Raw genomic sequence first — 56703 nt, forward strand, 5'->3', positions numbered from 1 at the left:
TGCGTCAACACGCGGACCCCGAAAAGGAATCAGTTACAGATCCCTTCCTGACACCTCCGGAGGCATTTGAGAAGGACCAACTCGATCTATATCAGCGGGCCCAGCCGGCGTCGGTCAGCGCGTCGAGGACGGCGACCGGGTCGGTGCCCAGGTCCCAGCGGGTGAAGACATAGAGCCGGTCGTCGGCGCAATCGATCTCGAGCAGTCGCTGCTTGCGCGCGAGCCGGCGGAACTCGGTGATCCGGATCAGCGTGATGTCATCGCGGGTGAGTACCCGTGAACTGATCCACCCACGGATCTGCAGGCCCGCGTCGGTGATTGCCAGTTTTGGACGTGCGCGCCAAGAACCGATTGCAAACAGCAGCAAACCGAGTCCGGCAACGACGCTGAGGACACGCCCCGGCGGGTCTGTGACCACGCTCACAGCTACTCCGAGCATCACCAGACCGGCCATACCGATCCAGATGACGGCGGCAGGCTTCGGTGCCCAAAAAGTTTGCTGCATGGGCTCAGTACCCCGTTTTACCGGGGAGTTTGAAGTTATCCACAGCAGCTATCCCCAATGGGGATGAATCACAACGGTGTGATTGGGTAACGGACAGATTGCGGGCAGGCGAACGCATCGAGGTGAAAATGAATTCATTCACCGACGCAGCCGCGTCAGCGCCACCGCATGGTGAGCAAAAGCCCGGTGATCATGAAAGCAAACGCGATCGCGTAGTTCCACGGACCCAGATCGGCCATCCAGCCCAGCCACGTCGGCGCGTTCAGGCCGGTCGCCCCGAGCTGGAACACCAACAGCCAGAACAGCCCGAACAGCATCAGGCCGACGAACAGCACCACGAACCACACACTCGACGGTCCGGCCTTCACCTTGACCGGGGTCCGGCTCACCGGGTTGATGGTGAAGTCGTTCTTCTTACGGACTTTGGACTTGGGCATGGTTAACCTTTGAAGACGATGGTCGAGGCGGTGAACACTGAGCCTAACGCAGCGCCGAACCGCAAACGGTCGCTGTGGCGGTTCGGGGTGCCCATCGTGTGTGTCTTCGCCGGTCTGCTGCTGTCCACCACGCACGGAGTGTCCGGCGGATCCGAGATCCGCCGCAGTGATGCGCCCCGGCTGGTGGATCTGGTCCGGGAGACCAGCGCGGGCGTCGACCGCCTGACGGCCAAGCGTGACGCCTTCGTGGCGGCCATCGACAGCCACCACGGCGGCTCCCCCGGCACCGACGCGGCCCTGGCCGCGATCATCCGGCGCGCCGACACCCTGGCCGAGCAGGCGGGTCTGGACCCACTGCAGGGTCCCGGGCTGGTGGTGACCCTCGACGATGCGCAGCGCGACGCCGACGGTCGCTATCCCATCGACGCCTCCCCCGACGATCTGGTGGTCCACCAGCAGGACATCCAGGCGGTCCTGAACGCGCTGTGGAGCGCCGGTGCCGAGGGCATCCAGATGCAGGACCAACGGATCATCGGAACGTCGGCACCGCTGTGTGTTGGCAACACCCTGCTGCTCAACGGGCGCACCTACAGCCCGCCCTATGTGGTCACTGCAGTCGGTGACCCGGCGGCCATGCAGGCCGCGCTGGCGGCCGCTCCCCTGGTCACTCTGTACAAGCAGTACGTACTGCGGTTTCAGCTCGGCTACTCCGAGCAGGTGCGCGATCGGGTGGAGCTGCCCGGATATCCGGCCCCGGTACGTATGCGGTACGCCAAAGCAGCAGGTCCGCTCGGATATTAGGGTGCGCGGGCCAGTAGCCTGATCGCATGCAGGTTCTGGTCGTCGACAATTACGACAGCTTCGTGTTCAACCTGGTCCAGTACCTAGGCCAGCTGGGCGTGCACGCCCAGGTCTGGCGCAACGACGACGAGCGGCTGGCCGACCCGACCGAGGTCGCCCGCCACTTCGACGGCATCCTGCTCTCCCCCGGCCCCGGTACCCCCGAGCGCGCCGGCGCCTCGATCCCGCTGGTGCATGCAGCTGCGCAGACCCGCACACCGCTGCTCGGGGTGTGCCTGGGACATCAGGCGATCGGCGTGGCGTTCGGCGGCACGGTGGACCGCGCACCGGAGCTGCTGCACGGCAAGACCAGCGTTGTGCATCATGTAAATGCCGGTGTACTGCAAGGTCTTCCGGATCCCTTCACGGCCACCCGGTATCACTCGCTGACCATCCTGCCCGAGACCCTGCCGGACACCCTGGAGGCCACCGGGCACACCGACAGCGGTGTCATCATGGCGGTCCGGCACTTCGAACTGCCGATCCACGGCGTGCAGTTCCACCCCGAGTCGATCCTCACCGAGGGTGGTCACCGGATGCTGGCCAACTGGCTCGGCTACTGCGGTACCGCCCCCGACGAGGGGCTGGTCCGCAAGCTGGAGACCGAGGTGGCCGACGCGGTGCGGGCGGCAACGGAGCGGGTCTAGGACGCGAACACCGCTAGGACTAGGACGCGAAGCTCAGCGTGATCGAGGCCCCGTAACCCACCCCGGAGCCCGGGGACGGGTTCTGGGTGACCACCGCGTTGGTGCGCTGGCCGCTGTTGTCCACGTTGGCGCCCTTGATCAGCACTCCGGTCCAGCCGAGCGCCCGCAGGTTCGGTTCCGCATCCACCCAGAACTGACCGGTCAGATTCGGCATCACGAACTGGTTGCCCCGCGACACCTGCATCTGGATGACGGCGTCCTTGGGCGTCGGTTGCCCGGCGGCCGGGTTGGTGCCGATGACCTGACCGGCGGGCGCGGTGTCGTCGGTGTCGACAGGCACGATGTTGATGAACCCGGAGGCGGTGAGGATCTGTCGGCAGGTGTCGACGTTGAGGCCGACGCAGTCGGGGATCGCCACGCTGCCCGGTCCGGAGCCGACGATGACCGTGATCACGTTGGTGATCGCCGAACTGGCGTTGGCCGGCGGGTTGGTGCCCAGCACCTTGCCCTTGAGGTCGGGGGTCGACTCGGATTCCGAGGGCTGCACCCGACCGAAACCGGCGTCGAGCAGTTCACTGGTGGCCTGGGCCAGCGTCATCCCCTTGACCTCCGGCACCACCCGTTGCTCGGCGCCGGTGGACACGTTGATGGTGATGTCCTCGCCGGCGCCCACCTCGGTCCCGGCGGCGGGGTCGGTGCTGATCACCCGATCCGGCCCGATGGTCGAGTCCGGCTTGAGCGAGGTCCGCGTCTTGAAGCCACGGTTCTGGAGCGCAGCGATGGCGTCGGCGGACACCTGACCGGTCACATCGGGGACCTGCACATCACGCGGACTGTTGCCGAGGGTGTTGATGCCGATGGTCACCACGACGGTCAGGATGGCCAGCACGGCGACGACCACCAGCCAGCGTCCCACCGACTTGTTGTTCGACCGGTTGGGGTAACCGCCGGCGGTGGGGATGTGCTCGGTCGGCAGCGCCCGGGCGTGCGGGCCGGTGGTGTGGGTGAGCATGTTGGTGCGCTCGGCATCGGTGAAGATCTTCGGCGCCTCGGGCGACTCACCGCTGTGCACCCGGATCAGATCGGTGCGCATCTCGGCCGCACTCTGGTACCGGTTCTCGGGGTTCTTGGACAGCGCCTTGAGCACCACGGCGTCGAGTTCGGGGGAGATACCGGCATGGCGGGTGGATGGCGGCACCGCATCTTCACGGACGTGCTGGTAGGCCACTGCGACCGGTGAGTCACCGATGAAAGGTGGTTCGCCGGTGAGGATTTCGTACAGCACGCAGCCCAGTGAGTAGACATCGGAGCGGGCGTCGACCTTCTCGCCGCGGGCCTGCTCCGGGGACAGGTACTGGGCGGTGCCGATCACCGCGGCTGTCTGGGTGACGCTGTTGCCGGCGTCGGCCAGCGCGCGGGCGATACCGAAGTCCATCACCTTCACCGCGCCGGACTTGCTGATCATGATGTTGGCCGGCTTGACGTCGCGGTGGATGATGCCGTGCTGGTGGCTGAAGTTCAGCGCCTGGCAGGCGTCGGCGATGATCTCGATGGCGCGCTTGGGCTCCATCGGTCCCTCGGTGTGCACGATGTCGCGCAGCGTCACACCGTCGACGTACTCCATGACGATGTAGGGCAGCGGGCCGTTGGGGGTGTCGGCCTCGCCGGTGTCGTAGACCGCCACGATGGCGGGATGGTTCAGCGCGGCGGCGTTCTGCGCCTCGCGGCGGAACCGCAGGTAGAAGCTGGGGTCGCGGGCCAGGTCGGCACGTAGCACCTTGACCGCGACGTCCCGATGCAAGCGGACGTCGCGGGCCAGATGGACCTCGGACATGCCGCCGAAACCGATGATCTCACCGAGTTCGTAGCGGTCCGAGAGGTGCTGTGGGGTGGTCACGGGGTCTCACTAGGTGGTTCCGCGGGGGGTGCTGATTCGGCCGGGACGCCGATGACCGTGGTGCTGGTCGAGGTTTCCTGCTGCACCGGATTGTCCTTCTTGTCCTGTGCGTTGACCACGATCAGCACGGCGATGATGATCGCCAGTGCGCCGAGCACGCCGGCGGCCCACAGCAGCGCCCGCTGGCCGGGGGAGAAGGTGCGTCGCGGGGGCGGCGGCCGGTGGCTGCCGGTGGTGGCCCGTGGCCGCGAGGTGGTGGCCGGTGGTCGGTACTCGGCCGCGGCGGCCGCCCGGGCCTGGGTGCCCGATGGGATCGCCGCGGGGGCGGCCCGGCCGATCGTCGGGGCGGAGTTCGGGCGCGGTGGCCGGCGTCCGGCCCGCACCGCGGCGACGGCGTCGGCGAACGGACCGCCGGAGCGGTACCGGTGGTTGGGTTCCTTGGCCAGCGTGATCTCGATGAGCTCGCGCACGTTCGGCGGCAGGTCGGCCGGCAGTGGCGGCGGCGCCTCCTTGATGTGCTTCATCGCCACCGTGAGGGCTCCGTCGCCGGTGAACGGGCGCTTGCCAGACACCGACTCGTAGCCGACGACACCGAGCGAGTACACATCGGAGGCGGCGCTGGCATCACGGCCCAACGCCTGTTCGGGGGCGATGTACTGGGCGGTGCCCATCACCATGCCGGTCTGGGTGACCGGGGCCGCGTCGACGGCCTTGGCGATACCGAAGTCGGTGAGCTTCACCTGCCCGGTCGGGGTGATCAGGATGTTGCCGGGTTTCACGTCGCGGTGCACCAGGCCCGCGGTGTGCGCGACCTGTAGGGCGCGGCCGGTCTGTTCCAGCATGTCCAGGGCGTGCCGCAGCGACAGCCGTCCGGTGCGCTTGATGACGGAGTTCAGCGGCTCGCCGTTGACCAGTTCCATCACCAGATAGGCGGTGCGGCCCTCGCCGGCGTCCATCTCGGTCTCGCCGTAGTCGTAGACGCTGGCGATGCCGGGATGGTTGAGCATCGCGACGGTGCGCGCCTCGGAACGGAACCGCTCGACGAACTCGGAGTCCTCGGAGAACTCGGCCTTGAGAACCTTGATCGCGACCTGGCGGCCGAGGCGGGTGTCGAGACCTTCCCACACCTGCCCCATACCGCCGGTGGCGATGAGCCGCTGCAGCCGGTAGCGGCCGGACAGCGTCACTCCCACCCGGGCCGTCATGATGCCTCCCGGAGTGCGGCGGCGATGGTGGCCCGCCCGATCGGGGCGGCCACTGCGCCGCCGGTGGCGTTCAATCGGTCACCGCCATTCTCCACGAGGACCGCGACGGCGACCTTCGGGGCTTGTGCCGGCGCGAAGGCGATGTACCAGGCGTGGGGCGGGGTGTTGCGGGGATCCGTGCCGTGCTCGGCGGTGCCCGTCTTGGATGCGATCTGCACGCCGGCGATGGCTCCCTTCTGCTGTGTCACCTGCTCGGCGCCGACCATCAAATCGGTAAGTGTAGCCGCGACCTGCGGTGACACCGCTCGTCGTTGTTCGCTCGGGGCGGTGGTGGCGATATTGGACAGGTCGGGTCCCTTGAGGGTATCGACCAGATACGGGGTCATGCTGATGCCGCCGTTGGCGATGGTCGCGGCCACCAGGGCGTTCTGCAGCGGGGTGACCGCGACATCGCGCTGCCCGATGCTCGACATGCCCAGCGCGGCGGCGTCGCCGATGGGTCCGACGGTCGATTCGGCGACCTGCAGCGGGATGGGTGTCGGCGTGCTGTCCAGACCGAACGCCCGGGCCGTCGCCTTCAGCTTGTCGGCACCGTTGTCGATGCCGAGTTCGACGAACGCGGTGTTGCAGGACCGGGCGAAGGCCTCACGCAGCGAGGCTGTCGGTCCGGCACCACACGGGTTACCGCCGTAGTTCTCCAGGGTGGCGGTGCTGTCGGGCAGCGGGATGCGGGGTGCTGCGGTCAGCTGCGTATCGGGGGTGCTGCCGTTCTGCAGCGCCGCGGCGGTGGTGATCACCTTGAACGTGGAACCCGGTGGGTAGGTCTCGGCGATCGCACGGTTCACCAACGGGGCGTCGGCATTGTCACGCAGCTGCTCCCAGGCCTGTGTCTGCACCGAACCGTCGTGGCTGGCAAGCTGATTCGGGTCATACGACGGTGCGGACACCATCGCCAGGATCTTGCCGGTCGACGGTTCCAGCGCCACCACCGCACCCTTGCACGGGCCGTCGCAGCCGGACTCCATGGCGTCCCAGGCGGCTTCCTGGACATCGGGTTTCACGGTGGTGTCGACATTGCCGCCGCGCGGGTCGCGGCCGGTGAAGAAATCGGCCAACCGGCGGCCGAACAACCGCTCGTCGGAGCCGTTGAGGATCGGGTCTTCGGCGCGTTCGAGTCCGCTGCTGGAATAGCCCAACGAGTAGAAGCCGGTGACCGGGGCGTAGGTCTCGGGCTTGGGGTAGACGCGCAGGAACCGGAACCGGCCGTCGGTGGACACCGAGTACGCCAGCAGTTCGCCGCCGGCGGTGATCTGGCCGCGCTGGCGGGAGTATTCGTCGAGCAGCACCCGCTGGTTGCGCGGGTCGGAGCGGTAGCGGTCGGCGGTGAACACCTGGGTGAGGGTGGCGTTGGCCAACAGCAGCACCACCAGTGCCATGAAGACGACCGAGAGTCGGCGCAGTGAGGTGTTCATACCTTGCCGATCACCTCGGTGGACGCGGCGGCGATCGGCTGCTGGTTCGGGTTGGTGGTGGGCCCGATGGGGCGGCGTGCCGCGTGCGAGATACGTACCAGGATGGCCAGCAGGACGTAGTTGGCCAACAGCGACGAACCGCCGTAGGACATCCACGGGGTGGTCAACCCGGTCAACGGGATCAGTTTGGTGACGCCGCCGACGACGATGAACAGCTGGATCGCCAGGGTGGAGGCCAGGCCGGCGGCCAGCAGCTTGCCGAAGCTGTCGCGCACCGCGATCGAGGTGCGCAGCCCGCGGGTGATCAGAATCGTGTAGAGCATGAGAACGCCTGCCAGACCGACCAATCCGAGTTCCTCGCCGATGGCTGCGATGATGAAATCGGTGGAGGCGGCGGGCACGGTGCCGGGCTGCCCGTTACCCAGGCCGGTGCCGAAGATACCGCCGGTGGCGAAGCTGAACAGCGACTGCACCATCTGGTAGCCGGCACCGTCCGGGTCGGCGAACGGGTCCAGCCAGTTCTGCACCCGGACCCGCACATGGGCGAACAACTGATAAGCCACCAGGCTGCCCGCGGCGAACAATCCGAGGCCGATGACCACCCAGGCCAGCCGATCGGTCGCGACGTACAGCAACACCAGAAACGATGCATACAGCAGAAGCGAAGTGCCCAGGTCTTTTTCGAACACCATCACGCCCACCGAGGCGATCCAGGCCACCAGCAGCGGTGCCAGGTCGCGCGGCCGGGGCAGGTCGACGCCGAGCACATGCTTGCCGGCGTTGGTGAACAATTCGCGCTTGGACACCAGCACGGCGGAGAAGAAGATCAGCAGCAGGATCTTGGAGAACTCGGCGGGCTGGATCGAGAAGCCCTCGAACCGGATCCAGATCTTGGCGCCGTACTGCTCTGAGTAACGGGCCGGCAGCAGCGCCGGAATCAGCAGCAGCACAAAGCCGATCAACCCGCAGGTGTAGCCGTAGCGGGCCAGCATGCGGTGATCGCGCAGCGCCGCCAACACCGCGCCGAAGGCCACCACGCCGACCAACGTCCACAGCATCTGTTGGGCGGCGTTACCGCCGATGGTGTCCTGATCGAGCTCGCGCTGGGCCAGGTCCAAGCGGTGAATCATCACCAGCCCCAAGCCATTCAGCAGCGCGACCACCGGGAGCAGCAGCGGATCGGCGTAGGGCGCGAACCGGCGGATCGCCAGATGCGCGCCGCCGAACAGAGCCAGGTAGGCCAGGGTGTACTGGGCTAGGTCCCAGGACAGTCCCTGTTCCTGGTTGGCCTCCACGATCAGCAACGCCACGGTCGTGATCACCGCGGCGAAAACCAGCAGGCCCAGTTCGGCGTTGCGCCGATTCGGCAGGGGAGGGGTGACGGAGACCGGTGACTGGGGGTCAGTGGTCATGACGCCGTCCGGCAATTGGTGCCCGGCTCCGGCGGTGGGGGCGGCAGTGCCGTGACAGTGGGGGAGGGCTTCGGGTCGGGACTGGGTGGGAGAGATCCGGTGGCGCGCGGCGGCGGGGCCGGGGTTTCGGGGGCCTCGGGTGCGGGCTCACCGGGGCGGGTCGTGGTCGCCGGGGGCGGCGGAGTCGCGGGGCGCGGTGCGGCCGACGGGGTGGGCGTGGGCGATGTGGCCGGCGCCGGCGGGCGGGAGGTGGGTGCGGGGCTGGGCCGCGGGGTGGAGACCGGAGCGGGGGCGCTGGTCGTCCTGGAAGTCTGGGTCGGCACCGTGCAGATGGGCAGCAACGAGGTGCGCGACAGTTCGTTGATCTGGCGGATCGCGTCGTCCAGCGTGCCTGAGGGCAGGCCGGCGGCGACCTGGGCACGCTCGGATTCGCGGATATCGTCGACGCCCAGCAGTTCACAGTCCAGGGCATCCTTGGACTGGCCGAAACTGATCAGGGACAACTCATTTCGGGAATTGAGGCACCCGACCAGAAACGGCTCCTGCAGGGACAGGCCCAGAAACGAGCCCTGCACACCGCGCATGATCGCGACGGTGCCGTCCTGCTCACTGACGTAATAGTTGTTGCGAACGATCTCGCGGGCGATGGTCAGCCCCGCCACCACTACCAGAAGGACCACCACGGCGGCGATCAGCATCCGGCGTTTGGAGCGGGGCGGGCGTTGCTCCTCGGGTTGTGTGACAACCCGTTTGGGCTGGTTGCGCTTCGGGTTGAACGCCGACGCCCGGCCTGCTGCGGTATTCGGCGCCGGGGCGTCGTCCTCGATGCCCGAGACGGCCCCGGCCAGGATCGGCTGGGTCTGGCCGTAGTCGTAATCGACGACATCGGCCACCACCACGGTGACGTTGTCGGGGCCACCGCCGCGGAGCGCGAGTTCGATCAGCCGGTCGGCGGCGTCGACGACATCGGGCATCTGCAGTGCCTCGGCGATGGTGTCGTGGCTGACCGGGTCGGACAGGCCGTCCGAACAGAGCAGGTAGCGGTCGCCGACGCGGGCCTCGCGCATGATCAGCGTGGGCTCGACCTCGTGGCCGGTGAGCGCCTTCATGATGAGCGAGCGCTGCGGGTGGCTGTGCGCCTCTTCGGCGGTGATCCGCCCCTCGTCGACCAGCGTCTGGACGAAGGTGTCGTCCTTCGTGATCTGGGAGAGCTCACCGTCGCGCATCAGGTAGCCGCGCGAGTCGCCGATGTGCACCAGGCCCAGTCGGGCCCCGGCGAACAGGATGGCGGTCAGCGTGGTGCCCATACCCTCTAGTTCGGGGTCGGCTTCCACGTGGGCCGCGATCGCCGAGTTACCCTCGTGGACGGCCACATTGAGCTTGTTGAGCAGATCGCCGCCGGGTTCGTCATCATCGAGGTGGGCCAACGCGGCGATGACCAGTTGGGAAGCCACCTCACCGGCGGCATGCCCGCCCATACCGTCTGCCAGGGCCAGTAACCGGGCCCCGGCATACACCGAGTCCTCGTTGTTGGCGCGGACCAGCCCGCGATCACTGCGCGCCGCATAGCGCAATACGAGTGTCACGGGCGCAACTCGATCACCGTTTTGCCGATTCGTACCGGCGTTCCCATCGGAACCCTTACCGCCGTAGTCACCTTCGCCCTGTCGAGGTATGTGCCGTTGGTCGATCCTAGGTCTTCGACGTACCATTCCGAGCCCCGAGGTGACAGCCTGGCGTGCCGTGTCGAGGCGTAATCGTCGGTGAGCACCAGCGTGGAGTCGTCGGCCCGGCCGATCAGTACGGGCTGGCTGCCGAGGGTGATCCGGGTGCCGGCCAACGCCCCCTCCGTCACCACCATGTGCCGCGCGATATGTCGTCGTTCACCGCGGGGCAGCAGCGAGCCGCGCAGCGCGAGTCCACGGCGCACCATCACCGCGCCGGTGGGGGCATAGATATCGGTGCGCAGGATGCGCAGCACCGACCAGATGAACAGCCACAGCAGCAGCAGAAATCCGACGCGGGTCAGCTGCAGTACTAGCCCCTGCATCTGACGTCCTCTCCATCGCGCTCAGCTACCGCCGACACGATACTGGGACCTGTTGGGGTGTGCGGGTGAAGCACACACCCCGTCCCCGGACCGTTACCTCCCGGCGCCCGACGCACAACCCCCGTCGCTTCGCTCGCCCCAGGTAGGCGCGCGATCAGTGGACCCGGACGATGATCTCGGAGTGGCCCAGTCGGATGACGTCGCCGTCGGCCAGCTGCCACTCCTGCACCGGGGCGTTGTTGACGGTGGTCCCGTTGGTGGAGTTCAGGTCCGACAGCAGCGCGACCTGTCCGTCCCAGCGGATCTCGAGGTGACGGCGCGAGACGCCGGTATCGGGCAGCCGGAACTGGGCGTCCTGGCCGCGGCCGATCACGTTGGCACCCTCACGCAGCTGATAGGTGCGGCCGCTGCCGTCGTCAAGCTGCAGGGTGACCGTGGCGGCGGCTCCGTAGCCACCCGCGTATCCGGCCGGGGCGGCCGCGGCGGGCTGGCCGTAATCCTGCTGGCCGTAGTCCGGCTGCCCGTAGTCCTGCTGGCCGTAGTCGTAGCCGGCCGGCTCGCCGTAACCCTGGTCGGGGTAACCGCCCTGGGCGGGCGGCTCGCCGTAGCGGCCGTAATCCGGGGCCGCGGGCGGTGCCGGCGGGGCCGGGGGCGCGCTGTAGTCGCGGCCGTACTGCTGGCCACCGTAGCCACCCTGGTCGGGGTAACCACCCTGGTCCGGGTAGGCCGGGGGAGCAGGCGGACGGCCCTGCGGGTTGTAGCCCTCGTCCTGGCGAGGACGGCCGTAGTCGTAGTCGCCGTATCCCGGCGGCGGGGAGGCCGGCGGTGCCGGGTATCCGGCGGGCGGCTGCTGCGGGCGGTAACCCTGTTCGGGGTAACCGGCGGGCGGCTGGCCGTATCCGGCCGGCGGGCGCTGCTCGTAGGACGGCGGCGGGTAACCCTGATCCGGGTAGCCACCCTGCTCCTGCGGGTACCCGCCGCGCTGCGGATAACCCTGGTCCGGGTAACCGCCCTGTTCCTGCGGGTAACCGCCGCGCGGATCCTCCTGCTGGCGGTACCGGTCGTCGTACTGATCGTCGCCGGGACGACCCTGTCCCTGGCCGCGGTAGCTCGGGTTGTCGGTCATCGCTGGTACTCCTGGTTCTGCGCCTGCCGCGCGGTTGCGTTCTGCTGAGGCGGGTTCGCCGGTGGTCGAGTCGGGGTTGACCGCTCCACGTGTGCGGAACTGGCCGGTGTGCAGGCTCGGCGATGGCGCAAACCTGACGACCACATCACCATACGTTTGCCACCCCTGGTCCTTGATGAAACCCTCCAGGTGCCGGGCAAAAGTCGCTGACGTGCGGTCCGGGTCTGCGCTCACCTTCTGGTAGTCGGCCTCACTGAGGGTAATGACGTAGTCGTTGGGGGCCAAGATGCGGCCACCGCCGACATTGCGGGCGTGTGTTTCCGCCTCACGACGGAGCAGTGCTTCGACCTCCTGCGGGACGATGGACCCGCCGAAGACCCGGGCGAAGGCATCACCGACGGTCGACTCGAGGCGTCGCTCGATACGGTCTGCCAGACCCATATCACCGCCCCTTTGTCCTCGTCGGATGCTGTCGATCCCCGCGCTGCGTGTCGCTCTGGCCACACTGCTCACAGGCATGTTATCGGCCCATCCCGCCGATGCGTGACCAACAGATCTCTGAGAATCGAATCGCGGCAGGTCAGGGCGGGTCAGCTGGCTGAAGTTCCGGTGATCGGCGCTTTCGCGCGGGTCCCCCGAGGGCGACGTTTTGGTGGCCTCCGCGTCGAAAAGAGCGCAGGAACGTCCCTCTCACGACCGGTTTTGGGTCCGGTGGGCCCGTGGTGATAATGTTGCGCGGTCGCTCGGGCGAGTGGCGGAATGGCAGACGCGCTGGCTTCAGGTGCCAGTGTCCTTCGGGACGTGGGGGTTCAAGTCCCCCTTCGCCCACCAGATGCTCATGGGGCCTCGGTTATCCGGGGCCCCATGAGCCTTTTGTGGCCACCTGTGAGACGGCGGCGGGTCAGCGAAACTCCTTGTACATGGCCGGCCCGAGTGGGCCGCGGCCCTGCCCGAGCACCCGAAACCCTTTGCGTTCGTAGAGTCGTTGCGAGGGGTTACGGACGTACACATTGCTGCACATCGCGTCGGCGGTCTTGGCGAGTGCATCCAGCAGCAGACCGCCGACACCCAGCCGCGATGGCCCGGGGCCACCGCGATGCACAGTTCGGGCAGCGGCGCCCCGATGCCGTCCACGAGCAGAGGCGGGTCGTTGTGGAAGGTCCGCACGGCGCCGAGGGGTGTGCCGGTCCGGTCCACGGCGACGATCGGCACGACGCCGGGTGCGGGTAGCAGGCCGAGCACTTCGTCGTCGTCCGGGTCGGGCAGCGGCCAGTCCTCGATGATGTAGGCGTGCCGCGCCATCTCGATGGCGAAGGCGCCGTCGCTCGGCAGCGCATCACGCAGGCGGACATCGGTGGGCATACCCGATTCTGACAGCCGGGCCCCGGCCCTCGCAGCCGGAAATTCGGTTGCATGCCGTCACCGTGACGGCGTTGAGTAGATGTCATGACTCAGGGGGTGCAGGTGACAAGCGTGCAGTGGGAACTCCTGCGCGCCAATGCCATCGGGTCGTTGTGGGGGCGGCCGACGGTCAACTCCGGGCAGGACCCGGCGCAGCGGCACGCGTGACCGTCGGGCCCACTCCGTATGGTCGGTACGGTGACGGGTCTGCTGCTGGCGCTGCTCGGGCTGGCCTTCCTGGACTCGCTCAGCGTCCTCAATGTCGGCGTCGTCTCCGCGGTGGTCTACGGCAGCCGGCTCAACCGGCAGTCCCCGTTGCCCGGCGGTTTGAGCTTCATCGCCGGGGTCTTCCTGGTCACCTCCGTCTTCGGTATCTGTGTCGTCCTGGGTCTGGACTTCCTGACCGAACTCACCAGCTTCGAGATCACCCCGACCGTCCGCTACTGGGGTGAGCTGTTGATCGGTGCGGCACTGATCGCGCTGGCGTTCTTCCCGTTGGTCGCGCAGTCCGCCGCCCCGGGCTGGGCGATGGCGGTGATGAAACAACGCCCCTGGCTGCTCGGATTCGTCGGCATCGCGATCGGTCTGGGGCAGGCACCGACCGCCGTGCCCTACCTGGCGGGGCTGGCGATGATCGCCTCCCGCGATCCGCTGCCCACCGCCTGGCCGCTGATCGTCCTCATCTACTGCGCGTTGGCGCTGCTGCCCTGTATGGCGGTGCTCGGACTGTCCACGCTGCGCAATCGGCAGGCCGATCAGATGCAGCGGCTGTTGGTGCGGGCGCTGACCCGCTACGGGCCGATCGGCGTGCGCATCCTGTTCCTCGTCGCGGGCGTCGCCCTGGTCACCGATGCGCTGATCCACCGCAGCATCTGGTGGTGACTACTGGGTCTCGGCGATCGCCTCGTTGGCCTCGTCGATGATCGCCCGCATCGCGCGCTCGGCGGCCTCGGGCTCGCCCATCCGGATCGCGCGGGCCACCTCGTCGTGCAGTTCGATGGCCGCGGTGACGGGTACCGCGGGCATCATCCCGTGATGGGTGCGCCCGGTCAGCAACTCGGAGACCACGCCATTGAGCGCGCGGAACATCTCGTTACCGCTGGCTTCCAGCATGGTCTGATGAAAGATCTTGTCGGCCAGCAGGTATGACTCCAGGTCGCCGGAGCGCCCGTGCATCACCATGTCCGACACCGCGGCAGCCATGATCCGGCACTGATGGGAGTTGGCCCGCTTGGCGGCCAGTGCCGCCGCGGCCGGTTCGAATCCGCTACGCAGCTCGGACAGCGAGGCCAGCTGCGCGGCGCGGTCGCCGGCCTCCAATCGCCAGCGGATCAGCCGCGGGTCGAAGACGTTCCACAACTCGGCCGGCTGCACCGTGACCCCGACCCGGCGTCGCGACTCGACCATGCCCATCGACTCCAGCACCCGTACCGCCTCGCGGGCGACGCTGCGCGACATCCCATGCTCGCCGCTGAGTCCGTCCAATGTCAGCACCTGTCCGGGCCCGTACATACCCGACACGATCGCGGTCCCGAGGGCGTCGAGCAGTGCGCCGTGCAGCGCGCTGGATGCGGAATGGGCCACGGATACATGGTGTCATATCCCGACCTCAGCGACGATAAATGCGCTTAATCAATATAGGCACTTGAAATAAGCATATCTTTGGGCCATGCTGTGTGACACCAAGCACAACAGGGTAGGTGGAGCGGATGAGGTCGCCAATCGTCGTCATGGGAGTTTCGGGCTCCGGTAAGTCGACCGTGGGTGCCGCGCTGGCACAGCGGTTACGGGTGCCGTTCGCGGACGCCGACGACTTCCACCCGCCCGCCAACATCGAGAAGATGTCCGCCGGGCATCCGCTCGACGATGACGACCGCTACCCGTGGCTGGAGGCGATCGGCGATTGGCTCGCCGAGCACAGAGAAGGCGGTGTCATGAGTTGCTCGGCGCTCAAGCGGCGCTACCGAGACCAGCTGCGTCGCCATTGCGGGGGAGTCGAGTTCCTGCATCTGAGCGGTACCGCCGAGGTCATCGGCAAGCGACAGGCGAGCAGGCCGGGCCACTTCATGCCGGCCTCACTGCTCAAATCCCAGTTCGAGACGCTGGAACCGCTCGGGGCCGAAGAAAACGGCCTGGTCATCGACGTCGATCGAGATATCGACTCGATCATCGAAAGCTATGTCGCCGCACGCGATACCGCAGAACACTGATCAAGACACCCACTAGACGGAGGACCCGTGGAAGCGATCGAACCGGCATATGGTGCCGGCACGCTGTTGCTCATCGCCGCGGCAGCGGTAGCGCTGCTGCTGTTCCTGATCATCAAGGTCAAGATGCACGCCTTCGTGGCACTGGTGGTGGTGAGCCTGCTGACCGCGCTGGCGGCCGGTATCCCGATCGCCGATGTGCCCAGCGCGCTGAGTTTCGGGTTCTCCAACACCCTGGGCTCGGTCGCCCTGCTGGTCGGCTTCGGTGTGATGATCGGCAGACTGCTCGAGGTCACCGGCGGGGCACAGGTCCTCGCTGACACCCTCATCGGGCGGTTCGGTGAGAAGCGGGCACCGTTCGCTCTCGGTGTCGCCGCACTGATCTTCGGTCTGCCGATCTTCTTCGACGCCGGCCTGGTCGTCTTCCTGCCCATCATCATGACTGTCGCCCGGCGCTTCGGCGGCTCGCTGCTGCTTTACGGCCTGCCGACCGCGGGGGCCTTCGCCGCCATGCACGCGCTGGTGCCGCCGCACCCGGGGCCGGTCGCCGCTGCCGAGGCGTTGGGCGCCAACATCGGGCTGACCCTGCTGATCGGTGTGCCGGTCGCCATCGCCTCCTGGTACATCGGCGCCTACCTCGTCTCACAGGCGATGGGACGCCGCTTCTACGTCGACATCCCCGAGCTGCTGTTCGGTGAAATGAACGGCGGCGCTGCCGAAGCCGAGCCGGGTTCGACGAAGACCCGTACCGCACCGGCGTTTGCCACCGTGCTCGGCGTGTTGATGCTGCCGTTCGTGCTGATCTCGTTCAACACCGTCATCAGCACCCTGATGAGCGCGGGCACGATCTCCGAGGATGCCGGCTGGGCACAGCTGCTCAAGATGCTCGGCAGCACCTCGGTCGCGCTGCTCATCACCGTCGTCGTGGCGACCTTCGCACTGGGGAGCGGCCGCTCGATGGCCGATATCAGCGAGATCTTGGACAAGGCGCTCGGCCCGATCTGCGCGATCATCCTGATCACCGGCGCCGGCGGCATGTTCGGTGGTGTGCTGCGGCTCAGCGGTATCGGCGACGCACTGAGCTCGTCACTGTCGGAGCTGGGGCTGTCCTTGATCCTGCAGGCCTTCATCATCGCGACGCTGCTGCGGGTGGCGCAGGGATCGGCAACGGTGGCGCTGACGACCACCGCCGGTCTGCTCGGAAGCGCCGCGGCCGCGGCCGACCTGAGCAGTATTCAGCTGACGGCCATGGTGTTCGCCATCGCCGCCGGTGCGACGGTGCTCTCCCACGTGAACGACTCGGGCTTCTGGTTGGTCAGCCGATTCTTCAACATGGACGTCAAGACGACCCTGAAGACCTGGACGGTGCTGGAGACCACCTTGGGCCTCACCGCATTCGGGTTCAGCGTGTTGTTGTGGGTGGCGGGCTGACGTCAGTCGCAGCTGGCACAGACGCCGGTCAGCGACAGCTCCAACCCGCAGCTGCACAACGTGGCGGCGCGTCGGACATCGCGCGACCGTGTCCCGGTGGCGTAGATGCGGTTGGACGGATGCTCGACGTACCAGGTGCCCTTCGGTGCGCTGCTCGGTTTACGCCCGACCGAGCTGCCGAGAATCCGGACGATCTCCTCTTCGGAGGCGAAACCGACCGTGTAGCCGAAGTAGATGTGCAGATCGCGCAGCCCATCGCGCCGGGTGGCAATGACATAGGGCTTGTCGGTGCGTTCCACCGCGCGATAGCCGACGATGCCGACCGCGTCGGTCAACTGCCGGATGAATGCGTGATTGTCGCCGGTGATCCGGGCCTTCGACAACGCTTCGATCAGCGAGTCGAAGGTCTCGCTTGCTGTCGTCACATCTCGACGGTAGCCGCCGAGCATGGCTGCGGGCCGCAACGCAGATTGAAATCCATGCCAACAGAACGTGTTCAGTGGCTGACGTTGAGACGGCTGGACCGGGACTTACAGAGCTCTCCACCAAGACACCGGCGAGGTCGGCTCATCCCAGGCTGCCCGTGCGGAGGCGCTACGGCGTGGGCGCCGCCTGAAGTTCGGTAAGTGGAATCCCGACCACCGATGTGGCGTGTGCGCAGTAGTTCTGGACAAGGAAGCCTCCTTGAGACTCCTCAGACCGACACACGTGTCGACCGTAAGGTGCCCGAGGATACCCAGCTGCGGCCAGCCCAAACATAAGGCGTGCAGACTGTTCGGGCGGTCGTGCGCCCAGTGGAGTGCTGGCTTCGCCAGATGGATGGCCGCGTGTTTCGTGCTGCGTACGCTCGAGCTGTCACCGATTCGACGAGGGAAGCTGCCGTGGACACTGCTCTGACCCCGCTTGCCGAGACCGCTGTGGGCGAGATCGCCGCACGGCACAGCTTGTCTCGGGAAGCCGTGATGGCCATGTTGCTGGCGGTCCGCGCCGGCGGTGGCACCATGGCCCAGTTCTCGATCCCCGAACTCGGCGGTTCCGGGCAGTGGATGCGGGGCGGGATGACGATGGTCGGCGACATGTTCGACCACTCGCTGAAGGCCCGGGTGGACGCGCTGTGCGAGGAACTGGCCGAGCTGATGGCAACGACGACGGTGTTTCCCGCGGCGACATCGCAGCCGATCTCCGGTTTTGCGACGGCGAGCTGGTGGCCCGCCGAGCTCGGCACCCCGAGCTCAACCGGGGCGCAGAACGACACCCGCTACGCGATCTTCCCGGGCAGCCGCCGACTGGTGATCCAGATCGGGGGAACAACAAGGATTTTCGATACCGGCGAGCACAATATCGGCGGGGTGCAGCAACAGCAGGGGGGCGCGGCCGGCACGGTCGGTTTCACCAGCCAGTTCGGGACGTTCTCCATCACCACGCTGCGCGAGCTCGGTGTCAAGCACGTTGCCGATGCACCCGCGGCCGCACCCGCCGCGCCGGCACAGTCGGCAGGCACAGCGCAAGGGCCCGATGCGGTGGTCGCGGCGATCGAGGCGCTGGCGAACCTGCATTCCCGCGGAATCCTGTCCGATGACGAGTTCGCCGCCAAGAAGACCGAGCTGCTCGGCCGGCTCTGACCGCTTATCCCAAAAAGCGGCTAGCCCAACACATCCTGCAATGCGCGAGCACCGGTCACCGTGGGCGCCAATTGCCCTCTGGCCGATGAACCCATCCACTCGGCAGCGCCGAGCTCGTAGACCTGTTCGGTGAGCACGCGCCCATTTTCGGTGAAGGTTTCGCTGCCGATCCGCCGATACCCGAGTTTGGTCGACACCGAGGCACTGGCGACGTTCTCGGTGAGCGCCCAGGACTTGGCGGCCTCGACGCCCAGAAACGCGAAAGCCAGCTCGAGCACACCGGCCCGCGCGGCCGTTCCCAGCCCACGCCGCTGGAACGGCGCGACCAACCACGATGTGGTGCCGACGATCCGGCGTTGCGGCCACTGCTCGAATCCGGACAGGCTCTGCAGCCCCACCGGCCGGCCGTCGACCAGCACTGCCAGGTCCAGTGTCCAACCCGGCCCGGCCAGCAGATCCCGGTTCGACCGCACCCGGGCGATGCGCTGTGCCTCGATCTGCTCGGGTGTGCGACCGTCGATCCACTTCACGTAGTGCGTCTGCGCAGCGGGCAGCACCGCCGCGGGCGTGGCGGCGTGGCGGGCCAGCACGGCGAGCTGCTCGTCGGTCGGTGCCGACAACCGAACACTGGCGACGGTGATCGTCAACGCGCTTGCCGGATGGATCATTACAGCGACAGTAGACCCCAGCCGACCGCGAACACCGTCACCAACGACACCAGCGTCAGCGGTATGCCGAAGCGGAAGAAGGTCGCCGTCGAGTAACCGCCCGGGCCCATCACCATCAGATTGGACTGGTGGCTGAACGGGTTGAGGAAGGTGAACGAGATGCAGGTGCCGATGACGGTCAACAGCAGCACCGGGTTCATTCCGGTCGCAGCGGCCACCGTGATCGCCACCGGGGTGAGGATGGCGGCCGCCGCCGAATTGGTCACCAGGTTGGTCAGCAGCGTCGTCCCGACGGCGATGACCAGCACCACCAGGGCGGTGCTGCCGTCCGACAGGCTCAGGATCGCATTCGAAATCCGCTCGCCGAGGCCGGAGTTCACCACGATTGTCCCCAGCCCGACCGATCCGGCGATGATCGCCAGGATGTTCCAGTTCAGCGCCCGCACCGCCGAGCGCGGTGTCAACACCCGGGTGACCACCATCAGTGCGGCACCGGTGACAGCGATCAGCGAGATATCGGCCAGGCCCAACGACCCGCTGACGATGACCGCGATCAGGATGGTCAGCGCCGGCCGCGTCTTGGCGGTCTGCGGGGCCTTGCCCGCGACCTTCTGCCACAGACCCACCGACGGGTGGGCATCCAACACGTCCGCGGATGCCGCGGTCACCAGGCACATCTCGCCCGGGATGGCCGGCGTATCGCGCAGCAGCCCGGTGCTTTCGGCGGCCACCACGACGATATCGTCGTGCTCTTCGAGGACGCGTACCGAATCCTGTTCGTTGTTGGCGATCGAGACCTTGTACAGGTCCTGGGCCGACTGACCGAATCGCGGACTCGCCCAGAGCATCCGCACCCCGGCCTCGGTCGCTCGGTAGACCAGCACGTCACCGTCTTGCAGCGCCGTGTCCGTGCCGACCGGCCGGCCCCACCGTGCCACCTCCAGCAGCTCGAAGGACGGTGTGGTGTGGATGCCCAACTCCGCGGCGGTGCGGCCCACGGCGTTCGCCTTGGCAGTGATCGGAATCTCGGCGCGCCAGGGCAGTTCGTCGTCGGGGCCTTCGGTTCGGCCGCGCAGCAGCATCGGGCCCAGGATCAGCAACACCAGCCAGCCGACGATCGCAACCGGGACCGCCACCGGGGCGAACGAGAACATGCTGACCTCGACGCCGAAGGGTTCGGCGATCCCGGCGATCAGCAGATTGGAGCTGGTACCGATCAGGGTGGCCGAGCCGGCCAGCGTGGTGGCATGCGCGATCGGCAGCAGCACGCAGCGTGCCGGCACCCCGGACTGCTGCTCGAGCTCCTTGGCGGCCGGGATGAGCATGGCAACCAGCGGGGTGGTGTTGATCAGTGCAGACACGATTCCGGTCGGCGGGATCAGCCGGGCGAGTGCCTGCCGCGGCGTGGTGGCCCCGGAGAGCAGCCGGTACATCACCCGGGAGATCACCCCGGTGTGCAGGACACCCTTGGCGATCACCAGCATCGCGGCGATGGTGATCACGCCGCCGTTGCTCAGCCCGGCGAAAAGTTCCGTCGGTGTGGCGATGCCGACGAGCCCCGCGGTGACAAGCGCGCAGATCAGGGCCAGCACGGCGGGCACCGTGCCGGTTGTCATGACGATCAGGGTGGCGACGACGATGATCGCCGCGACTATCTCCATGGCGTGGATTATCGGGCAGTCGGTGTTTCGTCGGCGGGTGGCCTGTTCTTGCGGATGTCCTTGGACAGGTAGAGGTCCCGGTCGGCGGTGGCCAGCAGCCGGGCGACCGGACCGTGCGCGCCACCCACCGCCACACCGGTGCTGACGTGGACCGGTCCGTCACCGCGCAGGGTCACGGCCAGTGCCCTGGCCTGTGCTTCGTCGTAACCGGCGATGATGGCGACGAATTCGTCACCGCCGAGCCGGCCGATCAGCGCAGATGGCGGAAGCTCGGCGGTCCACCGGCGGGTCATGTCGATCAGCACAGTGTCGCCGGCGGCATGGCCGTCGCGGTCGTTGACCGATTTGAAATCGTCGATGTCGAGCAGGATGACCGCCAGCTGCTCCCCGCGCCGCTGTGCGCGGGGGAGCAGCTCATCGAGCGCGCGATTCAGGCCAGAGCGGTTCCACACCGCGGTAAGCGGGTCGCGCAGGGCGGCATCGATCAGTGAGGCGTGCAGCAGACCGATCATCTCGGCGGCTCCGATGATGCACACCGGGAACATCAGCAGCCACAGTGGCGGGACCGGTGCGGGTGCAATGAGCAGGCCCGCCGTCGCGACCGCGCCCAGTGCCACCGCACCGGCACGGGCCTCGCGCGGAGGATGCCAGCTGCGCAGGAACACCGCGATGACGATCAGCGGGATCAAGGCCCACACCTGGGCGACGGGTTCCCGGTGGCCGGCGAGTGCGGCCAATGGCGCCGTGCACGCGCAGAACGCGGCCAGGTTGTACCGCCAGCCGCACAGCGGCCGCGGCGCTGCCGCCAGCAGTCCGACGATGCACAGTGCGGCCGACGCCCACTCACCCCAGGCATCGGGTCGGCCGAACGCGGTGCCGATCGCCGCGAGGTACAGCACCAGTGCCGCGGCCAGGTAGATCATCAACATTCGGCGGCGCAACGCGGTGTTCAGCACCGGTACATCCACCTCGCCCCCGTCGCCCAGCAAACCGACTTTCTACATCGCTACCGAATTGTGCACCGATGCCGGGAAACGGCACCGGGTGACCGGCCCGCGAGCAACCGGGTATCGCGGCCGGCACGATTTTGCTGCGCGTTGCCCTGTGGCTGGCCGAAATCGGCAGGAGATGACCCCGATGGCAAACCCTAGCGCACCTTTTTTGCTGAAACAGTGACGACGCGCACGGCTGGCGGACAAGCGTCACCGGGCGATTGTATTCAGCAAACACCGAATGCAATAAATGCGATCGCAAGCACTGTGGAGATGGCGAGGGTGGTGGCGGTCTGTTTTGTCGTCGATGTGCAGATGGAGCAACGGTGCTCTAAACCTGAACAGCAGGTTTATGTGCGTTGACGGGCAGCTATCCAGTTTCGGCAAAACTGACACAAATCTGTGCATTTCCTGACGGAGGCGTTAATATCCCGTTGGCTGTGGTTCGCGTCTCAGCGAAGTATGACAGCCGCAACCTAGAGCGAAGTGGGGACTTCAATGTCAGGTGGGCATCGGTTGCCAAAAGGCGCCAAGGTCAATCGTTCCGGAAAGCGTGGGGGACGCGGAACGCACCGCACCAAGCCCACCCGCCCAGAACCGTATGCCTGGCTGGGGGTGGGAGCGGTCACCCTCGGTCTCGGTGCGGCGCTGACGACCGGCACGGGGGTGGCCTACGCCGATGACGGTGCGGCCTCGTCGAGCAGCCAGTCCTCGTCGTCGTCGACCAGTGGCGGCGCGCAGGACTCCGGCGACAAGCCGACATCGGGGCCGGCCTCGCCGAGCAGCACCGATGACGACGATGACGACACCTCGATCGGCACTCCGAATGGGTCCGACGATGACGACGATGCTGATGACGAGGACACCAGCATCGGCGATGATGACGACGCCGGTGAGGACGCCGAGCTCGACGACGAGGACGACAGGGACGGCGGCGGCACCGCGCTCGGACAGTCCGACGAGACCGAGACCCGCGGCACCAAGTCCACCACGACGAAGAAGCAGGCCGTCACTGCGGTGACCACCCAGAGCCTCTCCGTGGCAACGGTTGTCGACGAGACCGCCGAGTCATCGGGTATCGAGACCCCGGCTCCCGCGGAACCCGATGTGACACCGACCCAGACGGCGATGTCGGCCAAGACGGCCGCCATGACGACGGCGTCGAATCTGACCACGGCCGATGAGCCCACCCCGGCGCCCATCCCGAAGGCCATCTCGATTCCGGTGCTCAAGTTCGTCGGCGGGTTCCTGAACCTGTTCGGTGTCAACACCAATTCGCCGCTGCCGCCGCTGGATCTGGGCCTGGCCGCCGCGTGGACCTGGTTCCGCCAACTGCAGACCGAGTGGGGTGTCGCGCCGCCGACCGGCGCCGGCATCACGACCGGCGAGCCCGATCCGGAGACTGGGGCGGTCACCGGTGTCCTGAATGCCAACAACCCCTCGGGTCAGGCGCTCACCTACAAGATCACCATCGACCCGCTGCTGGGTGATGTGACGGTCAACAGCAACGGCACCTTCACCTACACCCCGTCGGAGGCCGCCCGGTTGGCGGCGATCGTGGCGCCGATCAGTGATGTGTTCACCGTGACGGTGTCCAACGGCATCGCTTCCAACTACGCGCTGTACACCGTGCCGATCAGCGCGGCGACCATCGCGATTCCCGGTGCGCCGACGTCGATCTCGCAGAGCACCAACACCACAACGGGGTTGGTCACCGGCCAGGTGGGATCGACCGGGTCGCCCGGCCAGACGATCACCTACACGGTGATCACCTCGACTCTCGGTGGCGATCTGACGTTCAACAGCGCGACGGGTGAGTACACGTATCAGCCATCGGCGTTGTCGATGGCGTTGGCGAGCTTGGGGTTGGCGCCGCCGGACTTCTTCACCGTCGTCGCGAACAGCAGTTCGGGCACCAGCCTGCCGGCGATCATCACGGTGCCGATCACCGCCGGTAACGCGACGCCCGGTGCGCCGACGTCGATCTCGCAGAGCACCAACACCACAACGGGTTTGGTGACCGGGCAGGTCGGGTCCACCGATCCGGCAGGGCAGGGTCTGACGTATACGGTGATCACGTCGACATTGGGCGGGCAGCTGACCTTCAACAGCAGCACGGGCACGTACACGTATCAACCCTCGGCGTTGTCGATGGCGCTGGCGAGTATCGGTGGAAATGTCTCCGATGTGTTCACCGTGGTCGCCACTAATGGCACGTTCACCAGTGCGCCGGCCATCATCACCGTGCCGATCACCGCGGCCAATGCCAAGCCGGGTACTCCGGTGGGTGGGGCACAGACCACCAACCCGGTGAGCGGTGTGGTCACCGGTAGCGTGTCGGCCAGCGATCCGCTGGGAGAGGGTGTCACCTATGACGTGATCACGTCGACACTGGGCGGCACGTTGAACTTCAACGAACAGACCGGTGTGTACACCTACACGCCGTCGGCTGCCGCACGGACGCTGGCCAGCACGGGTGTCACCACTCCGGATGTGTTCACGGTGGTCGCGGTCAACGCGGCAGGGACCAGCAGCATTGCGACGATCACGGTGCCGATCGCGCCGAATCCGGCACCGCCGAGCGCGCCCTCGAAGGGAGCGCAATCTGTCAACAACAGCAGTGGTCTTGTGACCAGTTCGGTTTCTTCGACGGATCCGGGTGGGCTCCCCCTGACGTACTCCGTCACCACGGGTGCGCTCAGTGGCACCGTCGTGATGAACTCGAACGGAACCTTCACCTACCAGCCGACGTCTGCAGCGCGCAGAGCATCGTATCTGGCCGATCTGGCCGGCGATCCGCTCTCGGATGTCTTCACGGTGACCGTCTCCAACGGCTACAGCAGCAACTTCGCCATTATCACCGTGCCGATAAGCCCGAAGTTCTGACCGCTCCGGCGGGCCGGTTCGACCACTACGGTCGAACCGGCCCGTTCTCGTGTCACCGCATCAGAAGTCGCCCCAGCCGCCCTGGACCATGGTCTGGAACTTCCACGCGCCATCGACCTTCATCAGCAGATCGCCGTAACGGACCTGTTGGCTGAAATCGCCCATGGTGATGGTGGCGTCGGTGATGACGAACACCAGGTTCTCGTTGACGAAATGCGGCGTGCGCACCGATTCCATGTCGACCGCGTCGTCGCCGGCCAACTGCTCGGTCATCTGCGCGATATAGCTTGCGCGGTCGAATGATTCGGCCTTGGTATCGCTGACCTCGTTGATCGGGAAAACCGCCTGATCGGCCATCGCCTCGGCGTCCTTGGCCACGGCCAGCGCGTCGAAATGTGCGAACCACGAGAGCACCGCCGCGGTATCGGCATCGGTGGGGGTGAAGCTCGCGGCTTGGGGAACGGTCTGCGCTGCCATGGCATCCTCCTGTGAGAAACAATGTACATCGTACACTGTACATAGTACGGGTATCTTTGCCAGGCGCTGTTTAGGATCCTGGAATGGAGGTGATGACATGTCCGGCGACAAGCAGCGCACCAGTGCGGGGGATCCCGTGCGCACGCTGGAACTGCTGTGGCGTGAGCCCGGCCAGGCCTCGACACGGGGACCTCGGCAGCGGATCACCGTCGAGCAGGTCATCACCGCGGCGATCGCGATCGCCGATGCGCAGGGACTCGGTGCGCTGACCATCCGCGCGGTGGCCGGCGCGCTGAACGTCGCGCCCATGGGCATCTACACCTATGTGCCCGGCAAGGCCGAAATGCTCGACCTGATGCTCGATACCGTCTACCGGCAGATGCCACGCCAGAGCTACGGGGATATGGATTGGCGGGCAAGGATTTCCAACGTCGCTGTCGAGAACCGCGCGTTGCTGGAGCGGCATCCCTGGGTGGCCGACCTGCCGACCACGAGGCCGCCGCTCGGACCGGGCCTCATCGCGAAGTATGACCATGAATTGCATGCTTTCGACGGACTCGGCCTCAGTGACCTGGACATGGACGCGGCGCTGACGCACGTTCTCGGATTCGTCACCGCGGTCGCCCGGATCGCCATCGAGGCTCGGGCCGCGGCCGACGACAGCGGCGAAACCGACGAGCAATGGTGGCAGCGGGCGGGGCCGCTGCTGGACCGAGCACTCGACGCCGACCGTTACCCCCTCGCGGTGCGCGTCGGCACCGTCGCCGGCCAGACGCACAACAGCGCCTACGACGCCGACCACGCCTTCGACTTCGGCCTGGCCCGGGTGCTGGACGGTCTGGCCGCTCTCATCGAGACCTAGGCTGGGGACATGCCGACCGAGATCACGGTGCGCGGGTCCTTCTCAGCCTTCCTACCGCCCGAGCGGGGCACGGTGCACGCGACCATCGCCTACGAGGGACCCGAGATGGGGCCGGTGTATGACCGGGTGGCTCGGGACCTCGCCGCGGTACACGAATCGATCACCCGGTTGCAGGACCTCGACCCCGCACCGGTGACGTGGTGGTCGGCCGAGCAGTTGCGCACGTGGTCGAACCGTCCGTGGAATTCGGACGGAAAGCGGCTGCCGTTGGTGCACCACGCCAGCGTCGGAGTGCAGGTGAAATTCCGCGATTTCGGCGCGCTGTCGCAATGGGTCGGACGGCATATCGCCGGCATCGGGGGCTTTCGTGTGGCACAGGTCAATTGGGCTCTGACCGAGGCCCGTCGGGAGGTGTTGGCGGCCGATGCCCGCACCCGTGCGGTGCGCGATGCCGCCGCCCGCGCGCAGCAGTACGCCGATGCGCTGGATCTCGGCGCGGTGCGCCCGGTGGCCATTGCCGACGCCGGCATGCTCGGCGCGCAACTGCATCCGGAGGGTGGGCACGGCGGCACTTTCCTGCGCGCGGCGGCCGCCCCGGCAGGCGGCGCACCCGATGTGGAGCTGGTGCCCGAGGACATCGAGGTCGCCGCGACGGTAGACGCGCGGTTCGTCACCAGCGGCGGGGCCTAGCCTCCGAAAGCGTTGCGCAGAAAGGGCGTCGAGTCGACCAACGAGGCCAGCACGGTCCCGCTGTGGTCCTCCTCCGGATAGATCCGCAGTTCGACATCCTGATTGTTGGCGTCGAGCTGCTCGTAGAAGGCCAGTGTCGACGCCGGCGGGACGTCACGGTCCAGCAGGCCAACTCCGAGGAAGATGGGTCGGTCGTAACCGGTGACCGGGGTTCCCATGAACTCGTTGAGGGCCGCCTCGATACCCGGGATCGACAGCAGCGGCCGGCTGAACATCGCCGCCGGGCTCAGGTGTGCCAGCTCATCGGTCAGGGGATGCACGCAGACGGTCTCGGCCCGCGCGGCGGCATCCAGGCCGGCCGGGGACAGCACGCTGTTGATGTCGAGATCCGGACGGGCCTCGCGCAGCGCGGCGATGATGTAGGCCGTGTAGGCATTGGCGACCGGACCCAGCTCGGGCAGTTGCAGATCGGGCCCGGCCTGGGCGACGAATTTCTGGATATTGGCCGGGGTTCCGGTCGCGACCACCCCGCGGTAGTCCAGACCGCTGTCCGCGCTGAACTCGGTGGCCCACCGGGCGCTGGCGACGGCGGCACCGCCACCTTGGGACTGCCCGACGATCGCCCACTGCGGTGACAATGCCAGCGGCATCTGGTGGGCCGCGATCACCGAATCGATCACGCCGTGTGCGGTGGCGACACTGTTGAGGTAGCTCATCAACCCGGGTGTGCCCAGTCCGGCGTAGTCGCTGGCGACCACGGCGTATCCCTGGTCGAGCCAGTGGGTGAGGTACTCGTTGTCGCGCGGGGTACGGGGCAGTGCCGAGGGTGTGCAGTCATCGCCGAGGCCGACGGTGCCGTGCGCCCATGCGATCACCGGATAGCCCCCCGGCGGGGCCGGTGCGTGCGGAACGAACACCGCCGCGGTGCTGACGGCCGGGGCATCGTGCTGATTCGTGGTGGCGTACAGAATCCGGTAGGCCGCGCCCGCACCGGTGAGTGAGAGTTCGGGCGCGAGCGGCACAGTCTGGATCAGGGTGCCGGCGGCCGGGATAGGGCCGGCGAAGAAGCGGGCGTCCAGGCCCGACCAGTTCGGCGCGTTGGCATGCGCGAGCCCGGGCACGGTGAGGATGACGGCGAGGACGAACAGTAGACAGGCGCGCGACGCGCGTCGCAGAGCGGGCATGGGTCAACCCTATGTTGATGCCGCCGTGGGGCACCGGGGCCGTCGGACTGTCCATCAAAACCACCCCGATCTTTATCTTGACTAATTCCAGAAAACGGGACAGACTCGGTTTGTGGCGACTGCAGAGGAATTTCAGCAGATGCTGCGGGGCGCATCACTACGTGTGACGCGTCCACGGGTGGCGGTGCTCGGCGCCGTCCACCGGCATCCGCACACCGATACCGATTCGGTGATCCGCGCCGTGCGTGCCGAACTGCCGGATGTATCGCATCAGACCGTCTACGACTCGCTCAACGCGTTGACGGCAGCCGGCCTGGTGCGTCGTATCCAGCCATCCGGCTCGGTGGCTCGCTACGAGTCGAGGATCGGGGACAACCACCACCACGTCGTATGCCGATCGTGTGGGGTCATCGCCGACGTCGACTGTGCGGTCGGGGAGGCTCCCTGCCTGACCGCTTCCGACGATCTCGGGTTCGCCATCGACGAAGCCGAGGTCATCTATTGGGGCCTGTGCCCCGATTGCATTGCCCAGCAGAGTATTTCGCAGTAACCAGTCCGACAGCCCCGGAAAGGATCTACCCAGTGCCTGAGACAAGCCCCCCGATCGGCGAGGCGCAGACCGAGCCCACAGAGGCTCAGTGCCCGATGCTGATCAAGCCGCCCGTGGAGGGCGGCAGCAACCGTGACTGGTGGCCCAACGCGGTCAACCTGAAGATTCTGCAGAAGGATCCCGAGGTCATCAACCCGCATCCGGGCTTCGACTACCGGGAAGCAGTCAAGAGCCTCGACGTCGATGCGCTGGCCGCCGATGTCGATGCCGTGATGACCGACTCGCAGGACTGGTGGCCGGCCGACTTCGGTCACTACGGCCCGTTCTTCATCCGCATGACGTGGCATGCCGCCGGCACCTACCGGGTGGTCGACGGCCGCGGCGGCGGCGGCAAGGGCATGCAGCGTTTCGCGCCGCTGAACAGCTGGCCCGACAACGTCAGCCTCGACAAGGCCCGTCGCCTGCTCTGGCCGGTCAAGAAGAAGTACGGCAAGCAACTTTCGTGGTCGGATCTGCTGGTCTACGCAGGTAACCGCGCGCTGGAGCACATGGGCTTCAAGACTGCCGGTTTCGCTTTCGGTCGGCCCGACTACTGGGAGCCCGAGGAGGACGTCTACTGGGGCGCCGAGCACGAGTGGCTGGGCAGCCAGGAGCGTTACGCGAGCGCCAACGGCGACCGCACCAAGCTGGAGAACCCGCTGGGCGCCAGCCACATGGGTCTCATCTACGTGAACCCCGAAGGCCCGGAAGGCAATCCGGATCCGCTGGCGGCAGCCACCGATATCCGCGAGACCTTCGGCCGGATGGCGATGAACGATGTCGAGACCGCGGCGCTGATCATCGGCGGCCACACCTTCGGCAAGACCCATGGCGCCACGACGGTGGAGAACGGCGTCGAGCCCGAGGCCGCCGGACTGGAGCAGCAGGGCTTCGGCTGGGCCAATTCGGGTGTCGGCAATGACACCGTCAGCTCGGGACTCGAGGTCACCTGGACCCACACCCCGACCAAGTGGGACAACAGCTTCCTGGAGATCCTCTACGGCAACGAGTGGGAGCTCACCAAGAGCCCCGCGGGTGCCAACCAGTGGACGCCCAAGGACGGCGGCTGGGCCAACTCGGTTCCGGAGGCCCAGGGCACCGGCAAACGCGCTCCCGGCATGCTGACCACCGACCTCACCATGCGGGTCGACCCGGGCTTCGAGAAGATCACCCGGCGCTGGCTGGACCACCCGGAGGAGCTGGCTCAGGAGTTCGCCAAGGCCTGGTTCAAGCTGCTGCACCGTGACCTCGGTCCGGTGGCGCGTTACCTCGGTCCCCTGGTTCCCCAGGAGACCTGGCTGTGGCAGGACATCATCCCGGCCGGTACCCCGGTCAGCGATGCCGATGTCGCCACACTCAAGGCCGCCATCGCGGATTCGGGTCTATCGGTCTCGCAGCTGGTCTCGACCGCGTGGAAGGCGGCCTCGTCCTACCGCGGCAGCGACCTGCGTGGTGGTGCCAACGGCGGCCGGATCCGTCTGCAGCCGCAGATCGGCTGGGAGGCCAACGAAACCGACGAGCTGACCCAGGTGATCAGCAAGCTCGAGGAGATCCAGGCCTCGGCCGGCGTCGCGGTGTCCTTTGCCGACCTGGTCGTGCTCGGCGGCGTCGTGGGCCTCGAAAAGGCCATCAAGGCTGCCGGATTCGATGTCGAGGTGCCGTTCACCTCGGGCCGTGGTGATGCCACCCAGGATCAGACCGATGTCGAGTCGTTCGGTTACCTGGAGCCCAAGGCCGACGGTTTCCGCAACTATGTCGGCAAGGGTCTGTCGTTGCCGGCCGAGTACCAGGTCATCGATCGGGCGAACCTGCTCGGTCTGTCCGGCCCCGAGCTGACCGTGTTGATCGGTGGGCTGCGGGTCCTGGACACCAACTACGGCGGCACCAAGCTCGGTGTGTTCACCGACAACCCGGGTGCGTTGACGAACGACTTCTTCGTCAACCTGCTCGACATGGGCACCAAGTGGGGACCGTCATCGGCTGACGACGGCACCTATGTCGGCACCGACCGCGCCACCGGTGCCGAGAAGTACACCGCCAGCCGGGTCGACCTGCTGTTCGGGTCGAACTCCCAGCTGCGCGCGCTTGCCGAGGTGTACGCCGAGGACGACGCGAAGGAGAAGTTCGTCAAGGACTTCGTCGCCGCGTGGACCAAGGTCGCCAACTCGGACCTGTTCTAATCTGCAGCCCGCAATCCAGGCCGGTCCCCTCGGGGGCCGGCCTGGTTGTGGTTTCGGGATGCGTTTGACGCTGCGTCCACGGCGACAAAGTGCGAGAAGGGTGCGCCCTCGGCACAGAGTCGACGAGATTCAGTGCGCGGCGGCTTTCTTCTTGCCCAACGGCAGGAAGTGCACGATGGTCGCGACGACGGCGCCGATCACCAGACCCACGATCGCCGAGATGCCGGTGTTGACCAACCAGGCGACGCCGCCCTCGGCGAAGCCCACTGCGTGCGACACCCAGTGCTCGGCGTCGTGCACCAGGTCATACGGCGGACGCAGCCCCGCCTCGTAACTCTGCGCCAGCAGGATGTGGCCGCCGACCCAGAGCATCGCCACCGTGCCGATGATCGACAACGACGACAGCACCTTGGGCATGGCGGCAACCAGGCCGCGGCCCACCTTCTGCGCGAAGGCCGAACTCCGTTGCGCCAGCGCCAGTCCGGCGTCGTCCATCTTCACGATCAGCGCGACCACGCCGTACACCGCCGCGGTGATCACGATGGCCACCACGATCAGGCTGGCCAGCCGCATCCAGAACGTCTGCTCGGCCACCTCGTTGAGGGCGATGACCATGATCTCGGCGGACAGGATGAAATCGGTGCGGATGGCGCCTGCCGTCATCGTCTTCTCCGCGTCCTCACCCTCGACGGCGGCGGGTGCGGCGTGGGCATCCTTCCCGGAGATCCAGCCCCATACCTTCTCGGCGCCCTCGAAACACAGGAAGGTCGCACCCGCCATCAGCAGGTACGGCAGCGCCCACGGCGCGAAGATGCTGAGCAGCAGCGCGGCGGGCAGGATGAAGACCAGCTTGTTGCGCAGCGAGCCGATCGCGATGCGTTTGATCATCGGCAACTCGCGGGACGCGCTGATGCCCTGGACGTACTGCGGGGTCACCGCGGTGTCGTCGATGACGACACCGGCGGCCTTCGCCGTCGCCTTGCCGGCCGCGGCGCCGATATCGTCGACCGACGCGGCCGCCAGGCGTGCCAGGGCGGCGACATCGTCGAGGAGTCCGAACAGACCTGCGCTCATATGCCGAAGGCTAGTCGGTGCGTGCAGCCCGTGTGATCCCGGCGCGACAACGTATACCCAACGTTTGCCTGGTTGCCGGCCAAGGCGGCGGCGACGTCGTGGACGGGTATCGGAGGCGCTACCTCCAGATGTCTGCAACAATATTTGCCATAAATGATTTCGAAGGCGCCTGCTATGTATCGTTCGGTATGCAAGAAATGACTATTAGCCAGCTAATATTGTTCGAGAAGTTTGCGTACAGACCAGTTACATGCGGAAACGTAAATATTTGCTAAACTTCGTGAACACGTAGCGAAATCCTGGCAAAGCTGTAGCAGTATCTGCGCATGGCCCGAGAGCGCAGGGGCGAGCCCACACCGGCCCAAGGACGGGGCGGTATCGCCGACGAGTTGGCAGCAGCGGACTTCCTGCATGCCGTCGAAGTGGGCAGGGGCGGCGCCGGCGTCGTCTACCGCTGCTACCAGACCTCACTGGCCCGCAATGTCGCCGTCAAGGTGATGGCCTCCGACCTCGACGGCGACAGCCGTGAACGGTTCCTGCGCGAGGGCTACGCGATGGGCAGGCTGTCCGGACATCCGAACATCGTGAACATCCTGCAGGTCGGGGTCACCGAGAGCCACCGGCCGCTGATCGTCATGCCCTACTACGCCGCCAGCTCGCTACAGGACCGGCTGCGCCAGGTCGGCCCCATCGCCTGGCCCGAGGCCCTGAAGATGGGTGTGAAACTGTGCGGCGCGCTGGAGACGGCGCACCGGGCGGGCACCCTGCACCGCGATATCAAACCGGCCAACGTGCTGCTCAACGATTACGGTGAACCGCAGCTGAGCGACTTCGGAATCGCCCGCGTGGCCGGCGGGTTCGAAACACGGACCGGCTTCTTCACCGGCACCATTGCGTTCACCGCGCCCGAGGTGCTCAGCGGCAACCCGCCGACGGTCGTCTCCGATGTCTACTCGCTGGGCGCGACGCTGTATGCGCTCATCGCCGGTGCCGCGGCGCACGAGCGCAGATCCGGCGAGGAACTCGTCGCGCATTACCTGCGGATCGGGTCGACACCGGTGCCCGACATGCGGCCCGGCGGGATTCCGGCCGACCTGTGCGCGGTCATCGAGAAGGCGATGTCGATCGATCCCGCGGGCCGGCAGGCCTCGGCGGCCGAGTTGGGTCACGATCTGCAGGCCGCGCAGCGCCGCAACGGGTTGGTTCCCGACACCATGGCGATCAGTGAGGCCGCCGGTGAGCAGGAGCACACGGTGGCCGCCGAGGCGGTGCGACTACCGTTGCCGGGCAATCACTCCGGCGGACGCTCGGGGCCGGTGAGTGCACCGGACGCCCCCACACCACACGCCATGAACCTGGCGCACATGCCATGGTCCGGCCAACAGCACTCGGGCCCGCCTGCGCCCCCGAAACGGGACAACCGCAAGACCCTGCTGATCATCGGCGCGGCCGCCGCCGCGGTCCTGCTGGTGCTCGGCGGGATTCTCGTGCTGACATCGCGCGACGGTGGGGATGAGCCGGCGACGGCGAGTGCGAGCAGGCCGACAACCGCCGAAACCCAGGCCGGTTGGGCACCGATCACGAATGCCCGCGTTGCCCGCCAGGCCGCGGCGACGACCGAGGCCGATGGCACCATCTGGATCTTCGGGGGTGTCGGCGCCGACGGTCAGGTCAGCGGCCGGCACGAGGGATATGACCCGGCGATCGACAACTGGAAGGGCGGCGACGACCTGCCGGTGCCGGTGCAGCACGCCATGTCGGTCACCTGGCAGGGAAATCCGGTGGTGCTGGGTGGGTGGCGAGCCGAGGGCAGCAACACCAAGGTCGCCACCGACCAGGTGTGGCGCGTCATCAACGGGCGCTGGGTTGCACTGCCGCCGCTGGCGCAGCCCCGCGCCGCGGGCGCCGCCGCGGTGGTCGGGGACCGGTTGGTCGTGACCGGCGGTGTCGACGCCGACGGCCGGATGCTCGAGACCACCGAGGTGTTCGACGGCACCGCATGGTCGCTGGGGGAGGACCTGCCGACACCGCGCCAGCTGCTGGGTGCGGCCTCGGACGGCAAGCGGATATACACGGTGGGCGGTAACGACGGAAACGCCGACCTGGCCACGGTCGAAGCCTACGACCCGGCCGCGGACTCCTGGGCGACGCTACCCGCCATGCCTCAGCCACGAAGTGATCTGGGTGTGGCCATGGCAGATGCCAGGCTGGTCGCGGCTGGTGGTGTGTCCGGTGGCCAGACGCTCAAAACCGTTGCCGTGCTGGATATCGCAACGAGCTCGTGGTCCGAGCTACCGGAGATGAGCACCCCGCGACACGGTATGGCGCTCGCCGCCGTCGACCGGTCGGTGTACGTCATCGGCGGCACCCGCGGCGATGACACCCAGGTCACCTCGACTGCCGAGACGTTGAAGCTGCTGCCCCGTACGCTGCAGCCGGCGTCGGCTTGGCGGTCGCTGCCGGATGCGCCCAGTGCCCGGCTGATGATGGCGTGGACCGTGCTGGACGACAAGATCTGGATCGCCGGCGGTATGACGCATGGCGAAACCCTGCAGACGGTGCAGAGTTTCGACCCGCAGACCGGTTCGTGGCAACCGCAGCCGCCGCTGCCGATTCCGCTACACCACGCCACCGCGGCCACCTATCGCGGTGAGGTCGTGGTCATCGGCGGCTCCACCGACGAGCTTGCCCAGGGATCGGACAAGGTATACGCGTTGCGCGGCAACAGCTGGGTCGAACTGCCCAGCCTCAACCACGCCCGGACCGCCGCTGCTGCAACGGTTGTCGGTGACAAGCTCATCGTCGTCGGTGGGCAGAACGAGAAACAGCTCGTGCCGCAGACCGAGATCTTCGACGGGCAGTCGTGGACGGTTGCCGCGGACCTGCCGACCCCGCGAGAACACCTCGCGGCGGTGTCGGACGGGCAGTATCTGTACACCGTCGGTGGCCGCTTCCTGTCTGCCGACAAGAACTCCGCGGCGTTCGAACGGTTCGATCCGGCGTCGGGCGAATGGACCACATTGGTCGAGATGCCCACTCCGCGTGGCAGCTACGGTGCGGCGTTCATCGACGGCCGCATCGTCGCGATCGGAGGCGAGGAGCCGACCCGGGTCCTCACCGCGGCCGAGATGTACGACATCGCCCCGGGCAAGTGGATGGCGTTACCGCAGATACCCACCGCCCGGCACGGAGAGGTGGTCGCCGTGGTCGGGAACACCGTGTACGCCATCGGCGGTGCCGACCGGCCGACCCACGAAGGCGCTGTCGGGGCGGTCGAGGCCCTGGACTTCAACTAGCACAGCCATCCACCACAACCCGGAGGTCACCATGGTTCAAGTCCGAAAAGCCCTGTCGGCCTGTGCCGTCGCCGTTGCGGCAGTGGCCGCGTCCGTCGGATTCGCCGCGCCGGCCCAGGCGTTCTACGTGCTGAACCATGAGGCGATCACCCGCGCCGCGTTACCTGCCGATCAGGTCACCGAAGATGCGATGTTCCAGATTCTGGTGGGCCCGCCACCCGGTGGCGGCGTGGTGGGCAGTGACGCGTTCGCCACCGAGGAGTGGCGCCACCTGGACAATTCGGCCAACCCGTTCGACATCTGCGCCAAGGCGCGAACCGCCTGGGATGTGTTCTCGCCGGTGCTGCTGAGTGGGTCGGTACTCACCGGCGGCAACCTGGTGGATGGACCGGCAGCCCGCGCGGCCTTCGGCGCGCTGCTGCACACCCAGCAGGATTTTTATTCACATACCAACTGGGTGGAGTTCGCCGCCGCCACCGGTGACGCCTACCGCATCGCGCCGCCCATCTTCCCGGCCTGCAACCCGATGGACTTCCCACCGGACCTGCACACCGGCTTCTTCAATATGGACTTCTCCCAGGAGTTTCCGCTGGAGGGCTGCCCGCCTGCGGGCCCGCCGCCGCCCTTTACGGAATGCCATCTGAACATGGCCAAGGACGGGCCGGGCGACATCCGGGGCGGTGCACCGGCACCCGGCCTCAGCGCCACTCACTATGACGTCGCCAGCCAGTCGGCGACCGTGGCCACCACGAATCTGTATCACCAGTTGCGCGGTCTGGTGGCCGCCACCAACGGCGAGCCCGCGGCCACCATGTTGTTCACCACCGGTGGGCCGGAATGGATCTATCCCGAATTGCAGCAGGTGTACCGGGGGGTCGTCGGGCACGTGCACTAACGGCGCAGCACACCGTTGAGCACCAGATCGGTGAGCGCGGTGCTGACCTGCTCGACATCGGTGCTGTGTCGGACACAGACGGCGTACCAGGCGCCGCCGGCGATGACGTCCATCAGGGTGTCGGCGTCGACGGCGCGTGCCGTCCCGGCGGCGGCCGCGTCGGCGACCCGGCTCGTCAGGTCCTGGCGCGCCGTGGCCTCCAGTCGATCGCTGATCACCTTGCGCATCTCCCGATCACCACGCAGATCTGCCAGCAGACCCGGAATCGTCTCTCGGACAACGGGGTCACCGTACATGCGGACGGCACCGCGGCACAGTCGGGTGATCTCGGCCCGGAAGTCGTCGGCCGGCGTCTCGGGGCCGAGGTCGGGGAACACCGCCTCGTGCACCAACGCGGCCTTCGATCGCCAGCGCCGGTACACCGCGGGCCGGCTGACCCCGGCCCGTGCGGCGATCAGGTCGATGGTGGTCGCGGCGTAGCCACGCTGCACCAGCAGATCCCGGGTCGTCGACAGGACGGCGGCGTCGATCGCGGGATCGCGGCGCGAACCCTGTCGGCGGTGCCGTGTTCCGGTGTCGTCGATTCTGACCTCCCATTCCGGGTTTGTCGATACAGTCTGTCACAACAAACTGGTCAGGAGGAGATCTCCCATGAACCTCGAGCTGGCCCCGGTCGGGGCCGACGGCCATCACCTCTACACCTGTCCGCTGTGTGAGGCCATGTGCGGGCTGGATATTCAGGTCACCGGCGGCAAGGTCGCCGGCATCCGCGGCAACCCCGACGACACCTGGAGCCACGGCCACATCTGCCCCAAGGGCGCCACCCTCGGGTCGGTGCACGAAGACCCCGATCGCATCCGTCATCCGATGATCAAGGTGGCCGGACAGTGGCGGGAGGTCAGCTGGGACGAGGCATTCCGGCGCTGCACCGAACTGCTCGCACCCGTCATCGCCGAGCACGGTATCGGCGCCGTCACCGCCTACACCGGTAACCCACTGGCGCACTCGTTCTCGCTGTCCCGCTACGCCGGCATCCTGCTGGGCATGTCCGGGATCCCGGTGACCTACTCCCCGGGCACGGTCGATCAATGGCCGAAGAACCTCACCAGCCATCTGATGTACGGCGGCTGGTGGTCGGTGCCGGTGCCGGACATCCAGCACACCGACCTGTTCATCGTCATGGGTGCCAATCCGGCGGCGTCGCAAGGATCCTTGTTGGCCGCCCCGGACGTGATGGGATTGATCGACGGCATCCGGGAGCGCGGAAGGGTGATCGTGATCGACCCGGTCCGCACGCAGACCGCCGCTCGCGCCGACGAATGGTTGGCCATCACGCCCGGCACCGATGCGGCGTTACTCCTGGCCGTCGTGCACACGCTGTTCGACGAGGATCTGGTGAGCCTGGGCACCGTGGCGCCGCATATCGATGGACTGGAGCAGCTGCGGGCGGTCGCCACCGACTGGGCGCCCGAATCGGTCACGGCTGTCACCGGCATCGGTGCCGACCGCATCCGGGAGCTGGCCCGCGAGATCGCCGGAACCGAACGGGCGGTGGTGTACGGACGAATCGGGTTGTGCAATCAGGAGTTCGGTAGTCTTGCGAGCTGGCTCGTCGACATCGTGAACATCCTCACCGGACATTTCGACAGCCGCGGCGGGCTGATGTTCCCGCAGCCGGCGGCATGGTCGATCACCACCCAGCCGCTACCCGGGTTGGAGGACGGCGCACCGGAATTCGGCCGCTTTCGTACCCGGGTGCGCGGCGCCAAGGAGGTGCTCGGCCAGGTACCGGTGTCGTGTCTGGCCGAGGAGATCGCCACCCCGGGCCAGGGCCAGATCCGGGCGCTGATCACGGTGGCAGGCAACCCGGTGCTGTCCACCCCGGGCGGGCACCGGCTCGACGAGGCGCTGCCCGGCCTCGACGCGATGATCGCGGTGGATCTGTGGCTCAACGAGACCACCCGACATGCCGATGTCATTCTGCCCGGACTGTCCCCGTTGGAGCAGCCGCACCACGACGACCTGATCCTGCAGTTCGCGGTCAACAGCATCGCCAACTACTCCGCGCCCGTCTTCGCCCCCGACGACCCGGACCGGCCCGAGGAATGGGAGATCCTGATCCGGCTGACCGGCCTGTGCACCGGCACCCCTGCCGAGGACGTCGACGTCGCCGCCATCGACGACGGATTCTTCGACTACCTGGTGTTCACCCGGGGTCTCGACGGCGCCGAGGTGCGCAAGCACTATCCGCACGGTGGGCCCGAACGCGTGCTCGACCTGACGCTGCGCACCGGGCCGTTCGGCGACCGCTACGGCGAGAACGCCGACGGGCTGACCTTGGCCAAGCTCAAGGAGCACCCCAACGGCATCAACTTCGGACCGATGCAGCCGCGGCTGCCCGGTGTACTGGGGACCGCCGACGCGAAAGTCCGCCTGGCGCCGCAATATCTACTCGACGACCTGCCCCGACTGGCCGCCCGGTTGGAACGTAGCCCCGACGACCTGGTGCTGGTGAGCCGTCGGCACCTGCGCTCCAACAATTCCTGGCTGCACAACGTCGGACCGCTGATGAAGGGTCGCGACCGCTGCACCCTGCTGATGCACCCCACCGACGCCGAGCGCCACGGCGTCACCGACGGCGAGGTGGTTCAGGTGGCGTCCGAGGCCGGCGCGGTGCAGGTGCGCCTGGAGGTGTCCGACGCCATCCGGGCCGGCGTGGTGTCCATGCCGCACGGCTGGGGACACGGTCTGCCAGGTACCCGGCTGGGCGTGGCCAATCATTCACCCGGGGTGAACACCAATATCCTGTCGCCGCCGACCTTCCTGGACGAACCGTCGGGCAACGGGGCGCTCAACGGTATCCCGGTGACCGTCACCACAGCGGCGCCCTGATAAGGATTGATCATGGGAACCAATCAGCGCGCGAAGATCGTGATGGCCGATGACGAGATCACCGAGTTCATCGACCGCAGTCGCACCGCCACGATGGCCACGGTGCTGCCCAACGGTCGCCCGCACCTGGTGGCCATGTGGTACGCCGTACTCGACGGCGAGATCTGGTTCGAGACCAAGGCCAAATCGCAGAAGGTCGTGAATCTGCGTCGCGACCCGACGATCACCGTGTTGGTCGAGGACGGGCACACCTACGACACATTGCGCGGGGTGTCGATCGACGGTACCGCCGAGATCATCGACGATCCGGACACCAATCTGCGGGTCGGCATCAGCGTGTGGGAGCGCTATACGGGGCCCTACACCGAGGAGATGAAGCCGTTCGTCGAGCAGATGATGAACAACCGCGTCTCGGTGCGGGTGGTGCCCGGCCGGGTCCGCAGCTGGGATCACCGCAAGCTCGGTATGCCCGCGGTTCCGTTGGGCGGCAGCACCGCCCAGTATCTGCAGAGCTAGGGGTTCTTCGCCAGGTACTGGGTGACCATCGAGCAGTACGACTCGATGCGCAACCCGGCGGAGCGGGTGGCGGCCACCGTCTCGGCCACCAGTTGGGTACCCAGGCCGCGCCCGCCGAACGCGGGGTCGATCTCGGTATGGGTGAAGATCCGCACACCGTCGCGGTCGTGGAAGTCGACGAGACCGACCTGGCGGCCGTCCAGCGCAATGGTGAAGCGATTGTCGCCGGGCGTCACCACGGCCGGATTCTGTTCAGCGCTCACGGGGTTTGAGCCTAGTGCCGGGCATCGACGGTGCGGGCAGCCTGTCGACCGGGCCCCGGTAACCGAGCACCTCGCCGAACTGTGAACTGCCGTCTTGCCAGGCCTGCCGATAGGCGACGATTTCGTCGTGGCTGCGCCCGACGAAATTCCACCACATGAGCAGCGCCTCACCGAACGGCGGGCCACCCAGCAGGATCGCCCGAGCCGGACCGTTTCCGGTGTTGGTGATCCCGAGCCGGGCGCAGCCCGGCGACTGGTAGCCCAGATCCGCACGTTGCAGGGTATTGCCGCCGACGGCCACCGTGCCCTCGTCCAGCAGCACACCATGTTCGAACTCGTGTTCCACGTCGAGTGTGACGGTGGCGCCGGGCGCCAGGTCGAGTTGGGCGCCCAGCAACGGGCTGAAGGTATGCACCGGTGACCGGGTTCCGGCGAGGCGGCCGAGGAACACACGCAGCGTCGCGCCCTCGATCTGCTCTGGTTCGGGCACGTAGTGGGCGAAGTCGCGGGCAGTGCCGCGGTCGGCGTCGGGCAGGGCGACCCACAGTTGCACACCGTGCAGTGTGGTGGTGGCCGCCGTCGAGACCTCGGAATGGCAGATGCCGGCGCCGGCGGTCATCAGGTTCAGCTCCCCCGGGCGCACCAGCGCATGCACGCCTCCACTGTCGCGATGCTCGATCTCACCGCTGAAAAGCCAACTCACGGTTTGTAATCCGGTATGCGGGTGCGGGGGCACGTCCATGCCCGCCCCAGCGCGCACGTCGTTGGGACCGTAATGGTCGGCAAAGCACCAGGCGCCGACCATGGACCGCTCCCGCGAGGGCAGCGTCCGGCGGACCGACATGGCACGCGGCCCACCGAGCGGTACTTCACGGGCATGCAGAACACCGGTGAATGAGGATGCGCCGCAATCGACTTCGTCGGGAGCTGGGTCGGCGTTGCTCACCGGACAAATGTAACCCTGTGGTGACGGTGCCGGCATGTCGCCTCTCGGCAAGTGGTCGCACGCAGCGACAGTTCTCTAAGTGGTACCCGGGGCATGTCCGGCACCGTCGGTCATCTCAACGGGTGTAACCCCGCCCGCTATTCCGTGGTCTGCGCGGTGATGACCATCACGGCTGGTGGGCGTCAAAATTGACGCTTCAGAAGGTAGAATCGTACTGGCGAGTAACTTCTTGAAGGGTTGGCGGACGATGGCGCGTCGGGGCGCTTTTGTGCTGGTGAGCGCGGTTTCCGCGCTGACGATGTCGGTGAGTGCGGCGGCACCCGCGACCGCGGCGCCCGCGGGGTCGACGGTGATGCCGATGACCAGCGTCGTGCGGGCCTGTGATTTCAGTGTTGCCGAATACACCTGGCGCACCGGGTACGCCCGGGCGGTCACTGTGGTGCACCCGGCGGCCGGTCGTGTCGTCCCGGTCGAGGTCCAGTTGCAGACCGCGGTGCCCAACACCGACTACTACGTCAAGGTCTTCCAGATGCCGCGCGGTTCGGCGGATTGCGGGGTGGCGCCGATCGGCGTGCGCACCGATGGTCTGGGTGCCGCCACCGTCACGGTGAACACCCCGGTCGACTCCGGCACCACCGGGATCTGGGTCTCCGTGGAACGGCCCGACCCGCACTCCCAGCAACCCGCCGAGATCTACACCTCGGATTTCATCGCCAAGGTCTGACAGGCCGCGCCCCCGCTGCCGGCCCCTCGAAAGCGGCAGCGGGAGCGGGCTGATCTAGGCGGACTCCAGAAAGAGTCGGCGCATCCGGACCGGATAGCCGTTGCGTTCGGCGAGCGAGCGCAGCTGTTTCAGGGCAAAGGTGCGGCCGCGCCCCGACTCGGGAATCACGATGCCCGCCCACAAACCCTCGGCGCGCGGCAGCTCGCAGGCCTCCCGCGCGCATGCCCAGCGGCGTGGGCACAGCCGGCAGATCGACTTGGCCGCCTCGTCGGCGGTGTTCGTCCAGCGCTCGGGATCGCGGGTGCATTCGCCGACCGGCAATCCGTCCAGGCCCAGTGCGTTCATGTGTGTCCCCCTCGTACGGCGGCGTGGCTGCCGCATTGCGGACGAATCTAGAGCACAAACTGTAGCAATGCAACAGTTAGTTGAAGGAAAGTGAAGCGGCGGGCGCGGATCGGTAATGCGATCCACGCCGCTGCTAGAGCGATCATGTGCTGGTTTGCGCCAAAAGGCCAGTGAATACGCAACAGTTAAACTGTTGCATTGATACGGTTATAAAAGCGTTGCGGACGCTTGAACTGCACCCCAAGCCATAGCACTGCTCCAGGTTTCGCTACGATCGACGAACCCGATTCGGGGACCAGAAGGGATACGGCGTGGTCGAAACCGGCGACGATCCCGGGATGGTCCGGGCGGGTGCCGCCGCGGCAGCGCGTCGCCGTGAACTCAACGTCAGCCAGCGCAGTCTCGCCGCCGACGGGGTCATCAACGCCGGCGCGCTCATCGCCTTCGAGAAGGGCCGTAGCTGGCCACGCCTGGGCACCCGCACCAAGCTCGAGGCGGTCCTGCAGTGGGAGCCGGGAACCATCGAGCGAATCCGGCGCGGCGAGCCGGGCGGCCGCCCCGCGCCGGCCCGTGCGCCGGCCGCCGCCGACGAGCTACCGCTGATCGCGCAGGCCGTCGCCGCCGCCGCCAACACCTTTGCGGGCACCATCGCAGCACTGCCCCCGGTGACCGCCCCAGATTTCACCGCGCGGACGGTCGCGATCCTGGCCGATCTGCGTCAGCTCGAGGCGGTGGCGGCGCGCGCCGCCCGGATCCAGGTGACCCCCGATCTGATCCGCGCGCTGAGCGCGGTGCGCAGCCGCATCGACGAACTCACCGTGCTGGCGGCGACGGCATCGACGGCGACCCTCGGTCAGCGGCTCTATGCCGCGCGACGCCGCGCCAACCTCACCGTCGGCGAGACCGCACAGGCGGCCGGGGTCGCCGAGGACTGCGTCTCCGGGGCGGAGGCCGAACATCCGATCAGCGCCGAGGATGCGCAGGCGCTCGACCGGCTGATCGCTCAGATCGACTGGACCTGAACCGAATTCAGAACCGTTCCCGGTTGCGGTCGTCGTGGGTCGGGAAATGGGCGGCCAGCGCCGCGGCGATCTCGACGAACTTGCGCCGGGTCTGTGGCGACATCACCGCGCTGCCGGCGATGACCCCGCCGGGACGCAACTGCCCGTCGAAGGGCACCTCCACGACGGCTTGGCCCTGCCCGGCGAACTGCTGGGCCAGGATGCTGCGGGTGCGCTTGTCGGCGTGTCCGTCCGAATCGTTGAGCACGACGACCGTGCGCTGCAGCAGCCCGGTCAGCCCGCGGGCGGCCAGCCAGTCCATCGTTTGTCCCGCGGCGGCGGCGCCGTCGACCCAGGGCGAGGACACCACGATCAGGGCATCGAGATCGCGCAGCACCTCCTGGGTGACCGGGCTGTCCATGGTGGAGCTGCAGTCGACGATCGAGATGGTGAAATGCCGGTCCAGCCGGGCGGTGGCCTCTCGGTAGATCGCCGGGTCCAGGACCCGGCGCCGGGCCGGGGTGCCCTCGCCGGCCAGCACGAACAGGCCGGCGGCATTGTTGCCGACCCGGCCGCGGATATCGGCGAAGGTGTCCAGATGCTGATCTCCGGCCAATTCCCAGTACGAGCCGACCGCCTTGGGGTCCACCCGGCTGCCGAGCTTGCCGAACGCGGTATCGGCGTCGATCGCCACCACACGGTCGTCCTGGCGCAGTTCGGCGAGCACCGAGCCGACGCTGGCCGACACCGTCGTCTTCCCCACCCCGCCCTTGCCCAGCACGCCGATCTTGTAGTGACCGCGCAGCGCCCCGCGGATGCGCGCCTCCAGCTCCGCCTGGTGCACCTCATCGGGTGATGGGCCCAGGTTGATCAGCCCGAACGATGCACGGAACAGCAGGCGGCGCCAGCCCCGACCGGGCGGGGTGCGCTGTACGGGCACCAGGTCGTGGACCGGGATCCGGTCGGCATAGGACGCCGGTGGTGCCGGTGGGGTGACCCGACCCGGGGGCGGTGGCTGCTGCGGCCACGGCGGCGGGTTGTACGGGGGCGGCCCTCCCGGGGGTCGCGGGGCGGCAGGCCGAGCCTGCTGCTGCGGCCATCCCGGCGGCGCCGCGGGCGGCGGAACCTGCCGCTGGCCGGGAATGGGTCCGGTGTCCACACCGCGCGGCGGATGCGGAGTCGGCGGCACGCCGGGGCCGGCGGTGGGCTCGAAGTCGGAGTCCTCCGGACCGGTCCAACCCAACTCCCGGCGCAGTGCGTCATCGCGGTCGGTCAACGCATCCTCCTCGTGAATTCGCCCTGGTGTATCCACCCAAGTATCAACCACGACCCCCTCGGCACCGGGGACCGGCGGTGCCCGGCAAACGACCGGTCATCCCCGCGGTGCGCTCCAGAATTGGTGCATCCGGGGTACTCCGGCCGCTGTTAGGGTCGTCAGAGTCCTGGTGTGCGCAAAGCGGGGAAAGTGATGCCGATTACGGTGAATCCGGAGCGCGGACCGGCGTGACGCGACGATAGTTCTCCAAGGGGGAGGGGGATGTAGCCGATGACCAGTTCCTTCGCCGGTCACGGCGAACCCACGCACTATGACGATGTCGTCGCCGTCGAGGTGACGATCGACGGCATGTTGGTGATCGCCGACCGTCTGCAACTCGAAGAGTTCCCGCCCTCGCTGGGTATCCGGCCGAACATCCCGCAGCCGGAGCTGCGCGACAAGGTCTGGGGTCAGGTCGCCCGCGACCTGACCGAGCAGGGGGTGCTCGACGCCTTCGGCGCGCCGCACCCTGAGGTGGCGGCGATGACGGATACGTTGTCGCGTCCCGACCGCACCCTGGAGGGGCGCTGGTGGCGCCGCGACATCGGCGGCAAGATGGTGCGTTTCGTGGTGTGCCGCAAGGGTGAGCGCCACGTCATCGCGGCCCGCGACGGAGACCTGCTGGTGCTGCAACGGGTGGCGCCGCAGGTGGGTCTGGCCGGCATGGTGACCGCGGTGCTGGGTCCGGCCGAACCGGCCGATGTTGAACCCATGACAGCGATCTCCACCCGGCTGGCCGAGTCCCGAACCCCGAATCAATTGTCGCAGTTCGGCATTGCCCCGGCCTCGGCCCGGACCTATGCCGAGGCGACGGCCAACCCGAACAGCTGGGTGGAGATCACGGCCTCCGAACGGCACTCCGGGGGCACCTATACCCAGGCCGACGTGGCCGCCGGGGTGCTCGATTCAGCGGAGGGCCGCATCGTGTCCATTCCCCGCAGGGTCAACGGCGAGCTGTACGGCAGCTTTCTGGCCGGCACCCAGGACAACCTGCAGCGTGCCCTCGACGGGCTGATGTCCTTCCTCCCGGCGGGGGCTTGGTTCGAGGCCAAGGCCGAGCCGACCTACTACGACGACGGAGATTGAGAAGTCCCATGGCGGGCAGCGAGCCCTTTGACGACTGCGACGACGTCGGCGCCGACGAGCCGGGCGAGGGCCTGGCTGCCTTCGACGCCTTCTTCGAGGTACCCGGTGCCGCCGGCCCATCGGATCTGGACGACTTCGACGGGCCGCTCGCCGATGCCGAGCAGGCCGTCGGCGAGCCCCTCTTCACCGTCACCAACCCGCCGGGTACCGTTACCGTCTCGGCCGCGTTGGATGGCCGGATCCACCGGATCGAGCTGTCCCCGGAGGCGACCGTGGACGCCGACACCGAGGATCAGCTCGCCGCCGAGATCGTCGTCATCGCCGACCTGGCCACCCAACAGGCCCGCTCCGCGCAGTTCTCCTATGTGCTCGAGGGCATGCTGCACCACGGTCATGACACCGTCGATACCCGCGACTTCCTGACCCGCAGTGTGGGACTGCCCTCACCCGAGGATGCCCGGGCGGCGCAGGCGCACGTCTTCTCGACCCGGTACGCAGGTGAGCATGACTGAGCATCTGGCGGGCCTGTTCGGCTCGGCGGTCGGCATGCTGCCCAGCGCACCGGCCCGATCCCTGGAGTTGTTCACCGAGATCACCGCGGCCGACGAGACCGCCTGTGACGCCTGGGTCGGCCGGATCCGGTGCGGTGACACCGACCGCGCCACGTTGTTCCGGGCGTGGTTCTCGCGGAACAACTTCGGGCAGCTGGCCGGCGCCGCCGAGATCTCGATGAACAGCCTCGGTGCGCGCATCCCGATCGGTGGGCTCTACGGCGACATCACCTATCCGGTGAACTCGCCGCTGGCCATCACCATGGCCTTCGCCGTCCGGGAGGCCGCCGAGGGCAACTACGCCGACGCCATGGAAGCCTTGGACGACGCACCGGCGATGGGCGGCGAGTACCTGGTGTCCTGGATCCGCGCGGTGATCTACGGGGCGGCCGAACGCTGGACCGATGTCATCGACGAGGTCCGCCCGGCGGGCAACTGGCCGGACAAGTTCCTCGGTGCTGCGGGCGGTGTCGCGCACGGTGTGGCGGTGACCAATCTCGGACTGTTCACCGAGGCCGAACGGCGCCTGACTGAGTCCAACTCGTCCCCGGCAGGCGAGGCATGTGCGCCGGCGATTGCCTGGTACCTGGCAATGGCACGGCGCAGCCAGGGCAACGAGGACGCGGCGCTGGCCCTGCTGGAATGGCTGCAGGCCACCCACCCGTCCCCGAAGGTGACTGCGGCCCTGCGAGATCCGGCCTACCGGCTGGTCACGACGAGCGCCGAGAAGATCGCGCAGCGCACCGATCCGTGGGATCCGGGCAGCGTGGTCGCCGACACCTCGGGCCGGGAGAAACTGCTCGCCGACGCCCAGTCCGAACTTGACCGCCAGATCGGACTGGGGCGGGTCAAGGAGCAGATCGAGAAGTACCGGGCGGCCACTCAGATGGCGCGGGTGCGCGCCGCGCGCGGTATGAAGGTGGCCCAGCAGTCCAAACACATGGTGTTCACCGGGCCGCCCGGCACCGGTAAGACCACCATCGCCCGGGTGGTGGCCAACATCCTGGCCGGGCTCGGTGTCATCGCCGAACCCAAACTGGTCGAAACCTCGCGCAAGGACTTCGTCGCCGAATACGAAGGGCAGTCGGCGGTCAAGACGTCACGCACCATCGACCGGGCACTCGGCGGGGTGCTGTTCATCGACGAGGCCTACACCCTGGTACAGGAGCGCGACGGCCGGGCCGACCCGTTCGGCACCGAAGCGCTGGACACCCTGCTGGCCCGGATGGAGAACGACCGCGACCGGCTGGTGGTGATCATCGCCGGGTACAGCGCCGATATCGACCGGCTGCTGGAGGCCAACGACGGTCTGCGGTCCCGGTTCGCCACCCGCATCGAGTTCGATTCCTACGCCGCCGAGGAGATCGTCGATATCGCCAAGGTCATTGCCGAGTCCAATGATTCGCAGCTCAGCGACGAGGCCGCCAAGCGGGTGCTGGAGGCCGCGACCTTGCTGCACGACCGGCTGCTCAACGGCAAGCCCGCCCTGGACATCGCCGGAAACGGCCGGTACGCACGACAATTGGTGGAGGCCGGCGAGCAGAGCCGCGATATGCGGCTGGCCCGCTCACTGGACTTCGAGAGCCTCGGTGTGGAGCAGCTCAGCGAGATCAGCGGTGAGGACATGACCGCGGCGATCGACGTTGTGCACGGCCGGCTGAACATCGGCGAGTAGGCCGGGGCAGGTATGGCGGGATTCAGACTCACCACCAAGGTGCAGGTCAGTGGATGGCGATTCCTGCTGCGCCGCGTCGAGCACGCCATCGTGCGCCGCGACACCCGGATGTTCGACGACCCGCTGCAGTTCTACAGCCGCGCGGTGATGTGCGGTGTCGTCATCGCCGTCGTCATCTGCCTGGGCGCCGCGCTGCTGGCCTATTTCAAACCCCTCGGCAAGCGCGGTAGCGACACCCTGCTGGTCGACCGCACCACCAATCAGCTCTACGTGATGGTGCCCGGTTCGGACAGCATCCGTCCGGTCTACAACCTGACGTCGGCACGGCTGGTGCTGGGCAACGCGGCCACCCCGTCGGCGGTCAAATCCGAGGAACTGGATCGGATGCTCAAGGGCCAGCCGATCGGTATCCCGGGTGCGCCGTATGCGACACCGGTGGGTGTGCCGACATCGACATGGTCGTTGTGCGACAACGTGATCAAGCCCGAGAGCGTGGCCCCGACGGTCGACACCTCGGCCCTGGTCATGCCGCTGGCGGTGGACGCCTCGGTGGGACCGATGCGCCCCAGCCAGGGTGTGCTGGTGACCTACGAGGACCGCACGTGGTTGGTCACCGCGGACGGCCGCCACGCCATCGACCTTGCCGACCGCGCCGTCACCTCGGCGGTGGGCATCCCGGTCACCGCCCGGGCGACCCCGATCTCGGAGGCGCTGTTCAACGCGCTACCCAATGTCGGTCCGTGGAAACTCCCCGCGGTGCCGGGCGCCGGGGTACCCAACAACCTCGGGCTGCCGCCGAATCTGGTTGTCGGCTCGGTGTTCCGGACCCTGAACAACGATATCGAGCAGCGTTACGTCGTGTTGACTGACGGTGTGGCCAAGGTCAACGGCACCACGTCGGCGGCACTGCGCGCCACCAATTCCTTCGGGCTGATCACCCCACCCTCGGTGGAGGCCAGCGATGTCGCCAGCATCGCCGAGCAGGTGTTCGTCTCACCGCTGCCGGATCAACCGATGGACATCCGGTTGCGTCAGGATGCGCCGACACTGTGCTGGTCCTGGCAGCGCGACCCCGGCGATCAGGGCCCTCGACAGACCGTGATCAGCGGCCGGCACCTGCCGGTCCCGGCGGCGAGGATGAACGGCGGTATCGACCAGATATCAGGTAACGCCACGGTTTTCATCGACGGCGGGCAGTTCATCCGGCTGCAGTCACCGGACCCGCGCTACGGCGAGAGCCTGTACTACATCGACCCGCAGGGCGTGCGGTACGGCCTCCCCAACGAGGACACCGCGGCCTCGCTGGGGCTCAGCGGCCCGCTGACCGCGCCGTGGCAGGTGGTCAGCTGGCTGATCGACGGGCCGGTGCTGTCGAAGCAGGCGGCACTGCTCGAGCACGACACGCTGCCGCCGAGTCCCAACCCGCGCAAGGTGACCGGTGAACTGGCCGCACCCGCGGCGGGCGCGGTCCCGGCCGCCGGCGCACCGGTCCCGGCGCCGGGCGGCAACCTGCCTGCGCAGGCCCCCGGATCCCCGCTTCCGCCGGAAGGAGCAGGTGGATGACCACCAAGAAATTCACCCCGATCATCAAACGCGGACCACGCCTGACCCCGGGCGAGATCAACATCGCCGCACCGGATGACCTCGGCATCGATATCCCGCCGTCGGGTATTCAGAAGGCGCTGCCCTGGGTGATGGGTGGCGGCATGCTCGGCATGATCGCGATCATGATCTTCACCGGTATCCGGCAGCTGTCGCCGTACATGTTGATGATGCCGCTGATGATGATCATGGCGACGGTCGGATTCATGGCCGGCGGCGGCCCGGGCGGCAAGCGGGTCCCCGAGATCAACGCCGACCGCAAGGAATACCTGCGCTACCTGGCGGGGTTGCGCACCCGGGTGACGACGTCGGCGGCCGCGCAGGTGACGTTCTTCAATTACCACGCACCACATCCCGAGGATCTGCTGTCGATCATCGGGACCAACCGGCAGTGGTCACGGCAGTCCAATGCCGACTTCTTCGCCGCCGCGCGGATCGGTGTCGGCTCCGAACCGGCGGTCGACCGACTGCTCAAACCGTCGGTGGGTGGTGAACTCGGCGGGCCGTCGGGGGCGCCGCAGCCGCATCTGGAGCCGGTCAGCCACATGTGGTTGATCAAGTTCTTGCGCACCCACGGCCTCATCCACGATTGTCCGAAACTCGTGCAGCTGAGGACCTTTCCCACCATCGCCGTCGGTGGTGACGCCGAGCGTGCAGCCGCGCTGCTTCGGGCGATGATCTGCCACCTGGCGGTGTTCCATCCGCCGGACTTGATGCAGATCCGGGTGCTGGTCGACAACCCGGAGGACCCGGACTGGGCCTGGCTCAAATGGCTGCCGCATGTGCAGCACCAGACCGATACCGACGCCGCCGGACCGACCCGGCTGGTGTTCACCCGTCCGGACGGGCTGTCGGACCTGACCGCGCGCGGTCCGCACACCGCCGATGCGGCGCCCAGCGGGCCATACGTCGTGGTGATCGACCTGACCGGCGGCAAGGCCGGTTTCCCGGTCGACGGGCGGGCCGGCGTCACCGTCATAACCCTGGGTAATCACCGCGGGTCGGCGTACCGCATCCGGTTGGATCCCGACGGCAGTGCCGACGACCGGCTGCCCAACCAGACCTTCCGTCTGGTCGCCGATACCGCCGACGAGATGACCCCGGCACAGGCCGGCCGCCTCGCGCGCAAGCTGGCCGGCTGGTCCATCACCGGGACGATCATCGACAAGAGCACCAGGGTGCACAAGAAGGTCGCCACCGAATGGCATCAATTGGTGGGTGCGCAGTCTGTCGAGGAGGTGACCCCGTCGCGCTGGCGGATGTTCACCGACACCGACCGGGACCGCCTGAAGATCCCGTTCGGCCACGAGCTCAAGACCGGTGAGATCTCCTACCTGGACATCAAGGAGGGCGCTGAGTTCGGTGCCGGTCCGCACGGCATGTTGATCGGGACAACGGGTTCCGGTAAATCGGAGTTTCTGCGCACACTCATCCTGTCGCTGGCGGCCACCCACCACCCCGATCAGGTGAACCTGCTGCTCACCGACTTCAAGGGCGGTTCGACATTCCTCGGCATGGAGAAGCTGCCGCATACCGCGGCCGTCGTCACCAACATGGAAGAGGAAGCCGAACTCGTCAATCGCATGGGTGAGGTGCTCTCCGGCGAGCTCGACCGCCGCCAGTCCATCCTGCGGCAGGCCGGTATCCAGGTCGGTGCGGCCGGTGCCCTCTCCGGTGTCGCCGAGTACGAGAAACACCGGGAACGCGGTGCCGACCTGCCCCCACTGCCGACACTGTTCGTGGTGGTCGACGAGTTCGCCGAGTTGCTGCAGAACCACCCGGATTTCATCGGGTTGTTCGACCGGATCTGCCGCGTCGGCCGGTCTCTGCGGGTGCACCTGCTGCTGGCCACCCAGTCGCTGAACACCGGCGGTGTCCGGATCGACAAGTTGGAGCCCAACCTCACCTATCGAATCGCATTGCGTACCACCAGCTCCGCGGAATCCAAGGCGGTGATCGGGACGCCGGAGGCCCAGTACATCACCAATAAAGAGAGCGGTGTCGGGTTCCTGCGGGTGGGTATGGAGGACCCGGTGAAGTTCCGCAGCGTCTACACCGGCACCAACTACGTGCCGGCCTCGGCGATCAGCAACCAGGGTGATTCGGCACAGCGGATCCACGTGCCCAGCCAGGTCCGGATCCAGCCGTTCACGGCGGCGCCGCTGATGGATGCCTCGGGGGTGACATCGTGACTTCCAGCGAGAAGCCGAACGCTGGTCGCGCAATGACTTCCAGCGAGAAGCCGAACGCTGGTCGCGCAATGACTTCCAGCGAGGAGCCGAAGGCGGATCGCGCAATGACTTCCAGCGAGAAGCCGAAGGCGGATCGCGCATGACTACCGCCGAAGAACCCCGGGTCCTGCGCGAGGTGGTGCTCGACCAGCTCACCACCGGCGAGGTGCGCGCGTACAAGATGTGGCTGCCGCCGCTGACCGACCCGACCCCGGTCAACGAGCTCGTCGAGCGAGATCAACGGCAGCCGTTACGTTTCGGTCTGGGCATCATGGACGAACCGCGTCGGCACCGGCAGGAGGTGTGGGGTATCGACGTGTCCGCGGCCGCGGGCAACATCGCGATCGGTGGGGCCCCGCAGACCGGCAAGTCGACCTTCCTGCAGACGCTGGTGTTGTCGGCTGCGGCCACCCACACCCCGCGCCAGGTGCAGTTCTACTGCATCGATCTCGGTGGCGGCGGTCTGATGTATCTGGAGGATCTGCCGCACGTCGGCGGCGTCGCCACCCGTTCCGAACCGGATCGCGTCAATCGCGCCGTTGCCGAGATGAAAGCCGTACTGCGGCAACGTGAAGCGATGTTCAAGCAGTTTCGGGTCGGTTCCATCGCGACCTACCGGCAGATGCGTGAAGACCCCAACCATCCGGCGTCGGCAGATCCGTTCGGTGATGTCTTCCTGGTCATCGACGGCTGGCCGGCCTTCGTGGCGGAGTTCCCGGATCTGGAGCCGGTGGTCCAGGACCTGGCCGGTCAGGGGTTGGCGTTCGGGGTGCACACCATCATCTCGACACCCCGCTGGACGGAGCTGAAGTCCCGGGTCCGGGACTACCTCGGCACCAAGGTGGAGTTCCGCCTCGGTGATGTGAACGAGACCCAGGTCGATCGGATGACCCGGGATATCCCGGCGAACCGGCCGGGACGGGCGATCTCGGGGGAGAAGCACCACCTGATGATGGGTGTGCCTCGCCTGGACGGGGTGCACAGCGTCGCCGATATCGTGCCGGCGATCACCGCCGCGGTCGATCACATCGCCTCGCTGCACACCGATGAGGCGCCGCGAGTTCGGGTGCTGCCCGAGCGCATCCATCTGCGCGAGCTCGATCCCGCGCCGCCGGGCCCCGATGCCGATTACCGTTCCCGGTGGACCATCCCGGTCGGTATCCGGGAGTCCGATCTGTCGGTGGCCTACAACAACATGCAGATCACCCCGCATCTGCTGGTCTTCGGTGCACCCAAATCGGGGAAGACGACGATCGCGCATGCGGTGGCCCAGGCGATCTGTGCCCGCAACAGCCCGCAGCAGGTCCGCTTCATGCTCGCCGACTACCGCTCGGGTCTGCTCGATGCCGTACCGCAGAGCCATCTGCTGGACGCCGGCGCGGTCAATCGCAACAGCACCTCGCTCGACGAGTCGATCAAGGCGCTGGCGGTGAATCTGAAGAAGCGGCTGCCGCCGCCGGACCTGACCACCGCGCAGCTCCGGGCGCGGTCGTGGTGGAGCGGCCCGGACGTCGTGCTGCTCGTCGACGACTGGCACATGATCGTCGCCGCGGGCGGGATGGTGCCCCCGATGGCACCGTTGGCCCCATTGCTGCCGGCTTCTGCGGACATCGGCCTGCACATCATCGTGACGTGCCAGATGAGTCAGGCGCACCGGGCCACCATGGACAAGTTCGTCGGCGCCGCTTATGGCGCCGGATCCCCGACTTTGTTCCTTTCCGGGGAGAAGACGGAGTTTCCGACGAGCGAGTTCAAACTCAAGCGCAGGCCCCCTGGCCAGGCACTTCTCGTTTCTCCGGATGGCAAAGAAGTGGTCCAGGCGGCCTATATCGACCCCCCCGCAGAAGAAGTGTTCTGAGCACCCCCAAACCGCGGTTACTATGGATTCGTAGCCACTCAGCAAAATTGACGATTGCTGGTTGGCAAATGAGTCGGGGGAACGATTCTGATGCGGTGCCCGTTCGTGGGCAACAGGTGCGTCTCCCTTCTCAAAGGTTTTGTACTGGCTTTTCGGAAGATGTGAGGAGGAATTGCAAATGCAACCTTTGGCGCACAATCCCGCGGTTCTGGGTGTCGGCGGTCAGGTGATCGCAAACGGGTCCCGGGGTCTGGCGACCGGCACCGCGGCAACGGCCGAGGCATCGGCCCTGCTGCCGGCCGGTGCCGAGGAGGTTTCGGTGCAGGCCGTGCTGGCGTTCGCGAGTGAGGGCGCGCAGATGGCCGCGCTCAACGCCTATGCCCAGCAGGAGTTGGCCCGCGCCGGAGCCGCCTATCTGGAGGCCACCGGTATCTACACCACTGCCGACGCACAGGCTGCGGTAACGCTGTCCTGAGCGGATTCTGACCGCCGGTCCCTGATACGAGACTGAGTCCAGCAAACTATGACCACAGTTCCCGCAATTGTGCCGATGCTCTATGGGGCATTACCGCCGGAGGTGAACACCGGCCGGTTGATGGCAGGCGCCGGGGCACTGCCGATGTATCAGGCGGCGGCTGCCTGGGAGGCGTTGGCCATAGCGCTGGAGACCCAGGCCGAGGAGTTGTCGGCGAGCCTTGCTTCGTTGGCGGGTTCGTGGCAGGGCGGCGCCAGCGACCGGGCGGTTCAGGCGACCATGCCGATGGTGGTGTGGCTGCGGACCAGCGCCTTGCAGGCCCAGAAGCGCGCCATGCAGGCCATCGCGCAGGCGAACTCCTATTTGCTGGCCATGGCGGTCACCCCGCCGCTGGTCGAGATCGAGATGAACCACGTCACCCACGCTGTGCTGGAGGCGACCAACTTCCTCGGGGTGAACGCGGTTCCGATCGGGGTCAACGAGTTCGACTACTTCGTGCGGATGTGGACACAGGCGGCCGGCGCGATGCACGGCTACCAGGCGGAGACGGCGGCGAACACGGTGTTCGAGCCGATCACCCCGCTCAAGCCGATCGTGATGCCCGGTGTGGGTGAGGCGGCGCTGGGCTTCGCTTCGGGCAAGATCGCCGCGACGCTGCCCGGGTCGGCGATGCGCGAGATGGCATTCGCACACGTCACGGCCCAGGCGACCATCGAATCCGCCGCGCTGCACGCGGGTCGGGCAGCCGCCCAGAGTAACCAGGCATCCGTCGCGGCGCAGACCCAGGCGCGTAAGGCGGAGAACACCGCGCAGCAGGCTCAGGGTGAACCCGAGCAGCTGATGAGCAGCGCGCAACAGGGCGCACAGATGGGTATACAAGTCGCCTCGCAGGTCGGGTCGATGCTCGCCCAGGCCCCGCAGCAGTTGCTGCAGTCGGTCACGCAGCCGGTGCAGCAGCTGGTGGCGCCGCTGCAGCAGGTCAGTTCGATGTTCGGCCAGCTCGGCGGTGGCCTCAACAAGGGCGCGCAGTTCGGGCTGATGGGTGCCAGCCCGTTCTCGAACCATCCGCTGGCCGGTGGTACCGGCGCCGGGGCCGGCGCGGGACTGGTCCGCGCCGCGTCGCTTCCGGGCGCGGGCGGCACCCTGGCGAGCACCTCGCTGATGAACGGGCTGCTCGGGCAGACCCCGACAGGCGCCGCAGGTCCGGTCGGGGCGGCGGCCGGTGGCGCCGGCGCGGGACTGGCTCCGGTCGGCAATGGTGCCGGTGCCGGTGGCGGTCCGATGGGCGGTGCGGGCCACGGCGCCAAACGCGGCACGAACCGGCAGAGCCTGGCGGCTCCGTCGGCGCTCGCCCACGATCTGGGCGAGGACGAAGAAGACGACGACTGGTGAATCACCAACACACACAAGACTTCCCGGCCGAGGGGGCTGGAAGACTCGCCATCATCCGGTGAGGACACAGGAAGAAGGAATAGGTACCGCGCATGTCACAGATGAATACCGATGCCGCTGTCCTCGCCAAGGAGGCAGCCCATTTCGAGAGCATCTCCGGCGAACTGAAGGGCGTCATCTCCCAGGTGGAGGCCACCGGCGGGGCCCTGGCCGCGCAGATGGTGGGCCAGGCCGGCACCGCCGCCCAGGCCGCACTGATGCGCTTCCACGAGGCCGCCGCCCGCCAGGTCCAGGAGCTCAACGACATCTCCCAGAACATCCAGACCTCGGGCATGCAGTACACCACCGCCGATGAAGATCAGGCCGGGACGCTGTCCTCGGCGATGAACCTCTGACCCCAGAACGCATAGAAGGAGATAGCACATGTCACAACAGGTTTGGCAGTTCGGCGGAATCGAAGGCTCGTCCGGCGAGATCCACGGCGCCGTCGGCGTCACTCAGGGTCTGCTCGACGAGGGCAAGGCCTCGCTCGCGTCGCTGGCCTCGATCTGGGGCGGCTCGGGCTCGGAGGCCTACCAGGCCGTCCAGATGCGCTGGGACAGCACCTCGGCCGAGTTGAACGCGGCCCTGCAGAACCTCGCCCAGACGATCAGCGATTCCGGTCAGCACATGCAGCAGATCGAGAACGGCGTCACGGGGATGTTCGCCTAGAACGACCGCAACCGGGGGGTGGGCGGACTAGCCTTGGGCCTGTCCGCCCACCCCGTGCGTTCCTGTAACAGCACGACTTTGAGAGGTCCTTATGTCGGCCGACTATGACCGGCTCTTCCATTCCTCCGGTGCCGCCGAGGCCGCCGACGAGGATGGCGGTGCGCACCGCGACACCGCGCCACCGATGCCGATCCACGCCTCGGGCGCGGGTGGCTCCGGCTACGCCGGCGAGCGCACCCCGCCGCCGATGCCGATCACCCCAGCGCCGACGCAGACTTCCGCGGCACCGCCGGCGGGCCAACCCGGATCGGCGGTTCCACCGGCGACTGGATCGGCGGTTCCACCGCCACGCGCCACCGAGGTCACCAGCCAGATCCCGGTGACCGGACCACAGCATGTGCAGAACGGGATGCTGCGCACGCCGCAGGCCGGCCAGCCCGCCGGGGCACGGTACGAGCAGCAGAGTTTCTCGCCGCTCGCACCTGCACCGCGTTCGGCCCCGGCGCCCGCGCCGAGCGCGCACTACGTTGAGTCGCAAGAAGTTTCGTGGACACCGTCGAGTGTGCCGGCGCCCACCGGGCAGCCGGCCCCCACGTCGGCGGCCAGCATGGGTAACCACCGCGCCATCGATGCGCTGTCGCATGTCGGCGTGCGCACCGCGGTCAAGATGCCGTCCCAGCGGGGTTGGCGACACTGGCTGTACATGCTGACCCGTATCAACATGGGGCCCTCGCCGGACGAGGTGTACGAGATGGACCTGCAATCGCGGGTCCGCCGGAATGCCCGGGACTCATATCAGGTCGGCGTGTTCGGGCTCAAGGGCGGTGTCGGCAAGACGGCGGTCACGGTGGCCCTGGGATCGGCGCTGAGCCGGGTTCGAGGTGACCGCATCCTGGCCATCGACGCCGACCCGGATTGCGGGAATCTGGCCGATCGGGCCGGTAGGCAGTCCGCGGCCACCATCGCAGACCTGTTGTCGGACAAGGAATTGTCCCGCTACAACGATATTCGCGCCTACACGAGCATGAATGCCGCGAACCTCGAGGTGCTGTCCTCGGAGGAGTACAGTGCGGCGCGCCGGGAGTTCAACGAGGAGGACTGGAAGGGCGCCGTCAGCGTGGTGTCCCGGTACTACAACCTGGTGCTCGCAGACTGCGGTGCCGGGCTGTTCCAGCCCGCATCGCGTGGGGTCCTGGCGACCGTGTCCGGCATGGTGATCGTCGCCAGTGCCTCCATCGACGGGGCACGACAGGCCGCCATGACGATGGACTGGTTGCGCCAGAACGGATACCAGGATCTGCTCGGACGGTCCTGTGTGGTGATCAACCACGTCACGCCGGGCAAGACGAATATCGACGTCGAGGATCTGGTGCAGCAGTTCGAACGGCATGTGCCGCCCGGCCGCGTCGTCGTG

General features: G+C 67.4%; 52 protein-coding genes and 1 tRNA gene (1 of these 53 only partly in view). 30 read left to right on the plus strand and 23 right to left on the minus strand.

Annotated elements, in window-relative coordinates:
* Positions 1–91: 91 nt before the first annotated feature.
* Both ACLBYA_RS24510 and crgA read right to left on the minus strand, forming a co-directional pair.
* On the minus strand, positions 92–505 hold the full coding sequence (locus ACLBYA_RS24510; protein WP_447712059.1) for a PH domain-containing protein: 414 nt from the start codon (positions 503–505) through the stop codon (positions 92–94).
* A gap of 155 nt (positions 506–660) precedes the next feature.
* Positions 661–942 (minus strand): cell division protein CrgA, encoded by a 282-nt coding sequence (gene crgA / locus ACLBYA_RS24515; protein WP_447712060.1) that lies wholly within the window; start codon positions 940–942, stop codon positions 661–663.
* 18 nt (positions 943–960) lie between these two features.
* Between crgA and ACLBYA_RS24520 the strand changes: the two genes are divergently transcribed.
* Positions 961–1743: a DUF881 domain-containing protein gene (locus ACLBYA_RS24520; protein ID WP_447712169.1), complete on the plus strand. Its 783-nt coding sequence runs from the start codon at positions 961–963 to the stop codon at positions 1741–1743.
* A gap of 26 nt (positions 1744–1769) precedes the next feature.
* Positions 1770–2429 carry an aminodeoxychorismate/anthranilate synthase component II gene (locus ACLBYA_RS24525; RefSeq protein WP_447712061.1) on the plus strand — a complete coding sequence of 220 codons (660 nt, stop codon included), beginning with the start codon at positions 1770–1772 and terminating at the stop codon, positions 2427–2429.
* Between the two features lie 19 nt (positions 2430–2448).
* On the opposite strand, the gene pknB is transcribed toward ACLBYA_RS24525, so the two are convergent.
* From pknB to ACLBYA_RS24560, 7 genes are all read right to left on the minus strand, one after another.
* On the minus strand, positions 2449–4326 hold the full coding sequence (gene pknB / locus ACLBYA_RS24530) for a Stk1 family PASTA domain-containing Ser/Thr kinase (protein ID WP_447712062.1): 1878 nt from the start codon (positions 4324–4326) through the stop codon (positions 2449–2451).
* On the minus strand, positions 4323–5531 hold the full coding sequence (locus tag ACLBYA_RS24535; protein ID WP_447712063.1) for a protein kinase domain-containing protein: 1209 nt from the start codon (positions 5529–5531) through the stop codon (positions 4323–4325). The genes pknB and ACLBYA_RS24535 overlap by 4 nt, the downstream gene beginning before the upstream one ends.
* Positions 5528–7003 (minus strand): D,D-transpeptidase PbpA, encoded by a 1476-nt coding sequence (gene pbpA, locus ACLBYA_RS24540; RefSeq protein WP_447712064.1) that lies wholly within the window; start codon positions 7001–7003, stop codon positions 5528–5530. Before pbpA ends, ACLBYA_RS24535 begins: the two co-directional genes overlap by 4 nt.
* Positions 7000–8415 carry an FtsW/RodA/SpoVE family cell cycle protein gene (locus tag ACLBYA_RS24545; protein ID WP_447712065.1) on the minus strand — a complete coding sequence of 472 codons (1416 nt, stop codon included), beginning with the start codon at positions 8413–8415 and terminating at the stop codon, positions 7000–7002. Before ACLBYA_RS24545 ends, pbpA begins: the two co-directional genes overlap by 4 nt.
* On the minus strand, positions 8412–10001 hold the full coding sequence (locus ACLBYA_RS24550) for a protein phosphatase 2C domain-containing protein (protein ID WP_447712066.1): 1590 nt from the start codon (positions 9999–10001) through the stop codon (positions 8412–8414). Before ACLBYA_RS24550 ends, ACLBYA_RS24545 begins: the two co-directional genes overlap by 4 nt.
* Positions 9998–10465: an FHA domain-containing protein FhaB/FipA gene (locus tag ACLBYA_RS24555; protein ID WP_447712067.1), complete on the minus strand. Its 468-nt coding sequence runs from the start codon at positions 10463–10465 to the stop codon at positions 9998–10000. The genes ACLBYA_RS24550 and ACLBYA_RS24555 overlap by 4 nt, the downstream gene beginning before the upstream one ends.
* A 154-nt stretch (positions 10466–10619) precedes the next feature.
* Positions 10620–12032 (minus strand): FhaA domain-containing protein, encoded by a 1413-nt coding sequence (locus ACLBYA_RS24560; RefSeq protein ID WP_447712068.1) that lies wholly within the window; start codon positions 12030–12032, stop codon positions 10620–10622.
* Positions 12033–12336: 304 nt separating this feature from the next.
* Here ACLBYA_RS24560 and ACLBYA_RS24565 point away from each other — a divergent pair.
* Positions 12337–12422, plus strand: a tRNA-Leu gene (locus ACLBYA_RS24565).
* Positions 12423–12492: 70 nt separating this feature from the next.
* On the opposite strand, the gene ACLBYA_RS24570 is transcribed toward ACLBYA_RS24565, so the two are convergent.
* The gene (locus ACLBYA_RS24570) at positions 12493–12693 is read right to left on the minus strand and encodes a hypothetical protein (protein ID WP_447712069.1); all 201 of its coding nucleotides are present in this window, start codon (positions 12691–12693) and stop codon (positions 12493–12495) included.
* 344 nt (positions 12694–13037) lie between these two features.
* Between ACLBYA_RS24570 and ACLBYA_RS24575 the strand changes: the two genes are divergently transcribed.
* On the plus strand, positions 13038–13160 hold the full coding sequence (locus ACLBYA_RS24575) for a hypothetical protein (RefSeq protein WP_447712070.1): 123 nt from the start codon (positions 13038–13040) through the stop codon (positions 13158–13160).
* 30 nt (positions 13161–13190) lie between these two features.
* A complete protein-coding gene (locus tag ACLBYA_RS24580) occupies positions 13191–13874 on the plus strand; it encodes a GAP family protein (protein ID WP_447712071.1) in 684 nt (227 codons plus the stop codon).
* Here ACLBYA_RS24580 and ACLBYA_RS24585 read toward each other — a convergent pair whose 3' ends face one another.
* The gene (locus ACLBYA_RS24585) at positions 13875–14576 is read right to left on the minus strand and encodes a FadR/GntR family transcriptional regulator (RefSeq protein WP_447712072.1); all 702 of its coding nucleotides are present in this window, start codon (positions 14574–14576) and stop codon (positions 13875–13877) included.
* Between the two features lie 125 nt (positions 14577–14701).
* On the opposite strand from ACLBYA_RS24585, the gene ACLBYA_RS24590 reads away from it, so the two are divergent.
* Both ACLBYA_RS24590 and ACLBYA_RS24595 read left to right on the plus strand, forming a co-directional pair.
* Positions 14702–15202 carry a gluconokinase gene (locus tag ACLBYA_RS24590; RefSeq protein WP_447712073.1) on the plus strand — a complete coding sequence of 167 codons (501 nt, stop codon included), beginning with the start codon at positions 14702–14704 and terminating at the stop codon, positions 15200–15202.
* Positions 15203–15229: 27 nt separating this feature from the next.
* On the plus strand, positions 15230–16630 hold the full coding sequence (locus tag ACLBYA_RS24595) for a GntP family permease (protein ID WP_447712074.1): 1401 nt from the start codon (positions 15230–15232) through the stop codon (positions 16628–16630).
* 2 nt (positions 16631–16632) lie between these two features.
* Here the strand turns inward: ACLBYA_RS24595 and ACLBYA_RS24600 are convergent, their stop codons facing one another.
* Positions 16633–17055 (minus strand): hypothetical protein, encoded by a 423-nt coding sequence (locus ACLBYA_RS24600; protein WP_447712075.1) that lies wholly within the window; start codon positions 17053–17055, stop codon positions 16633–16635.
* Positions 17056–17511: 456 nt separating this feature from the next.
* On the opposite strand from ACLBYA_RS24600, the gene ACLBYA_RS24605 reads away from it, so the two are divergent.
* Positions 17512–18252, plus strand: a complete 741-nt coding sequence (locus ACLBYA_RS24605) for an SHOCT domain-containing protein (RefSeq protein ID WP_447712076.1) — start codon at positions 17512–17514, stop codon at positions 18250–18252.
* A 20-nt stretch (positions 18253–18272) separates the two neighbouring features.
* Here ACLBYA_RS24605 and ACLBYA_RS24610 read toward each other — a convergent pair whose 3' ends face one another.
* From ACLBYA_RS24610 to ACLBYA_RS24620, 3 genes are read right to left on the minus strand one after another with little or no spacing between them, the layout of a single operon-like run.
* Positions 18273–18920, minus strand: coding sequence for a GNAT family N-acetyltransferase (locus ACLBYA_RS24610; protein WP_447712077.1), 648 nt, complete (start codon positions 18918–18920; stop codon positions 18273–18275).
* Entirely contained in the window at positions 18920–20581 is a 1662-nt protein-coding gene (locus ACLBYA_RS24615) for an SLC13 family permease (RefSeq protein WP_447712078.1), read from the minus strand. Before ACLBYA_RS24615 ends, ACLBYA_RS24610 begins: the two co-directional genes overlap by 1 nt.
* An 8-nt stretch (positions 20582–20589) precedes the next feature.
* A complete protein-coding gene (locus ACLBYA_RS24620; protein ID WP_447712079.1) occupies positions 20590–21570 on the minus strand; it encodes a GGDEF domain-containing protein in 981 nt (326 codons plus the stop codon).
* Between the two features lie 501 nt (positions 21571–22071).
* On the opposite strand from ACLBYA_RS24620, the gene ACLBYA_RS24625 reads away from it, so the two are divergent.
* Positions 22072–24459, plus strand: coding sequence for an Ig-like domain-containing protein (locus ACLBYA_RS24625; protein WP_447712080.1), 2388 nt, complete (start codon positions 22072–22074; stop codon positions 24457–24459).
* A 60-nt stretch (positions 24460–24519) separates the two neighbouring features.
* On the opposite strand, the gene ACLBYA_RS24630 is transcribed toward ACLBYA_RS24625, so the two are convergent.
* Positions 24520–24936 carry a nuclear transport factor 2 family protein gene (locus ACLBYA_RS24630; RefSeq protein ID WP_447712081.1) on the minus strand — a complete coding sequence of 139 codons (417 nt, stop codon included), beginning with the start codon at positions 24934–24936 and terminating at the stop codon, positions 24520–24522.
* 97 nt (positions 24937–25033) lie between these two features.
* Between ACLBYA_RS24630 and ACLBYA_RS24635 the strand changes: the two genes are divergently transcribed.
* Both ACLBYA_RS24635 and ACLBYA_RS24640 read left to right on the plus strand, forming a co-directional pair.
* The gene (locus ACLBYA_RS24635) at positions 25034–25798 is read left to right on the plus strand and encodes a TetR/AcrR family transcriptional regulator C-terminal domain-containing protein (RefSeq protein WP_447712082.1); all 765 of its coding nucleotides are present in this window, start codon (positions 25034–25036) and stop codon (positions 25796–25798) included.
* A 9-nt stretch (positions 25799–25807) separates the two neighbouring features.
* The gene (locus ACLBYA_RS24640; RefSeq protein ID WP_447712083.1) at positions 25808–26488 is read left to right on the plus strand and encodes an SIMPL domain-containing protein; all 681 of its coding nucleotides are present in this window, start codon (positions 25808–25810) and stop codon (positions 26486–26488) included.
* Here the strand turns inward: ACLBYA_RS24640 and ACLBYA_RS24645 are convergent.
* Positions 26485–27672, minus strand: coding sequence for an alpha/beta hydrolase family protein (locus tag ACLBYA_RS24645; RefSeq protein WP_447712084.1), 1188 nt, complete (start codon positions 27670–27672; stop codon positions 26485–26487). The genes ACLBYA_RS24640 and ACLBYA_RS24645 overlap by 4 nt on opposite strands.
* Positions 27673–27811: 139 nt before the next feature.
* Here ACLBYA_RS24645 and ACLBYA_RS24650 point away from each other — a divergent pair, with 139 nt between their 5' ends.
* Positions 27812–28222 (plus strand): Fur family transcriptional regulator, encoded by a 411-nt coding sequence (locus tag ACLBYA_RS24650; RefSeq protein ID WP_447712170.1) that lies wholly within the window; start codon positions 27812–27814, stop codon positions 28220–28222.
* Positions 28223–28254: 32 nt separating this feature from the next.
* Entirely contained in the window at positions 28255–30441 is a 2187-nt protein-coding gene (katG, locus tag ACLBYA_RS24655; RefSeq protein ID WP_447712085.1) for a catalase/peroxidase HPI, read from the plus strand.
* Positions 30442–30570: 129 nt separating this feature from the next.
* Here the strand turns inward: katG and ACLBYA_RS24660 are convergent, their stop codons facing one another.
* Complete coding sequence (locus tag ACLBYA_RS24660) at positions 30571–31515, minus strand: DUF808 domain-containing protein (RefSeq protein ID WP_447712086.1); 945 nt, start codon at positions 31513–31515, stop codon at positions 30571–30573.
* 326 nt (positions 31516–31841) lie between these two features.
* Here ACLBYA_RS24660 and ACLBYA_RS24665 point away from each other — a divergent pair, with 326 nt between their 5' ends.
* Both ACLBYA_RS24665 and ACLBYA_RS24670 read left to right on the plus strand, forming a co-directional pair.
* Positions 31842–34811, plus strand: coding sequence for a Kelch repeat-containing protein (locus ACLBYA_RS24665; protein WP_447712087.1), 2970 nt, complete (start codon positions 31842–31844; stop codon positions 34809–34811).
* Between the two features lie 31 nt (positions 34812–34842).
* Entirely contained in the window at positions 34843–35706 is an 864-nt protein-coding gene (locus ACLBYA_RS24670) for a hypothetical protein (RefSeq protein WP_447712088.1), read from the plus strand.
* Here ACLBYA_RS24670 and ACLBYA_RS24675 read toward each other — a convergent pair.
* A complete protein-coding gene (locus tag ACLBYA_RS24675; RefSeq protein ID WP_447712171.1) occupies positions 35703–36290 on the minus strand; it encodes a helix-turn-helix domain-containing protein in 588 nt (195 codons plus the stop codon). The genes ACLBYA_RS24670 and ACLBYA_RS24675 overlap by 4 nt on opposite strands.
* 67 nt (positions 36291–36357) lie before the next feature.
* Here ACLBYA_RS24675 and ACLBYA_RS24680 point away from each other — a divergent pair, with 67 nt between their 5' ends.
* Entirely contained in the window at positions 36358–38598 is a 2241-nt protein-coding gene (locus ACLBYA_RS24680) for a molybdopterin-dependent oxidoreductase (protein ID WP_447712089.1), read from the plus strand.
* 12 nt (positions 38599–38610) lie between these two features.
* Positions 38611–39114, plus strand: a complete 504-nt coding sequence (locus ACLBYA_RS24685) for a pyridoxamine 5'-phosphate oxidase family protein (protein ID WP_447712090.1) — start codon at positions 38611–38613, stop codon at positions 39112–39114.
* Here the strand turns inward: ACLBYA_RS24685 and ACLBYA_RS24690 are convergent.
* A complete protein-coding gene (locus ACLBYA_RS24690) occupies positions 39111–39377 on the minus strand; it encodes a GNAT family N-acetyltransferase (protein WP_447712091.1) in 267 nt (88 codons plus the stop codon). The two genes, ACLBYA_RS24685 and ACLBYA_RS24690, sit on opposite strands and share 4 nt — an antisense overlap.
* A complete protein-coding gene (locus tag ACLBYA_RS24695) occupies positions 39367–40323 on the minus strand; it encodes a pirin family protein (RefSeq protein WP_447712092.1) in 957 nt (318 codons plus the stop codon). The genes ACLBYA_RS24690 and ACLBYA_RS24695 overlap by 11 nt, the downstream gene beginning before the upstream one ends.
* A 247-nt stretch (positions 40324–40570) precedes the next feature.
* Here ACLBYA_RS24695 and ACLBYA_RS24700 point away from each other — a divergent pair, with 247 nt between their 5' ends.
* Complete coding sequence (locus ACLBYA_RS24700) at positions 40571–41047, plus strand: hypothetical protein (protein ID WP_447712093.1); 477 nt, start codon at positions 40571–40573, stop codon at positions 41045–41047.
* Between the two features lie 54 nt (positions 41048–41101).
* Here ACLBYA_RS24700 and ACLBYA_RS24705 read toward each other — a convergent pair whose 3' ends face one another.
* Positions 41102–41392 (minus strand): WhiB family transcriptional regulator, encoded by a 291-nt coding sequence (locus ACLBYA_RS24705; RefSeq protein ID WP_447712094.1) that lies wholly within the window; start codon positions 41390–41392, stop codon positions 41102–41104.
* 338 nt (positions 41393–41730) lie between these two features.
* On the opposite strand from ACLBYA_RS24705, the gene ACLBYA_RS24710 reads away from it, so the two are divergent.
* Positions 41731–42414 (plus strand): transcriptional regulator, encoded by a 684-nt coding sequence (locus tag ACLBYA_RS24710; RefSeq protein WP_447712172.1) that lies wholly within the window; start codon positions 41731–41733, stop codon positions 42412–42414.
* 7 nt (positions 42415–42421) lie between these two features.
* Here the strand turns inward: ACLBYA_RS24710 and ACLBYA_RS24715 are convergent, their stop codons facing one another.
* On the minus strand, positions 42422–43669 hold the full coding sequence (locus ACLBYA_RS24715) for a MinD/ParA family ATP-binding protein (RefSeq protein ID WP_447712095.1): 1248 nt from the start codon (positions 43667–43669) through the stop codon (positions 42422–42424).
* Positions 43670–43939: 270 nt separating this feature from the next.
* Between ACLBYA_RS24715 and ACLBYA_RS24720 the strand changes: the two genes are divergently transcribed.
* From ACLBYA_RS24720 to ACLBYA_RS24770, 11 genes are all read left to right on the plus strand, one after another.
* Complete coding sequence (locus tag ACLBYA_RS24720) at positions 43940–44794, plus strand: ESX secretion-associated protein EspG (RefSeq protein ID WP_447712096.1); 855 nt, start codon at positions 43940–43942, stop codon at positions 44792–44794.
* 8 nt (positions 44795–44802) lie between these two features.
* The gene (locus ACLBYA_RS24725) at positions 44803–45306 is read left to right on the plus strand and encodes a YbaB/EbfC family nucleoid-associated protein (protein ID WP_447712097.1); all 504 of its coding nucleotides are present in this window, start codon (positions 44803–44805) and stop codon (positions 45304–45306) included.
* Positions 45299–47020 carry a type VII secretion AAA-ATPase EccA gene (gene eccA / locus ACLBYA_RS24730; protein ID WP_447712098.1) on the plus strand — a complete coding sequence of 574 codons (1722 nt, stop codon included), beginning with the start codon at positions 45299–45301 and terminating at the stop codon, positions 47018–47020. Before ACLBYA_RS24725 ends, eccA begins: the two co-directional genes overlap by 8 nt.
* Positions 47021–47032: 12 nt before the next feature.
* A complete protein-coding gene (eccB, locus tag ACLBYA_RS24735) occupies positions 47033–48583 on the plus strand; it encodes a type VII secretion protein EccB (RefSeq protein ID WP_447712099.1) in 1551 nt (516 codons plus the stop codon).
* Entirely contained in the window at positions 48580–50814 is a 2235-nt protein-coding gene (gene eccCa, locus ACLBYA_RS24740; RefSeq protein WP_447712100.1) for a type VII secretion protein EccCa, read from the plus strand. Before eccB ends, eccCa begins: the two co-directional genes overlap by 4 nt.
* 139 nt (positions 50815–50953) lie before the next feature.
* Positions 50954–52711 (plus strand): type VII secretion protein EccCb, encoded by a 1758-nt coding sequence (eccCb, locus tag ACLBYA_RS24745; RefSeq protein ID WP_447712101.1) that lies wholly within the window; start codon positions 50954–50956, stop codon positions 52709–52711.
* A gap of 178 nt (positions 52712–52889) precedes the next feature.
* Entirely contained in the window at positions 52890–53186 is a 297-nt protein-coding gene (locus tag ACLBYA_RS24750) for a PE domain-containing protein (protein ID WP_447712102.1), read from the plus strand.
* A 48-nt stretch (positions 53187–53234) separates the two neighbouring features.
* Positions 53235–54578 carry a PPE family protein gene (locus ACLBYA_RS24755; RefSeq protein WP_447712103.1) on the plus strand — a complete coding sequence of 448 codons (1344 nt, stop codon included), beginning with the start codon at positions 53235–53237 and terminating at the stop codon, positions 54576–54578.
* 92 nt (positions 54579–54670) lie between these two features.
* Complete coding sequence (locus ACLBYA_RS24760) at positions 54671–54973, plus strand: WXG100 family type VII secretion target (protein WP_447712104.1); 303 nt, start codon at positions 54671–54673, stop codon at positions 54971–54973.
* Positions 54974–55001: 28 nt separating this feature from the next.
* Positions 55002–55289, plus strand: a complete 288-nt coding sequence (locus ACLBYA_RS24765) for a WXG100 family type VII secretion target (RefSeq protein ID WP_447712105.1) — start codon at positions 55002–55004, stop codon at positions 55287–55289.
* Positions 55290–55380: 91 nt separating this feature from the next.
* Positions 55381–56703 carry the 5' portion of a MinD/ParA family ATP-binding protein gene (locus ACLBYA_RS24770; protein WP_447712106.1) on the plus strand. 132 nt of this gene lie beyond the right edge of the window, so 1323 of the gene's 1455 nt are visible here — the first part of the coding sequence; the start codon lies at positions 55381–55383; its stop codon lies off the right edge, out of view.

This window comes from Mycobacterium sp. C31M (assembly GCF_053345865.1).

Excerpts from the sequence above, each read along its gene's own strand:
- ACLBYA_RS24755 (WP_447712103.1), top strand. The coding sequence starts at position 53,235 with ATGACCACAGTTCCCGCAATTGTGCCGATGCTCTATGGGGCATTACCG.
- ACLBYA_RS24645 (WP_447712084.1), bottom strand. The coding sequence starts at position 27,672 with ATGCCCGCTCTGCGACGCGCGTCGCGCGCCTGTCTACTGTTCGTCCTC.
- ACLBYA_RS24535 (WP_447712063.1), bottom strand. The coding sequence starts at position 5,531 with ATGACGGCCCGGGTGGGAGTGACGCTGTCCGGCCGCTACCGGCTGCAG.
- ACLBYA_RS24705 (WP_447712094.1), bottom strand. The coding sequence starts at position 41,392 with ATGAACGCACTGGGCCTGGACGGATTGCCGGTCGGCGAATGCACCCGC.
- ACLBYA_RS24635 (WP_447712082.1), top strand. The coding sequence starts at position 25,034 with ATGTCCGGCGACAAGCAGCGCACCAGTGCGGGGGATCCCGTGCGCACG.
- ACLBYA_RS24520 (WP_447712169.1), top strand. The coding sequence starts at position 961 with ATGGTCGAGGCGGTGAACACTGAGCCTAACGCAGCGCCGAACCGCAAA.
- ACLBYA_RS24610 (WP_447712077.1), bottom strand. The coding sequence starts at position 18,920 with ATGATCCATCCGGCAAGCGCGTTGACGATCACCGTCGCCAGTGTTCGG.
- eccB (WP_447712099.1), top strand. The coding sequence starts at position 47,033 with ATGGCGGGATTCAGACTCACCACCAAGGTGCAGGTCAGTGGATGGCGA.
- ACLBYA_RS24670 (WP_447712088.1), top strand. The coding sequence starts at position 34,843 with ATGGTTCAAGTCCGAAAAGCCCTGTCGGCCTGTGCCGTCGCCGTTGCG.
- ACLBYA_RS24590 (WP_447712073.1), top strand. The coding sequence starts at position 14,702 with ATGAGGTCGCCAATCGTCGTCATGGGAGTTTCGGGCTCCGGTAAGTCG.
- ACLBYA_RS24650 (WP_447712170.1), top strand. The coding sequence starts at position 27,812 with ATGCTGCGGGGCGCATCACTACGTGTGACGCGTCCACGGGTGGCGGTG.
- ACLBYA_RS24625 (WP_447712080.1), top strand. The coding sequence starts at position 22,072 with ATGTCAGGTGGGCATCGGTTGCCAAAAGGCGCCAAGGTCAATCGTTCC.
- ACLBYA_RS24630 (WP_447712081.1), bottom strand. The coding sequence starts at position 24,936 with ATGGCAGCGCAGACCGTTCCCCAAGCCGCGAGCTTCACCCCCACCGAT.
- ACLBYA_RS24700 (WP_447712093.1), top strand. The coding sequence starts at position 40,571 with ATGGCGCGTCGGGGCGCTTTTGTGCTGGTGAGCGCGGTTTCCGCGCTG.
- eccA (WP_447712098.1), top strand. The coding sequence starts at position 45,299 with ATGACTGAGCATCTGGCGGGCCTGTTCGGCTCGGCGGTCGGCATGCTG.
- ACLBYA_RS24680 (WP_447712089.1), top strand. The coding sequence starts at position 36,358 with ATGAACCTCGAGCTGGCCCCGGTCGGGGCCGACGGCCATCACCTCTAC.
- ACLBYA_RS24575 (WP_447712070.1), top strand. The coding sequence starts at position 13,038 with ATGACTCAGGGGGTGCAGGTGACAAGCGTGCAGTGGGAACTCCTGCGC.
- ACLBYA_RS24665 (WP_447712087.1), top strand. The coding sequence starts at position 31,842 with ATGGCCCGAGAGCGCAGGGGCGAGCCCACACCGGCCCAAGGACGGGGC.
- ACLBYA_RS24660 (WP_447712086.1), bottom strand. The coding sequence starts at position 31,515 with ATGAGCGCAGGTCTGTTCGGACTCCTCGACGATGTCGCCGCCCTGGCA.
- ACLBYA_RS24510 (WP_447712059.1), bottom strand. The coding sequence starts at position 505 with ATGCAGCAAACTTTTTGGGCACCGAAGCCTGCCGCCGTCATCTGGATC.
- eccCb (WP_447712101.1), top strand. The coding sequence starts at position 50,954 with ATGACTACCGCCGAAGAACCCCGGGTCCTGCGCGAGGTGGTGCTCGAC.
- eccCa (WP_447712100.1), top strand. The coding sequence starts at position 48,580 with ATGACCACCAAGAAATTCACCCCGATCATCAAACGCGGACCACGCCTG.
- ACLBYA_RS24725 (WP_447712097.1), top strand. The coding sequence starts at position 44,803 with ATGGCGGGCAGCGAGCCCTTTGACGACTGCGACGACGTCGGCGCCGAC.
- ACLBYA_RS24760 (WP_447712104.1), top strand. The coding sequence starts at position 54,671 with ATGTCACAGATGAATACCGATGCCGCTGTCCTCGCCAAGGAGGCAGCC.
- ACLBYA_RS24555 (WP_447712067.1), bottom strand. The coding sequence starts at position 10,465 with ATGCAGGGGCTAGTACTGCAGCTGACCCGCGTCGGATTTCTGCTGCTG.
- ACLBYA_RS24545 (WP_447712065.1), bottom strand. The coding sequence starts at position 8,415 with ATGACCACTGACCCCCAGTCACCGGTCTCCGTCACCCCTCCCCTGCCG.
- ACLBYA_RS24525 (WP_447712061.1), top strand. The coding sequence starts at position 1,770 with ATGCAGGTTCTGGTCGTCGACAATTACGACAGCTTCGTGTTCAACCTG.
- crgA (WP_447712060.1), bottom strand. The coding sequence starts at position 942 with ATGCCCAAGTCCAAAGTCCGTAAGAAGAACGACTTCACCATCAACCCG.
- ACLBYA_RS24560 (WP_447712068.1), bottom strand. The coding sequence starts at position 12,032 with ATGGGTCTGGCAGACCGTATCGAGCGACGCCTCGAGTCGACCGTCGGT.
- ACLBYA_RS24750 (WP_447712102.1), top strand. The coding sequence starts at position 52,890 with ATGCAACCTTTGGCGCACAATCCCGCGGTTCTGGGTGTCGGCGGTCAG.
- ACLBYA_RS24720 (WP_447712096.1), top strand. The coding sequence starts at position 43,940 with ATGACCAGTTCCTTCGCCGGTCACGGCGAACCCACGCACTATGACGAT.
- ACLBYA_RS24710 (WP_447712172.1), top strand. The coding sequence starts at position 41,731 with ATGGTCCGGGCGGGTGCCGCCGCGGCAGCGCGTCGCCGTGAACTCAAC.
- ACLBYA_RS24640 (WP_447712083.1), top strand. The coding sequence starts at position 25,808 with ATGCCGACCGAGATCACGGTGCGCGGGTCCTTCTCAGCCTTCCTACCG.
- ACLBYA_RS24615 (WP_447712078.1), bottom strand. The coding sequence starts at position 20,581 with ATGGAGATAGTCGCGGCGATCATCGTCGTCGCCACCCTGATCGTCATG.
- pbpA (WP_447712064.1), bottom strand. The coding sequence starts at position 7,003 with ATGAACACCTCACTGCGCCGACTCTCGGTCGTCTTCATGGCACTGGTG.
- ACLBYA_RS24765 (WP_447712105.1), top strand. The coding sequence starts at position 55,002 with ATGTCACAACAGGTTTGGCAGTTCGGCGGAATCGAAGGCTCGTCCGGC.
- ACLBYA_RS24685 (WP_447712090.1), top strand. The coding sequence starts at position 38,611 with ATGGGAACCAATCAGCGCGCGAAGATCGTGATGGCCGATGACGAGATC.